General features: G+C 66.0%; 55 protein-coding genes, 5 tRNA genes and 1 riboswitch (2 of these 61 running past the window's edge). Of the genes, 49 read left to right on the top strand and 11 right to left on the bottom strand.

Features of this window, described 5'->3' with window-relative positions; genetic code table 11:
* Positions 1-790 carry the 5' portion of an orotidine-5'-phosphate decarboxylase gene (gene pyrF / locus KZ491_RS09860; protein WP_222565694.1) on the bottom strand. It extends 38 nt beyond the left edge of the window, so only the first 790 of its 828 coding nucleotides appear in the window; the start codon lies at positions 788-790; the stop codon falls past the left edge of the window.
* Positions 791-865: 75 nt separating this feature from the next.
* Positions 866-2,533 (bottom strand): energy-dependent translational throttle protein EttA, encoded by a 1,668-nt coding sequence (gene ettA / locus KZ491_RS09855; RefSeq protein ID WP_222565693.1) that lies wholly within the window; start codon positions 2,531-2,533, stop codon positions 866-868.
* Positions 2,534-2,722: 189 nt separating this feature from the next.
* On the opposite strand from ettA, the gene glyA reads away from it, so the two are divergent.
* Genes glyA through ribD form a run of 3 tightly spaced genes read left to right on the top strand, consistent with a single transcriptional unit; the run spans position 2,723 to position 5,649 of the window.
* Entirely contained in the window at positions 2,723-3,976 is a 1,254-nt protein-coding gene (gene glyA, locus KZ491_RS09850; RefSeq protein WP_222565692.1) for a serine hydroxymethyltransferase, read from the top strand.
* A gap of 3 nt (positions 3,977-3,979) precedes the next feature.
* Positions 3,980-4,501 (top strand): transcriptional regulator NrdR, encoded by a 522-nt coding sequence (gene nrdR, locus KZ491_RS09845; protein WP_043959356.1) that lies wholly within the window; start codon positions 3,980-3,982, stop codon positions 4,499-4,501.
* A 41-nt stretch (positions 4,502-4,542) separates the two neighbouring features.
* Positions 4,543-5,649, top strand: a complete 1,107-nt coding sequence (ribD, locus tag KZ491_RS09840) for a bifunctional diaminohydroxyphosphoribosylaminopyrimidine deaminase/5-amino-6-(5-phosphoribosylamino)uracil reductase RibD (RefSeq protein ID WP_222565691.1) — start codon at positions 4,543-4,545, stop codon at positions 5,647-5,649.
* A 46-nt stretch (positions 5,650-5,695) separates the two neighbouring features.
* Here ribD and KZ491_RS09835 read toward each other — a convergent pair whose 3' ends face one another.
* Positions 5,696-7,114: a dihydrolipoyl dehydrogenase gene (locus KZ491_RS09835; RefSeq protein ID WP_222565690.1), complete on the bottom strand. Its 1,419-nt coding sequence runs from the start codon at positions 7,112-7,114 to the stop codon at positions 5,696-5,698.
* 134 nt (positions 7,115-7,248) lie between these two features.
* On the opposite strand from KZ491_RS09835, the gene KZ491_RS09830 reads away from it, so the two are divergent.
* The 6 genes from KZ491_RS09830 to thiL all read left to right on the top strand — a co-directional run bounded on the left by KZ491_RS09830 (position 7,249) and on the right by thiL (position 11,809).
* A complete protein-coding gene (locus KZ491_RS09830) occupies positions 7,249-7,629 on the top strand; it encodes a TraR/DksA family transcriptional regulator (protein ID WP_222565689.1) in 381 nt (126 codons plus the stop codon).
* Between the two features lie 106 nt (positions 7,630-7,735).
* Positions 7,736-7,919: riboswitch (FMN riboswitch) on the top strand.
* 139 nt (positions 7,920-8,058) lie between these two features.
* On the top strand, positions 8,059-8,673 hold the full coding sequence (locus KZ491_RS09825) for a riboflavin synthase (protein WP_222565688.1): 615 nt from the start codon (positions 8,059-8,061) through the stop codon (positions 8,671-8,673).
* Complete coding sequence (ribB, locus tag KZ491_RS09820; protein WP_222565687.1) at positions 8,670-9,788, top strand: 3,4-dihydroxy-2-butanone-4-phosphate synthase; 1,119 nt, start codon at positions 8,670-8,672, stop codon at positions 9,786-9,788. The genes KZ491_RS09825 and ribB overlap by 4 nt, the downstream gene beginning before the upstream one ends.
* Positions 9,789-9,842: 54 nt before the next feature.
* On the top strand, positions 9,843-10,310 hold the full coding sequence (ribH, locus tag KZ491_RS09815; RefSeq protein ID WP_222565686.1) for a 6,7-dimethyl-8-ribityllumazine synthase: 468 nt from the start codon (positions 9,843-9,845) through the stop codon (positions 10,308-10,310).
* Positions 10,307-10,768: a transcription antitermination factor NusB gene (nusB, locus tag KZ491_RS09810; RefSeq protein ID WP_043959362.1), complete on the top strand. Its 462-nt coding sequence runs from the start codon at positions 10,307-10,309 to the stop codon at positions 10,766-10,768. Before ribH ends, nusB begins: the two co-directional genes overlap by 4 nt.
* Positions 10,769-10,828: 60 nt before the next feature.
* Positions 10,829-11,809, top strand: coding sequence for a thiamine-phosphate kinase (thiL, locus tag KZ491_RS09805; RefSeq protein ID WP_222565685.1), 981 nt, complete (start codon positions 10,829-10,831; stop codon positions 11,807-11,809).
* A gap of 33 nt (positions 11,810-11,842) precedes the next feature.
* Here the strand turns inward: thiL and KZ491_RS09800 are convergent, their stop codons facing one another.
* The 3 genes from KZ491_RS09800 to yedA all read right to left on the bottom strand — a co-directional run bounded on the left by KZ491_RS09800 (position 11,843) and on the right by yedA (position 14,696).
* Positions 11,843-12,328, bottom strand: a complete 486-nt coding sequence (locus tag KZ491_RS09800) for an asparaginase domain-containing protein (RefSeq protein WP_222565684.1) — start codon at positions 12,326-12,328, stop codon at positions 11,843-11,845.
* A gap of 117 nt (positions 12,329-12,445) precedes the next feature.
* Entirely contained in the window at positions 12,446-13,672 is a 1,227-nt protein-coding gene (locus KZ491_RS09795; RefSeq protein ID WP_222565935.1) for an MFS transporter, read from the bottom strand.
* Positions 13,673-13,769: 97 nt separating this feature from the next.
* On the bottom strand, positions 13,770-14,696 hold the full coding sequence (gene yedA, locus KZ491_RS09790) for a drug/metabolite exporter YedA (RefSeq protein WP_222565683.1): 927 nt from the start codon (positions 14,694-14,696) through the stop codon (positions 13,770-13,772).
* Positions 14,697-14,912: 216 nt separating this feature from the next.
* Between yedA and KZ491_RS09785 the strand changes: the two genes are divergently transcribed.
* Complete coding sequence (locus KZ491_RS09785) at positions 14,913-15,956, top strand: NADP-dependent oxidoreductase (RefSeq protein ID WP_222565682.1); 1,044 nt, start codon at positions 14,913-14,915, stop codon at positions 15,954-15,956.
* A gap of 121 nt (positions 15,957-16,077) precedes the next feature.
* Positions 16,078-17,655, top strand: coding sequence for a M28 family metallopeptidase (locus KZ491_RS09780; RefSeq protein WP_222565934.1), 1,578 nt, complete (start codon positions 16,078-16,080; stop codon positions 17,653-17,655).
* A 46-nt stretch (positions 17,656-17,701) separates the two neighbouring features.
* On the opposite strand, the gene KZ491_RS09775 is transcribed toward KZ491_RS09780, so the two are convergent.
* Both KZ491_RS09775 and wrbA read right to left on the bottom strand, forming a co-directional pair.
* Positions 17,702-18,070, bottom strand: a complete 369-nt coding sequence (locus KZ491_RS09775; RefSeq protein ID WP_222565681.1) for a DUF2069 domain-containing protein — start codon at positions 18,068-18,070, stop codon at positions 17,702-17,704.
* A complete protein-coding gene (gene wrbA, locus KZ491_RS09770) occupies positions 18,067-18,657 on the bottom strand; it encodes an NAD(P)H:quinone oxidoreductase (protein WP_222565680.1) in 591 nt (196 codons plus the stop codon). Before wrbA ends, KZ491_RS09775 begins: the two co-directional genes overlap by 4 nt.
* A gap of 102 nt (positions 18,658-18,759) precedes the next feature.
* Between wrbA and KZ491_RS09765 the strand changes: the two genes are divergently transcribed.
* Together KZ491_RS09765 and KZ491_RS09760 are read left to right on the top strand one after the other, a co-directional pair.
* Positions 18,760-20,028, top strand: coding sequence for a YihY family inner membrane protein (locus KZ491_RS09765; RefSeq protein ID WP_222565679.1), 1,269 nt, complete (start codon positions 18,760-18,762; stop codon positions 20,026-20,028).
* On the top strand, positions 20,028-20,660 hold the full coding sequence (locus tag KZ491_RS09760) for a TlpA family protein disulfide reductase (RefSeq protein WP_222565678.1): 633 nt from the start codon (positions 20,028-20,030) through the stop codon (positions 20,658-20,660). Before KZ491_RS09765 ends, KZ491_RS09760 begins: the two co-directional genes overlap by 1 nt.
* Before the next feature lie 9 nt (positions 20,661-20,669).
* On the opposite strand, the gene KZ491_RS09755 is transcribed toward KZ491_RS09760, so the two are convergent.
* The 3 genes from KZ491_RS09755 to hemA all read right to left on the bottom strand — a co-directional run bounded on the left by KZ491_RS09755 (position 20,670) and on the right by hemA (position 24,924).
* Positions 20,670-22,382, bottom strand: a complete 1,713-nt coding sequence (locus KZ491_RS09755) for an O-linked N-acetylglucosamine transferase, SPINDLY family protein (protein ID WP_343225599.1) — start codon at positions 22,380-22,382, stop codon at positions 20,670-20,672.
* Positions 22,383-22,387: 5 nt separating this feature from the next.
* Positions 22,388-23,473, bottom strand: coding sequence for a peptide chain release factor 1 (prfA, locus tag KZ491_RS09750; protein WP_222565676.1), 1,086 nt, complete (start codon positions 23,471-23,473; stop codon positions 22,388-22,390).
* A gap of 140 nt (positions 23,474-23,613) precedes the next feature.
* The gene (gene hemA, locus KZ491_RS09745; RefSeq protein WP_246606776.1) at positions 23,614-24,924 is read right to left on the bottom strand and encodes a glutamyl-tRNA reductase; all 1,311 of its coding nucleotides are present in this window, start codon (positions 24,922-24,924) and stop codon (positions 23,614-23,616) included.
* Between the two features lie 125 nt (positions 24,925-25,049).
* Here hemA and KZ491_RS09740 point away from each other — a divergent pair, with 125 nt between their 5' ends.
* From KZ491_RS09740 to rpsQ, 36 genes are all read left to right on the top strand, one after another.
* The gene (locus KZ491_RS09740) at positions 25,050-26,732 is read left to right on the top strand and encodes a tetratricopeptide repeat protein (protein ID WP_222565674.1); all 1,683 of its coding nucleotides are present in this window, start codon (positions 25,050-25,052) and stop codon (positions 26,730-26,732) included.
* Positions 26,729-27,385 carry a lipoprotein insertase outer membrane protein LolB gene (gene lolB / locus KZ491_RS09735; RefSeq protein ID WP_222565673.1) on the top strand — a complete coding sequence of 219 codons (657 nt, stop codon included), beginning with the start codon at positions 26,729-26,731 and terminating at the stop codon, positions 27,383-27,385. Before KZ491_RS09740 ends, lolB begins: the two co-directional genes overlap by 4 nt.
* A complete protein-coding gene (gene ispE / locus KZ491_RS09730; protein WP_222565672.1) occupies positions 27,382-28,299 on the top strand; it encodes a 4-(cytidine 5'-diphospho)-2-C-methyl-D-erythritol kinase in 918 nt (305 codons plus the stop codon). Before lolB ends, ispE begins: the two co-directional genes overlap by 4 nt.
* Positions 28,277-28,353: transfer RNA gene (locus KZ491_RS09725), tRNA-Gln, on the top strand. The genes ispE and KZ491_RS09725 overlap by 23 nt, the downstream gene beginning before the upstream one ends.
* Positions 28,354-28,394: 41 nt before the next feature.
* The gene (locus KZ491_RS09720; RefSeq protein WP_222565671.1) at positions 28,395-29,360 is read left to right on the top strand and encodes a ribose-phosphate diphosphokinase; all 966 of its coding nucleotides are present in this window, start codon (positions 28,395-28,397) and stop codon (positions 29,358-29,360) included.
* Positions 29,361-29,453: 93 nt separating this feature from the next.
* Positions 29,454-30,122: a 50S ribosomal protein L25/general stress protein Ctc gene (locus tag KZ491_RS09715; RefSeq protein WP_222565670.1), complete on the top strand. Its 669-nt coding sequence runs from the start codon at positions 29,454-29,456 to the stop codon at positions 30,120-30,122.
* Between the two features lie 63 nt (positions 30,123-30,185).
* Positions 30,186-30,767, top strand: coding sequence for an aminoacyl-tRNA hydrolase (gene pth / locus KZ491_RS09710; RefSeq protein WP_222565669.1), 582 nt, complete (start codon positions 30,186-30,188; stop codon positions 30,765-30,767).
* A gap of 63 nt (positions 30,768-30,830) precedes the next feature.
* Positions 30,831-31,922, top strand: coding sequence for a redox-regulated ATPase YchF (gene ychF / locus KZ491_RS09705; protein ID WP_222565668.1), 1,092 nt, complete (start codon positions 30,831-30,833; stop codon positions 31,920-31,922).
* Between the two features lie 101 nt (positions 31,923-32,023).
* Positions 32,024-32,109 (top strand) — tRNA-Tyr (locus KZ491_RS09700).
* A gap of 91 nt (positions 32,110-32,200) precedes the next feature.
* A tRNA-Gly gene (locus KZ491_RS09695) sits at positions 32,201-32,274 on the top strand.
* Positions 32,275-32,327: 53 nt separating this feature from the next.
* Positions 32,328-32,403: transfer RNA gene (locus KZ491_RS09690), tRNA-Thr, on the top strand.
* Positions 32,404-32,447: 44 nt separating this feature from the next.
* Complete coding sequence (tuf, locus tag KZ491_RS09685; protein WP_222565667.1) at positions 32,448-33,638, top strand: elongation factor Tu; 1,191 nt, start codon at positions 32,448-32,450, stop codon at positions 33,636-33,638.
* 102 nt (positions 33,639-33,740) lie between these two features.
* Positions 33,741-33,816: transfer RNA gene (locus KZ491_RS09680), tRNA-Trp, on the top strand.
* 15 nt (positions 33,817-33,831) lie between these two features.
* On the top strand, positions 33,832-34,197 hold the full coding sequence (gene secE, locus KZ491_RS09675; RefSeq protein WP_222565666.1) for a preprotein translocase subunit SecE: 366 nt from the start codon (positions 33,832-33,834) through the stop codon (positions 34,195-34,197).
* Between the two features lie 13 nt (positions 34,198-34,210).
* A complete protein-coding gene (gene nusG, locus KZ491_RS09670; protein WP_343225598.1) occupies positions 34,211-34,813 on the top strand; it encodes a transcription termination/antitermination protein NusG in 603 nt (200 codons plus the stop codon).
* A 100-nt stretch (positions 34,814-34,913) separates the two neighbouring features.
* Positions 34,914-35,342 carry a 50S ribosomal protein L11 gene (gene rplK, locus KZ491_RS09665; RefSeq protein WP_222565664.1) on the top strand — a complete coding sequence of 143 codons (429 nt, stop codon included), beginning with the start codon at positions 34,914-34,916 and terminating at the stop codon, positions 35,340-35,342.
* A 3-nt stretch (positions 35,343-35,345) separates the two neighbouring features.
* Positions 35,346-36,044, top strand: a complete 699-nt coding sequence (rplA, locus tag KZ491_RS09660) for a 50S ribosomal protein L1 (RefSeq protein ID WP_222565663.1) — start codon at positions 35,346-35,348, stop codon at positions 36,042-36,044.
* Positions 36,045-36,428: 384 nt separating this feature from the next.
* Positions 36,429-36,953 (top strand): 50S ribosomal protein L10, encoded by a 525-nt coding sequence (gene rplJ / locus KZ491_RS09655; RefSeq protein WP_043959532.1) that lies wholly within the window; start codon positions 36,429-36,431, stop codon positions 36,951-36,953.
* 85 nt (positions 36,954-37,038) lie between these two features.
* Positions 37,039-37,413 carry a 50S ribosomal protein L7/L12 gene (gene rplL, locus KZ491_RS09650; RefSeq protein ID WP_043959533.1) on the top strand — a complete coding sequence of 125 codons (375 nt, stop codon included), beginning with the start codon at positions 37,039-37,041 and terminating at the stop codon, positions 37,411-37,413.
* A gap of 287 nt (positions 37,414-37,700) precedes the next feature.
* Positions 37,701-41,870, top strand: a complete 4,170-nt coding sequence (gene rpoB / locus KZ491_RS09645; protein WP_222565662.1) for a DNA-directed RNA polymerase subunit beta — start codon at positions 37,701-37,703, stop codon at positions 41,868-41,870.
* Positions 41,871-41,969: 99 nt separating this feature from the next.
* A complete protein-coding gene (gene rpoC, locus KZ491_RS09640) occupies positions 41,970-46,184 on the top strand; it encodes a DNA-directed RNA polymerase subunit beta' (RefSeq protein ID WP_222565661.1) in 4,215 nt (1,404 codons plus the stop codon).
* Positions 46,185-46,465: 281 nt separating this feature from the next.
* A complete protein-coding gene (gene rpsL / locus KZ491_RS09635) occupies positions 46,466-46,840 on the top strand; it encodes a 30S ribosomal protein S12 (protein WP_036196058.1) in 375 nt (124 codons plus the stop codon).
* Between the two features lie 11 nt (positions 46,841-46,851).
* The gene (gene rpsG / locus KZ491_RS09630) at positions 46,852-47,319 is read left to right on the top strand and encodes a 30S ribosomal protein S7 (protein ID WP_043959536.1); all 468 of its coding nucleotides are present in this window, start codon (positions 46,852-46,854) and stop codon (positions 47,317-47,319) included.
* A 137-nt stretch (positions 47,320-47,456) separates the two neighbouring features.
* A complete protein-coding gene (gene fusA, locus KZ491_RS09625) occupies positions 47,457-49,547 on the top strand; it encodes an elongation factor G (RefSeq protein ID WP_222565660.1) in 2,091 nt (696 codons plus the stop codon).
* Between the two features lie 67 nt (positions 49,548-49,614).
* A complete protein-coding gene (tuf, locus tag KZ491_RS09620; protein WP_222565659.1) occupies positions 49,615-50,805 on the top strand; it encodes an elongation factor Tu in 1,191 nt (396 codons plus the stop codon).
* 310 nt (positions 50,806-51,115) lie between these two features.
* The gene (gene rpsJ, locus KZ491_RS09615; RefSeq protein ID WP_036196039.1) at positions 51,116-51,427 is read left to right on the top strand and encodes a 30S ribosomal protein S10; all 312 of its coding nucleotides are present in this window, start codon (positions 51,116-51,118) and stop codon (positions 51,425-51,427) included.
* 10 nt (positions 51,428-51,437) lie between these two features.
* Positions 51,438-52,094 carry a 50S ribosomal protein L3 gene (rplC, locus tag KZ491_RS09610; RefSeq protein WP_222565658.1) on the top strand — a complete coding sequence of 219 codons (657 nt, stop codon included), beginning with the start codon at positions 51,438-51,440 and terminating at the stop codon, positions 52,092-52,094.
* Positions 52,091-52,702 carry a 50S ribosomal protein L4 gene (gene rplD, locus KZ491_RS09605; protein WP_425493138.1) on the top strand — a complete coding sequence of 204 codons (612 nt, stop codon included), beginning with the start codon at positions 52,091-52,093 and terminating at the stop codon, positions 52,700-52,702. The genes rplC and rplD overlap by 4 nt, the downstream gene beginning before the upstream one ends.
* Entirely contained in the window at positions 52,699-52,995 is a 297-nt protein-coding gene (gene rplW / locus KZ491_RS09600; RefSeq protein WP_036196034.1) for a 50S ribosomal protein L23, read from the top strand. The genes rplD and rplW overlap by 4 nt, the downstream gene beginning before the upstream one ends.
* Positions 52,996-53,005: 10 nt before the next feature.
* On the top strand, positions 53,006-53,833 hold the full coding sequence (gene rplB, locus KZ491_RS09595) for a 50S ribosomal protein L2 (RefSeq protein WP_043959541.1): 828 nt from the start codon (positions 53,006-53,008) through the stop codon (positions 53,831-53,833).
* A 6-nt stretch (positions 53,834-53,839) separates the two neighbouring features.
* Complete coding sequence (gene rpsS / locus KZ491_RS09590; RefSeq protein WP_043959542.1) at positions 53,840-54,106, top strand: 30S ribosomal protein S19; 267 nt, start codon at positions 53,840-53,842, stop codon at positions 54,104-54,106.
* A gap of 10 nt (positions 54,107-54,116) precedes the next feature.
* Positions 54,117-54,464: a 50S ribosomal protein L22 gene (gene rplV, locus KZ491_RS09585; RefSeq protein ID WP_043959586.1), complete on the top strand. Its 348-nt coding sequence runs from the start codon at positions 54,117-54,119 to the stop codon at positions 54,462-54,464.
* Positions 54,465-54,466: 2 nt separating this feature from the next.
* Positions 54,467-55,183: a 30S ribosomal protein S3 gene (gene rpsC / locus KZ491_RS09580; RefSeq protein ID WP_043959543.1), complete on the top strand. Its 717-nt coding sequence runs from the start codon at positions 54,467-54,469 to the stop codon at positions 55,181-55,183.
* Positions 55,184-55,189: 6 nt separating this feature from the next.
* Positions 55,190-55,603 carry a 50S ribosomal protein L16 gene (gene rplP, locus KZ491_RS09575; protein ID WP_222565656.1) on the top strand — a complete coding sequence of 138 codons (414 nt, stop codon included), beginning with the start codon at positions 55,190-55,192 and terminating at the stop codon, positions 55,601-55,603.
* Positions 55,603-55,788 (top strand): 50S ribosomal protein L29, encoded by a 186-nt coding sequence (rpmC, locus tag KZ491_RS09570; protein ID WP_222565655.1) that lies wholly within the window; start codon positions 55,603-55,605, stop codon positions 55,786-55,788. Before rplP ends, rpmC begins: the two co-directional genes overlap by 1 nt.
* Positions 55,789-55,797: 9 nt before the next feature.
* Positions 55,798-55,886: the beginning of a 30S ribosomal protein S17 gene (gene rpsQ, locus KZ491_RS09565; protein ID WP_222565654.1), read on the top strand. The gene runs 181 nt beyond the window's last position; 89 of the gene's 270 nt are visible here — the first part of the coding sequence; its start codon is at positions 55,798-55,800; its stop codon lies beyond the right edge, outside the window.

Raw genomic sequence — 55,886 nt, 5'->3', positions numbered from 1 at the left:
CCGCGCTCGCCGCGGCATCGGCGAAGTCATCTCCCGACGAGGCGTACAGCACCGCACGCGAGGAGCTGATCACCAGTCCGTTACCGTCTGCGGTCCGCGCGTTGGTGACCACTGCTTCCACGTCGCCGCCCTGTGCGCCGACGCCGGGCACCAGCAACGGCATGTCGCCGACGATCGCGCGGACCTCGCGCAGCTGGCCCGGCCAGGTCGCGCCCACCACCAGCATGCAGTTGCCATGCCCGTTCCAGTCGCGCGCGATCATCTCCGCGACACACTGGTAAAGCGGCCGGTTGCTGCCATCCTCGCGCTGCACCGGGAGGTCCTGGAGGTCGCTGGCGCCGGGGTTGGAGGTGCGGCACAGGATGACCACTCCGCGGTCGGCCCGGTCCAGGAACGGCTGTACTGAATCGCGGCCCAGATACGGGTTGGCGGTGACCGCGTCGGCGCCGTAGCGGTCGAACGCCTCGGTCGCGTAGTGCTGTGCGGTGCTGCCGATGTCGCCGCGCTTGGAATCCAGGATCACCGGGATTCCCGGGTGGCGGTCATGGATGTACGCGATCAGCCGTTGCAGGCTGTCCTCGGCACCGAGCGCGGCAAAGTGGGCAATCTGCGGCTTGAACGCGCACACATGCTCGGCCGTCGCGTCAACGATGTCGCGGCAGAAATTGAACACCGCATCAGGGTCGTCGGCGAAGCGGGCCGGGAACTTCGACGGCTCCGGGTCCAGTCCCACACAGACCAGCGAATCGGCGGCCGTCCAGCGCTGCCGTAATGCCTGCATGAAGCTCATCGTCCTCTCCCGGTGTCGGTGCGCGCATGCCCACCAGCGCGGTGGGCATGCGGGGGTGCGTGCTCTTGCCCGCGGTTACTTCAGGGCCTTGAAGCGCAGGCGCTTGGGCTGCGCGCCTTCCTCGCCGAGGCGACGCTTCTTGTCTTCCTCGTACTCGCGGTAGTTGCCCTGGAAATACTCCACGTGCGAGTCACCCTCGAAGGCGAGGATGTGGGTCGCGATGCGGTCCAGGAACCAGCGGTCATGGCTGATCACCACCGCGCAGCCCGGGAACTCGAGCAGCGCATCCTCGAGCGCGCGCAGGGTTTCCACGTCCAGGTCGTTGGACGGCTCGTCCAGCAGCAGCACGTTGCCGCCCTGCAGCAGGGTCTTGGCCAGGTGCAGCCGGCCGCGCTCACCACCGGAAAGGGTCCCGACCAGCTTCTGCTGGTCCTGGCCCTTGAAGTTGAACCGGCCCAGGTAGGCGCGCGACTGGATCTCGATGCCGTTGATGTTGAGGATGTCCGCGCCACCGGAGATTTCCTGGAACACGTTGTGGTTGCCTTCCAGCTTGTCGCGGCTCTGGTCGACATAGGCGATGTTGGTGGACGGGCCCTTGATGATCTCGCCGCTGTCAGGAGTCTCCTGTCCGGTGATCATCTTGAACAGGGTCGACTTGCCGGCGCCGTTGGGGCCGATGATGCCGACGATCGCGCCGGGCGGAATGATGAAGCTCAGGTCGTCGATCAGCAGGCGGTCACCAAAGGACTTGGAGACATTCTTGAACTCGATCACCGAGTTGCCCAGACGCTCGCCGGGCGGAATGAAGATCTCGTTGGTCTCGTTGCGCTTCTGGTACTCGACCGAGTTGAGCTCCTCGAAGCGGGCCAGACGGGCCTTGCCCTTGGTGCGGCCGCCCTTGGCATTGCTGCGCACCCATTCCAGTTCCTTGGCCAGCGCCTTCTGGCGCGCCTTTTCACCGGACTCTTCCTGCTTCAGCCGCTCGCCCTTCTGCTCCAGCCACGCGGTGTAGTTGCCCTTCCAGGGGATGCCGCGGCCGCGGTCGAGCTCAAGGATCCACTCGGCCGCGTTCTCGAGGAAGTAGCGGTCATGGGTGACGGCCACCACAGTGCCGGTGTAGCGGGCCAGGAACTGCTCCAGCCATTCCACCGACTCGGCGTCCAGGTGGTTGGTGGGCTCGTCCAGAAGCAGCATGTCGGGTTTCTGCAGCAGTAGCTGGCACAGCGCCACGCGGCGCTTCTCGCCACCCGACAGCTTGCCCACGATCGCGTCCCACGGCGGCAGGCGCAGCGCGTCGGCGGCCACTTCCAGCTGGTGCTCCAGGGTGTGCGCGTCGCCGGCGGCGAGGATCGCCTCCAGGCGCTGCTGCTCGGCGGCGAGCTTGTCGAAATCGGCGTCTTCCTCCGCGTACGCCTCATAGACCCGGTCCAGCGCGGCCTGGGCATTGATCACCTCGCCCAGGCCTTCCTCGACCGCTTGGCGCACGGTGTGCTCGGGGTTGAGCTGCGGCTCCTGGGCGAGGTAGCCGACCTTGATGCCCTTGGCCGCGCGCGCCTCGCCGCTGTAGTCCTGATCGACGCCAGCCATGATCTTCAGCACGGTCGATTTGCCCGCGCCGTTCAGGCCGAGCAGGCCGATCTTGGCGCCGGGGAAGAAGGACAGCGAGATGTCCTTGATGATCTCGCGCTTGGGCGGAACGGTCTTGCTGACACCGTTCATGGTGTAGATGTATTGCGACGACATGGGGATGCTCCGCGGACAGGCGACCACGCCCCGCACGGGGCCGGACGATGGAAAAGGATTAGCCGGCCATTATCGCGCATCTACAGGTTTTTTGCAGGGGCGGCAATCCCCTGCGGGTCAGTTTGGCGGGCGCGGCGCGGCGGAGGCTAAACTGGGGGACTTCCTCCCTCATCCGATCCTGGAGTGACAATGTTCCCGCGCGACGCAAGCATCGAAGGTTTTGACCCCGAACTCGCCCAGGCCATCGCGGACGAGAACCGCCGCCAGGAAGACCACGTAGAGCTGATCGCCAGCGAGAACTACGCCAGCCCGCGGGTGATGGAGGCGCAGGGCAGTCAGCTGACCAACAAGTACGCCGAGGGTTACCCCGGCAAGCGTTACTACGGTGGCTGCGAGTTCGTGGACATCGCAGAGCAGTTGGCGATCGACAGGTTGAAGGAGCTGTTCGGCGCCGACTACGCCAACGTGCAGCCGCATTCGGGTTCGCAGGCCAACCAGGCGGTGTATTTCTCGCTCCTGCAGCCCGGCGACACTGTGCTGGGAATGAGCCTGGCCCACGGCGGCCACCTCACCCACGGCGCCAAGGTCAACATCAGCGGCAAGCTGTTCAACATCGTCCAGTACGGCGTGGACGACAGCGGCATGATCGATTACGACGAGATGGAGCGGCTGGCGCTCGAGCACAAGCCGAAGATGCTGATCGGCGGCTTCAGTGCCTACTCGCAGGTGGTGGACTGGGCGCGGATGCGCGAGATCGCCGACAAGGTGGGCGCGGTGTTCTTCGTCGACATGGCCCACGTGGCCGGGCTGATCGCCGCCGGCGTGTACCCCAACCCGCTGCCGCACGCGCACGTGGTCACCTCGACCACCCACAAGACCCTGCGCGGCCCGCGCGGCGGCATCATCCTGGCCAAGAATCCCACCGAGGATCTGGTCAAGAAGCTGCAGAGCATCGTGTTCCCCGGTCTGCAGGGTGGCCCGCTGATGCACGTGATCGCGGCCAAGGCCGTGGCATTCAAGGAAGCGCTGGAGCCGGAGTTCAAGACCTATCAGCAGCAGGTGGTCAAAAACGCCCAGGCGATGGCCGAGACCATCATCCACCGCGGCTACAAGATCGTTTCCGGTGGCACCAAAAACCACCTGATGCTGATCGACATGATTGGCAAGGGCATCACCGGCAAGGACGCGGAAGCCGCGCTGGGCAAGGCCCACATCACCGTCAACAAGAATGCCGTGCCCAATGACCCAGCCAAGCCGTTCGTGACCTCCGGCCTGCGCATCGGCACCCCGGCGGTGACCACCCGTGGCTACCGCGAGCCGGACTGCGTCGCGCTGGCGAACTGGATCTGCGACGTGCTCGACAATCCCAACGACGAGCAGGTCATCGCGACGGTGCGCGAGAACGTCACCAGGCAGTGCGCCCAGTTCCCGGTCTACGGCTGAACCTTGCACTGCCTTTTCTGCCAGCACGTCGACACCCGCGTCATTGACTCGCGGGTGTCCGACGACGGTGCGACGATCCGTCGCCGCCGCGTGTGCGAGGCCTGCGGTGAGCGCTTCTCCACGCTGGAGACGATCGAGCTGAAGCTGCCGGTGATCATCAAGTCCGATGGCCGCCGGGAAGCCTTCGATGCCCGCAAGCTGCGCGCGGGCTTCGACCGGGCGCTGCAGAAGCGGCCGGTGGCCGAGGAGCAGATCGAGGCTGCGGTGCGGGCGGTGGTGCACCAGCTGCGGCGCACCACCGAGCGCGAGCTGTCCTCGATCCGGGTCGGCGAGTTCGTCATGGGCGAGCTGCGCAAGCTCGATCACGTCGGCTACGTGCGTTTCGCCTCGGTGTACCGGGCGTTCCAGGACGTGGCCGATTTCCGCGACGAGCTCGACCGGCTGGAAAGCGACAACTCCGCCGATGAGCAGCTTTCGCTGCTGGGCGGTGACGAGCCGTCGCCGTCGGCGACGCGCAAACGCTGAGGCTGCCCGCGAGCGCGCCCATTTATTGCAGGACCCTGTTGATGCCCGAGTTCACCGCCACCGACCACCTGATGATGATGCGCGCCCTGCGGCTGGCCGAGCGTGGCGCCTACACCACCCGGCCCAATCCGATGGTCGGCTGCGTGATCGTCAATGGTGATGAGGTGGTCGGCGAAGGCTGGCACCAGCGCGCCGGTGAAGGCCATGCCGAGGTGCTTGCGCTGCAGGAAGCCGGCAAGCGTGCCAAGGGTGCGACCGTGTACGTCACGCTGGAGCCGTGCGCGCATACCGGCAGTACCGGCCCATGCGCCGATGCGTTGATCGCCGCCGGCGTAGGACGCGTGGTGGCGGCGATGCGGGATCCTTTCCCGCAGGTGGACGGCGCGGGCTTCGAGCGGCTGCGCGGCGCCGGCATCGAGGTTGCGGAGGGCCTGATGGAAGACCAGGCGCGCGCGCTCAACCGGGGCTATCTGTCGCGGGTGGGCCGGGGTCGGCCGTGGGTCCGGATCAAGCTGGCGACGAGCATGGACGGGCGCACCGCGCTGGCCAACGGCGAATCGAAATGGATCAGCGGCCCGGATTCGCGCAACGACGTGCAGCACTGGCGTGCCCGCGCCGGGGCCATCCTCACCGGCGCAGGCACCGTGCTGGCTGACGATCCGTCGCTGACCGTGCGGCTGGACGAGGACATTGCATTCGTGCCGCCCTTGCGCGTGGTGCTGGACCCGGGTCTGGCCACCATCGCGCGTGGCAAGGTCCGCGAGGGCGATGCGCCGACGCTGTACATCCACGCCCCCGACACCAAGCTCGCCCGCGGCATCAGCGCGCAGCTGGCGGTGGTGCCGGTCAGCGCGGGGCGCTTCGACCTGGCGGCGGTGCTCAAGCTGCTCGCTGATCGCGGCATCAACGAGGTGATGGTCGAAGCGGGGGCCACGCTGGCGGCGGCCTTCCTGGAGGCCAGGCTGGCCGATGAGGTCCTGCTGTACGTGGCGCCTGTCCTGCTGGGCTCCCAGGCGCGACCGTTGTTCGATGGCCTCAATGTGGATCACATGGACCAGGTGATGCACATGGAAATCGTCGAGACCCGGGTGCTGGGCAAGGACATCCGGGTGTTGCTGCGTCCGCTCCAGCCAGAACCCTCAGTCTGAGCCTGGCCCTGGCTGCCAGCGCGGCCATGCCAAACGCGAGCTCCGGCTAGCCGAGTGCCCAGTCGATCGCCGGGCGGCACAGTGGCAGGTCGGGTTGTTCACGTCGCTTGCTCAGGGCCCGGCGGGCGGATTGCAGGGCGGTGCGCAGGCCTTCCTCCACGGTGGGGTGGTAGAAGGGCAGGTGCAGCATCGTGTCGACCGTCATCCTCTGCTGGATGGCCCACGCAAGCAGGTGCAACAGGTGTTCGGCGTCCGGTGCAACCGCCTCTGCCCCGAGAATCCTGCCGTCAGCCTCGTCCACGTACAGGTGCAGCAAGCCCGCGTTGCGCCCGGCCATCACGGCCCGGCCCTGACGGCTGTAGTCAACGCTGCCCACCACGACGCCGGCAGCCGGCAGCTCCCGATGGCGAAGACCGGCCTGGCCCGCGCCCGGCTCGGTGAACACGATCCCCAGCGGCGTGCGGCGCATCAGGCACTCGGCCTCCGGGTGCAGCGCTTGGTAGGCCGCGATGCGTCCCTCGTCGGCGGCCTCGTGCAGCAGCGGCCGGTGCCCGTTGACGTCACCGGCGAGGTAGATCGGCAGATCGCCCACGCGCAGGGTCGCCGGGTCGAAGACGGGCACTCCGCGCTGGTCCAGCTCAACGCCCAGGGTGTCCAGCCCGAGGCCCTCGATATTGGGTTGCCGACCCAGCGCGGCGAGCACCCAGTCCACCGTCACTGCCTTGTTGCCGTCGTCCAGCGTGACGCCCGCGTTGTCCGCGCGCACTGACACCTCCGCGTCGGTGGTGATGGACATGTGCTTGCCGAGGGCCTCCACCAGACTGGCGCTGACTTCGGGGTCGCTCAGCCCGGCGATGCTGCTGCCCTTGGTGAATGCATGGACCTCGCATCCCAACTGGGCGAACGCCTGGGCCAGCTCAACGCCGATCGGACCGAGTCCGACCACGCCCAATCGCTGCCCCGGAGCCACCATTTCAAACACGTCATCGGACGTGACCAGCCGGTCGCCCACCTCCCGCCACGCCTCCGGCACGATCGGACGGGTGCCGGTGGCGATGATCACCACCTCGGCGTGGATCTTCTCGCCGTTGACCTCAAGCGTCTGCGGGTCAAGGAAGCGCGGTCTACCGTGGATGCTGCGGTCGCCCAGGTCGTCCGCGATCTCGATGGACCCGGCGGTGAAGCGGTCGCGCAACTCGCGCACGTGCGCCATGACGGCGCGCAGATCCGGCGTCATCCCTGCGGTACCGTCGATCCCGACCGTGCCGAGCCACTCCCTGCGCGAATAGGTATGGGCAACCTCGATCAGCGCCTTGGAGGGCATGCAGCCCACCCGCGCGCAGGTGGTGCCATAGGGGCCGTGGTTGATCAGCAGCACGTCATCGGTGTAGCGCCGGGCTTCCTTGAGCGCGGTGAGGCCGGCAGTCCCTGCGCCGAGGATCGCGATGCGGACGCGTCGAGTCATGGAGGTGGCTCCCTTGTTCGGTTGGCGCACCAGTATGACTGGGGGTGAATGATGCACTGATTGACAGGAACCGGGCCCGACGTTCGCTATGCTCAGGGACCCCGATCCGCCACAGGGCCAAAAGGAGCTGAAGCATGACCAGTTTGACCACGACGCAGCGCGAGCATCTCGCCAAAATCATGGATGAGCGTGAGCCGGTGCTGCGCAAGGAAATCCGCGACGGACTCAAGCGCATGCGCGTGGAGGGCTACGATGAGTTGCTTTCCGGCACCTCCGACGCGGGCGACGAGTCGCTGGCCTCGCTGGTGACGGACGTCAACAACGCGGACACCCAACGCGATGCCGTGGAGCTGCAGGACATTTTCGCCGCCCGCGCTCGGATGGCCGACGGAACCTACGGGATCTGCATCGACTGTGACGTGGCGATTCCGTACCAGCGCCTGGAGGCGTATCCGACCGCGAAGCGGTGCTTGGAGTGCCAGCAGGCTCACGAAGCCAAGCGGTCGCGGCGCTAAGCATCGTTTGGGCGAGTGGCAGGTCGCACCGTTCCACCCGCCGCGGCATCCCAGCGCTCGCCCGACTGCTAGAATCGACCGGTCCTCGCACAGTCGAGGGCACACGTAACGTCTTCAGGGCGGGGTGCGATTCCCCACCGGCGGTAGGTCGCCGGCAACCGGTCCATCAGGGCCGGATGCCACGACAAGCCCGCGAGCGCTCCGATACTGGCCACGGCCGGCGTCGGGGGTCAGCAGATCCGGTTGGATTCCGGAGCCGACGGTCATAGTCCGGATGAAAGAAGACGGCTGCGCATGGCCTGGTGCCGTGCGCATGCCATGCCTTGTGGCGTTTTTCGCAGACCTTTCGAGCGGGAAACGATCCATGTCCAGAGTTTTATATCTGCCTTGCCATCCTTACGCCGGCTTGCCGCAGCGGGAGGCGTGCTGATGTTCACCGGCATCATTGAAGGCGTCGGCCGCATCGCGGCGCGAGACGCGGTCGGCGGCGACGCCCGGCTCACCATTGAAGTCGGGTCCCTGCCGTTTGACGGGGTCGCGCTGGGCGAGAGCATCGCCGTCAATGGCACCTGCCTGACTGTCGTCGAGTTTGACTCCGGCTCCTTTCAGGCGGATGCATCAAACGAGACCCTTGACCTGACAACGCTGGGCAGGCTCCCCGTGGGCGCACCGGTCAATCTGGAGCGCGCAATGCGCCCGACCGACCGCCTCGGCGGCCACCTGGTCAGCGGCCACGTCGACGGGGTCGGTGCGGTCGCGGCGATCAGCGACGATGGCCGCGCCCAGCGTTGGCGCTTCACCGCGCCGGCGGAGCTGCTGCGCTACATCGCGCGGAAGGGCTCGATCTGCGTGGACGGGGTCAGCCTGACCGTCAACGAGGTTGACGAGACCGGTTTCGCCGTGGCGCTGGTGCCGCACACCGTCTCCCACACCGCCTTTGCCGCCACCCACGTAGGTGACGCGGTCAACCTGGAAATCGATCTGGTGGCGCGCTACGTCGAGCGCCTGCTGGGCCACGCCGACGCCAACGGAGCCACCCCATGAGTTTCGCCCCCATCCCCGAACTGCTGGAAGAGATCCGCGCCGGCCGCATGGTCGTGATCGTCGATGACGAGGGCCGCGAAAACGAAGGCGACCTGATCATGGCCGCCGAGCTGGTCAAGCCGACCGACATCAATTTCATGGTCACCCACGCGCGCGGCCTGGTCTGCCTGTCGCTGACCCGCGAGCGCTGCCGCCAGCTTGGCCTGCCGCCGATGGTGCGCGACAACACCTCCCAGCACCACACCAACTTCACCGTCAGCATCGAGGCCGCCGAAGGCGTCACCACCGGCATCTCCGCCTACGATCGCGCGCACACGGTGCGCACCGCGGTGCGGCCGGATGCGGATCGCAGCGACCTCAACCAACCCGGGCACATCTTCCCGTTGCAGGCGCAGCCCGGCGGCGTGCTCAGCCGCGCCGGCCACACCGAGGCGGCCGCGGACCTGGCGATGCTGGCGGGCATGGAGCCGGCCGGCGTGCTGGTGGAGATCCTCAACGCCGACGGCACCATGGCCCGGCGCCCGGAGCTGGAGATCTTCGCTGCCGAACACGGCCTGAAAATCGGCTCCATCGAGGACCTGATCCGCTACCGGCTGGAAACCGAGCACACGGTGGAACGTGTCGATGCGCGCACCATCGAAACCGAGCACGGCGCGTTCCAGTTGATGAGCTACCGCGACCGGCTGAGCCACGGCCTGCATTTCGCCCTGACCCTGGGCGAGGCCGATCCCGCTGTGCCCACGCTGGTTCGGGTGCAGGTGCAGAATCCGCTCGCCGATGGACTGCGCTGGCGCCGTCCGGACTTCGGTCCGGCGGTTGGAGACGTGCTTGCCGCCATCGCCGCGGAGGGTCGCGGCGCGCTGGTGCTGCTGGAGGACCGCGCCGACACCGACGCGTTGCTCGCGCGCATCCGTCACGCCGCCGACCAGACCCCGCCGCCTGCCAGTGAGGGCGAGACGCTGCACGAGTGGCGCCGCAACGGCGCCGGCAGCCAGATCCTCGCCGATCTGGGCCTGGGCAAATTGCGGGTGATGGGCACGCCGCGCAAGCAGGTCGGCCTGGCCGGCTTCGGGCTCGAGGTGGTCGAGTACGTCGACCCGGCGACGGCGCGCTAAACTGTCCGGTCGCGCTTCGGCGCGATGTCGCTTCCCTACAAGGCGTTCGTTCCCATGTCCCATATCGAAGGCGACCTGCGCAGCCCCGTCGGCGCGCGTTTCGCGATCATTGCCAGCCGCTGGAATCCCCGCATCACCGACAGCCTGGTCGAGGCGGCACGCACGGCGTTTGCCGAGCACGGCGTCGCCGCCGACGCTGTTGACGTGGTGCGGGTGCCCGGCGCGTGGGAGATTCCCGTCACCGCGCGCCGCCTGGCCACGGCCGGCAAGCATGCGGCGATCGTCGCCCTGGGCTGCGTGGTGCGCGGCGACACGCGCCACTACGAACAGGTCGCCGATGGCTGTTCGGAAGGCCTGATGCGGGTCGCGCTGGATACCGGAGTGCCGGTCTGCAACGGCGTGCTGGCGGTTGAACGGCATGAGGATGCGCAGGCGCGAGCCGGCGGCAACCACGGCAACAAGGGCGAGGAAGTGGCGATGGCCGCGCTGGAAATGAGCAACTTGATGGAGCGCCTGGCATGAACCAGCGCCGACGGTCCGGCGGCATCGATCCGATCGGCCGCTCGCGCGCGCGCCGGCGTGCCCTGCAGGCGCTGTATGCGTGGCAGATGTCGGGCTCGCGGGCCAACGAGATCGTCAGCCAGTTCGCCCATGAGCAGGCCCGCGAAGTTGCCGACCTGGCGTACTTCGAGGACCTGGTGCATGGCGTGGCCAAGCACCGCGCCGAGCTGGACGATGGCCTGGCGCCGTTCCTCGATCGCGACATCGGCCTGGTCGATGCCATCGAGCTGGCAGTGCTGCGGATCGCCGCCTACGAACTGCTGCATCGCCCCGACGTGCCCTACCGGGTGGTCATCAACGAGGCGATCGAGTCGGTCAAGCGCTTCGGCGCCGAGCACGGCCACACCTACGTGAACGGCGTCCTCGACCATGCCGCCGCGCAGTGGCGTGCGGTAGAGGTGGGTGCGTCCAAGCGGTAACCGACGATCGGCCGACAACATGGCCCCGTCAGCGCGTTCAGATCCGAGGGAGGAGGGCGCATGGCCGAGTTCGACCTGATTGAGCGGATCCGCTCACGCGTGCCTTCCCGCGCGGATATCGTGCTGGGCATCGGCGATGACGCGGCGGTCGTGCGGGTGCCGCCCGATCGCGAGCTGGTCATCTGCGCCGACACCCTGAATGCCGGGGTGCATTTTCCGCTGGATACCGCGCCGTTCGATATCGGCTGGAAGGCGCTGGCGGTCAACCTCTCCGATCTGGCCGCGATGGGCGCGCAGCCCGCCTGGTGCACGCTCTCACTGTCGATGCCCGGCGACGATCCGATCTGGCTGGACAGTTTCCTGGACGGTTTTTTGGAACTTGCCGGGCAACATGGAATCGCGCTGATCGGCGGCGACACCACCCGCGGACCGCTGTCGATCGGCGTAACGGTGCATGGGCTGGTGGAGCCCGGTCGCGCCCTGCGTCGTGGCGGCGCGCAGCTGGGCGACGAGATCTGGGTCAGCGGCACCTTGGGCGATGCCGCGGCCGCGCTGGCGCTGTTGGCAGACGATTCGCCCGAACCTGGGACCTTGAGGATCGCCGCATCGAACCTCACAGCGCTGCGCGAGCGTCTGGACCGGCCGCAGCCGCGGGTGGCCGTCGGCCTGGGCCTTCCAGGGGTCGCCCATGCGGCGATCGATATCTCCGACGGTCTCTGGTCCGATCTGGGCCACCTGTGCAGGGCAAGCGGGCTGGGCGCCGTGGTCGAGGTGGACGCGCTGCCGTTCTCGCCGGCGCTTTCGCAGGCGTTCGCCACCGAAGCCCGCCGCACGCTGCAGGCGTCTGGCGGAGACGACTACGAGCTGTGTTTCACCGCCGCGGTCAGCGCTCGCGCGCAGGTCGAGGAGATTGCGCTGCATGCCGGGACGTCGCTGACCCGCATCGGGCGGATGGTCGCAGGCGCCGAGGTGGCCGGGATCGTCGCCAACGGTGCTCCCTGGCTTCCTGCCCGCACCGGCTGGGTGCATTTCTCGGACTGATCCGGTGCGCGCGATGTCGCGCCGTTCAAGGTCTCAGAGCGGTTCGAAACGGTTCGCGTCGACGTTCTTGCGCACCTGTGCGGGGTCCCAGATGCGCCCGTTCATGGCGATATGCACCCCACCGGGCAGCGACTGCACCGCACCCACGGCGGTGCCGATGTTGAACACCGCGTCGGAGCCGTGGAAACGCGCCGGATTGAGTGCGCCGGTCAACACGATTGTCTTGCCTTCGATGCCAGCCAGCACCTTGGCGGTTTCGACCATTGAATCGGTGCCGTGCGTCACCAGCACGTGGCGGATGTCCTGTGCGGCGATGGTGGCGCGGATCAGTTCACGGTCGCCGTCGTCCAGATGCAGCGAGTCCTTGCGCAGGATCGGGATGACCCGGTAGCGGAAGGCCACGCCCAGCTCTTCCAGGATGCGGCCGATCTGCGGCTCGCCGATCTGGTAGTCCGACTTGTCATCGAAGTAGATCTTGTCGATGGTGCCGCCGGTGGTGACGATGCAGAGCTGGTCCATGGAGCATCCGGGCTGGAAAGGACCGCCGATTATAGGCCCGCCGGGACTCGCGCCCGCGAGCCGCGTGCCGCGGTCATGCCACCGCGGGTGGATGGCCGTGGCGGGTGGCTCGGTTGATCATGCGTCCGCCTCGTCGCTGTCGATTTCCGGCAGCAGCTCCAGCGCCGACGGGGTGGTGCGCAACATCGCGTGGAACTGGGCCGGATCGTCGCGGTCGCGTTGGCGCAGCAGTCGCCGCCCACCCACCAGCACCGCCAGCAACACCAGCGTGGCGGCAAAGAAGCCCGGCAGTGCCTGCGGCCCCAAGCGGGCCATCAGCGTGCCGGCGATGGCCGGGCCTATCGCCGAGCCGATGCCGTTGAGCAGCAACAGGCTGCTGCACCCGGCCAGGACGTGCTCGTGGGGCAGGTGGTCGAGCAGATGGGCGACGCAGACCGGATACACGGCAAACAACAAACCGCCAAACCCGAAGAACAGGCTCAGCAGCAGCCACCGATGGGCGCCTTCGCTGATCATGATCACGCCCGCCAACACGGCGGCCAGGGTGCAGATCAGGACCAGCGCGGTTCGGCGGTCGCCGCGGTCGGAAAGCCGGCCGATCGGCAATTGCAGCAGCGCGCCGCCAAGGATGGTGACGCTGACCAGGGCCGACACCCCCGAGAGGTCCATGCCGATCCCGGTGGCATACACCGCGGCCATGCCCCAGAACGCGCCCAGCGCCAAGCCGCCCAGCAGCGCCCCGGTGCTTGCCGCCGGGGCCAGGCGGTACAACTGCGGCAGTTGCAGGTGGACGCTGGCCGGGGTGTCGGGTTGCACCATGCGGCTGGCGGTCACCGGCAGCGCCGCAAGGCAGATCAGGATCGCCACCAGGCTGAAGGGCACGAACAGCAGCGGCGAGAACAGTCCCAGCAGCCATTGGCCGGCAGCCAGTGCAAACAGGTTGATGGCCATGTACGTCGCAAAGATCCGGCTGCGCTGCTCCACTGCGGCGGAGGCGTTGAGCCAACTCTCGATGACGGTATACAGGCCGACCAGTGCCACCCCGCTGAGCAGCCGCAGGACCGCCCAGGTCCAAGGCTCGACCAGGATCGGGTGCAGCAGCACCACGGTCGCGCACAGGCAGGCATAGAACGCGAACGAGCGGACGTGGCCGATCCGCCGGATCAGCTTGGGCGCGGCGAAGGTACCCAGGAAGAAGCCGCCGAAATAGGCCGACATGATCAGACCCACGACCTGGTCGTCCCACCCCTCGAGCCCGCCGCGCACGGCGACCAGCGTACTCAGGAGCCCGCTTCCGGCCAGCAGCAAGGCAACGCCGATGAGCAGGGACAGCAGGGGCCGTATGGCGGAAATCAAGACGCTGGCACAACCCGACCGCGGAAGGCCGTCCACGCTAGCACAGGGGTCGGACTGGCCGTGACTGCGTGCCCGCTGATCCGGCTCAGGCGGGCGCGCGCTGCCGGGCCAGGGTGATCACCGCCACGCCAACGAGGATGATCGCCATGCCCGCCAGATCAAACGGACCCACCGTCTCGCCCACCAGCAACACGCCGAGCAGCACGGCCACTGGCGGATTGACGTAGGCGTAACTGGTCGCCACCGCCGGCCGCGCATGTTTGAGCACATAGAGATACGCGCTGAAGGCGAGGATCGAACCGAACAGCGCCAGATAGGCCAGGGCCAGGGTGGCCTTGAGGGTGGGGTGGGAAGGCAGGCTCTCGCCGCTGGCGAAGCCGACCGCCAGCAGGGCAACGCTGGCACACAGCATCTGCGCGGCGGTGTTCATCGGACCGGCCGGCATGTCCTGGCGACGGCTCCACACCGAGCCGAACGCCCAGCACGCCGCGGCGGTCAGCAGGGCCAGAGCGCCAATCGCCTCGCCCGACAGCCCGCTGCCGGTGTTGAGCACGACGACGCCGGCGAACCCGACCAGCAGGCCCACCGTCTCCCGGCGCGTCGGCCACTGTCCGTAGATCGTCCCGAAGGCCGCAGCAAACAGGGGCATGCTGGACACCGCGACGGCGGCGATCCCCGAGCTCACTCGCTCCTCGGCAAAGCACACCAGACCGTTGCCGAAGCCGAGTAGCAGCACACCGGTAATCGCCGCGTTCCGCCATTGCAGGCGGGTCGGCAACGCGTGCCCGCGCCAGCGCAGGAATCCGAACAGAACCAGACCGGCGGCCGTGAAACGCAGCCCCGCCAGCAGGAACGGGGGATAGCTCTCCAGCGCGTAGCGGATGCCCAGATAGGTGGAGCCCCAGACCACGTACAGCGTCAGCAGCGCAAGCGGGATCCACAGCTTCGGGTCCAGTGCGCCTGCGGACAGCGCAGGCGTCGCTGGCGCTTCGGTGGAAGGATGTGTGGGCATGGCGAAGCAGCATCAGGCGGAGGGGCATTATCGGCTCCCGGCCGCGCCGGCAGGAGTGCCACAAGCCATTCCCTCCGTCCGCGCACCGTGTCGGCCGGCGTCGTCAGCTCGAATGAACACCCGAGGCGATAACGTGGGGACTTGCCGTTATTCCGGCTGCCCGGTTTGCGTCAGCTCCCCGGGCGACCCGTCGGCTGGATCCCAAAGGAGCACCCCATGAGTACTTCTGCAGTCAATCGCCAGATCACCCTGGCGTCCCGCCCGGTCGGCGCGCCCGTCGCCGCCAATTTCAAGACCGTTGAAACCCCGCTGCCCAAGCCGGGCGAAGGCCAGGTCCTGCTGCGCAACATCTACCTGTCGCTGGATCCGTACATGCGCGGGCGGATGAGCGACGGCCCTTCTTATGCGGCCCCGGTAGGGATTGGCGAAGTGATGGGCGCCGGCACTGTGGCGCGTGTGCAGGAGTCCAACCATCCCGACTACGCGACCGGTGACCTGGTGCTCGCGCAGGGCGGCTGGCAGGACTACGCAGTGGCCGACGCCAAAGCCCTCAACCGGCTGGACCCGGGCATGCAGCAAGCTTCGCTCGCACTGGGTGTGCTGGGCATGCCCGGCTTCACCGCCTACATGGGCCTGCTGGACATTGGCCAGCCCAAGGCGGGCGAGACGGTGGTGGTCGCGGCCGCCAGCGGCGCGGTCGGTTCGGCTGTCGGCCAGATCGCCAAGCTCAAGGGGTGCCGCGTCATCGGCATCGCCGGCGGCCCCGAAAAGTGCCGCTACGTCATCGACGAGCTGGGCTTTGATGACTGCATCAACCATCGCGCGGCGGATTTTCCGGAGCTGCTGAAGGCCGCCTGCAGCTCCGGCATCGATGTGTATTACGAGAACGTCGGCGGGGCGGTGTTCGATGCGGTGCTGCCACTGCTGAACGCCAAGGCGCGTATTCCGCTGTGCGGGCTGATCGCGCATTACAACGACACCGAACTTCCGCCCGGACCCGATCGCCTCGGACTGCTGACCCGCACCCTGCTCACCAAGCGCATCAAGATGCAGGGTTTCATCATCTTTGACGACTACGGCGACCGCTACGGCGAGTTCCTCGCCGAGATGGGCGGCTGGGTGCGCGAGGGAAAGATCAAGTACCGCGAGGACATCGTCGACGGTCTCGAAAATGCACCCGAGGCCTTCATCGGCATGCTGGAAGGCGGCAACTTCGGCAAGCTGGTCGTGCGCATCGCACCGGACCGGATGTCGGGTTGATCAAATCGCGGGGCGCCGCTGCGCGTGCATGACTATCGGCCGGCGAAGACCCGCCGGCCGGTCCCTAGACTCGGGTCCTCGATATCGATCCGCGCAAGGGGATGAAGTGATCAAGCGTTGCATGTTGGTGCTGTGCCTGGGGATGAGCGGTGTCGCCATTGCCCAGGAGCCGGTTGACCTGGAGATGGTCAGCAAGATCCGTCAGGAAGCGTTCCACCGCTCGCAGGTGATGGCGACCTTCAGCCACCTGACCGAGTCGATCGGGCCGCGCCTGACCAACTCGCCGCAGATGGCGCAGGCCAATGCCTGGACCCGAAGCCAGTTCACCGACTGGGGTCTGGCCAACGTCCACGACGAGGCGTTTGACGACTTCGGCCGTGGCTGGGAGTTCACCGAGGCCAGCGTGCAGATGCTCGCCCCCCGGGTCGGCCCCTTGCACGCGCTGCCCAAGGCGTGGACGCCGGGCACCAACGGTCCGGTCGAAGGCGAGGTGATGGCGGTCACCATCAAGAAGCTCGAGGACCTGGACAAGTACAAGGGCAAGCTGAAAGGCAAGATCCTGCTGCTCAGCGAAGCGCGCGAGTACAAGCCCGGCGAGAAGCCGACGTTCCATCGCCATGACGACGCCGGCCTGGGCGAACTGCAGGCGTTCGAGATCCCCAAGGACAAGAACGAGAGCCGCGCCGAGCGGGTAAAGAAATACACCGAGCGGGTGGCGCTCACCAAAGCGACCAACGAGTTTTTTGTCGCGGAAGGCGTACTGGCGACGTTGAGCATCAGTGGCTGGGACAACGGCATCATCCGTGTCGGCGGTGGGGGCTCGCGCAAGGCTGACGAGTCGGTGGGCGTGCCCGAGCTGGCGATGGTCGCCGAGCACTACAACCCGCTGGTGCGAGCCGTGGAGGCCGGGCGTCCGGTCAAGTTGCGGATCAACGTTGCAGCGCGATTTACCGACGAGACCGACCAGCCCGGCCACAACACCATCGCCGAGATCCCCGGCCGTGGCCGCAAGGCCAACGAGATCGTGATGCTGGGAGCGCATATGGACTCCTGGCACACCGGTACCGGCGCGGCGGACAACGCCGCAGGTGTCGCGGTGATGATGGAGGCGATGCGGATCCTGAAAGCCGTGGGGGCCCAGCCGGACCGCACCATCCGGGTCGGCCTGTGGAGCGGCGAGGAGCAGGGGCTGATTGGCTCGCGCGCCTATGTCGAGCGGCACCTTGCCGCCTATCCGGAGCCGACCGACCCCGAGCAGAAGGCCCTGCCGGATTCGCTGCGCGAGCCGACCGGCCCGCTGCAGAAGAAGCGTGACTACGGGCGGTTCTCGGCCTACTTCAACATGGACAACGGCTCCGGTCGTTTCCGCGGCATCTACGCGCAGGAGAACCTCGCGGTGGTGCCGATCTTCCAGGCCTGGCTGGAGCCCTTCCACGACGTCGGCGCGACCACGGTGGCGACCCGCAATACCGGCAGCACCGACCACATCGCCTTCGACGCGGTGGGCCTTCCCGGCTTCCAGTTCATCCAGGACCGGCTGGACTACTTCAGCAACGTCCACCACAGCAACCTGGACACCTGGGACCACATCCAGCCCGAGGACCTGAAGCAAGCGGCCGCGATCGTGGCGTCCTTCGCGTACCACGCCGCGATGCGGGAGGAAAAACTGCCGCGCAAGCCGCTGCTGGAAAACGACTGAGTGGAGCGTTTGCCCCGGGGCCCGCAATGACCGCGGGTCCCGGCGCTCAGCCGCGCTTGCGGGTGCCGAAGCGGCCCTTCAAGCCAGGCAGGTTGGCGGCAAAGATGATCACCAGGGCCAGCGCTGTTTCCAGCAGCGCGAAGACCAGCTCGGCCGGGCGGGTCCAGGCCACCATGATGCCGTGGCTGAACCACGCCAGCGCCAGCACCGAACCCCAGTAACCCGCCGTGCGCGCGCCGGCCAGCTTTGCCACGCCCAGCAGCAGCGGCGGGGCGGCGAACACCAGCAGCGCCACCAGGTCGCGGGTCGGCCAATCGGCCGCCGGCCAGAACCAGAGGCAGAACAATCCGCCCAGGGCGATCAGCGCGCCCGCCAGAGTCCAGTCCGTGGCCGTGCGCGTTGCGGGCTGGCTCACGCCAGCTTCCCGGCGATCGTTGCCACCCGCCGGCCCAGGGCACGGGCGAGGTGCGCTTCGTCCTCGCTCGGTCGCGGGTCATCCTCCGGGCCGCCGACATGACTGGCGCCATACGGCGTGCCGCCGGTGCGGGTCGTGCTCAGGCGGGGCTCGGTGAACGGGATGCCGACGATCACGCAGCCGTGGTGCAGAAGCGGCACCATCATCGTCAGCAGGGTCGACTCCTGGCCGCCGTGCATGGTCGATGAGGAGGTGAAAACCGCGGCCGGCTTGTCCACCAGCAAGCCGCTGGCCCACTGCGCACCGAGCCCGTCGAACCAGTGCTTCATGGGCGCGGCCATGTTGCCGAACCGGGTCGGGCTGCCGACCACGAGGCCTGCACACTCTTCCAGATCGCGTGTCTCCACGTACGGCGCGCCGTCCTCCGGCACGGGAGGAGCGGCGGTGGTGGTGACCGCGGCGACGGGAGGCACGCAGCGCAGTCGTGCGGCCATGCCGTCCACCTCGCCGATGCCGCGGGCGATCTGGCGGGCGAGCTGCGCCACCGCGCCGTTGCGGCTGTAGTACAGCACCAGGATGTCGGCCATCGTGTTGTCGGATCCCCGAAGTGGAAGCCGCCAAGGATAGAGGATGCGGCGCAGGCGTTGACTGCCAGCGCGATTGTTCCTGCGTGGGTTACGCTTCGAACGATGGAGCCACTGGACTCGATCAACCACTGGGGCGAACGCATACGTGACCGCGCGCGGGTGCGGGCGTTCCTGCGTTTTCTCGGCCGGCGGGTGCTGGACGACAACCTCTTCCAGGCCGCCGGAGCGTTGTCGTACACAACCGTGTTCGCCCTGGTGCCACTGTCGATGGTGGTGTTCGGAGTGCTGTCGGCATTCCCGGTATTCGCGGTCTGGACCGAGCGCCTGAGCGATTACATCTTCTCCAACTTCGTCCCCTCCGCGGCGCGCTCGGTGGAGGAGTACCTGCTGCAGTTCTCCGGCAACTCCGGGCAGCTGACCAGCGCCGGCATCGTGGTCCTGGTGGTGTCGCTGCTGATCACCCTCAACGGGGTGGAAACGGCATTCAACCGCATCTGGCGGGTCAAGGCCGCGCGTCCGCAGTTCAGCCGGTTCCTGGTCTATTGGACGGTGCTGACCCTGGGCGCGATCCTCGCTGCCGCCAGCCTGGCGATGTCGGCGCGGATCTTCGCCCTGGCGGTGTTCGAGACCAGCGCCGGCCACCTGGTCCAGAACATGATGCTGCGGTTTGCGCCGATGTCACTGGAGCTGCTGGCATTCGCGGCGATCTATCGCGTCGTGCCGCACCGCACGGTGCAGTGGCGTCATGCCCTGGCCGGCGGACTGCTGGCCACCTGCGCGTTCGAGTTGGTGCGCTGGGGGCTGGGCGTATACCTGGGCACCTTTACCAGCTACTCGCGCATCTACGGGACCCTGGCGTTCGTGCCGATCTTCATGATGTGGATCTTCCTGAGCTGGGTCGCGGTGCTGATGGGCGCCTCCCTGGCCTCCTCGATGTCGGCCTTTCGCTACCAGCCGGTGGCGATGCGCCTGCCGGAGGGCTACGAGATGTACGGCCTGCTGCGACTGCTGGGCCGGTTCAACGAGGCGCGCGAGCACGGCCGCGGCCTGCACATCGACGACATCCTCACCATGGAGCCGATCATGACCGACGCGCTTGTCCAGGAAACACTGGAGCAGCTGCGCCAGATCAATGTCGTCCACCGCGCCGAGGACGGCCAGTGGCTGCTGTCGCGGGATCTGGAAGCGCTTTCCCTGGGTGAGCTTTACGAGGCGTGCCAGCTGCGCATCCCCATCGCCGAGGCACGCATACCGTGTAGCGACGATCCGCTGGGACGCTCCGCCGTGGCGGCGCTGGACGAGCTGCGTCTGCCCCTGCGCGAGTTGCTCAAGCGTCGCGTTTCCACCATCCATGCCGAGGAGAAATCCTGATGCGTATTGCCGCCGTAGCCCTGCTCGCGGCCCTGCTGCTGGGCTGCCAGCCTGCCGACCCCACCGCTGGAACGGGCGAGGCGGAGGCGACACCGGTGGCCGGTGCTGGACAAGCCGATCCGTCCGCAACCCCGGCCACGCCGCCGGGCGTTGCAGATTCGGGCGCGCCGGAAGCCGCCGGGAAGGACTTCCGACCGACGCTGGTTGTCGGTGCCCTGGACGGCACCCAATACGACCTCGCCGCGCACCGGGGCAAATGGGTTCTGGTGAACTTCTGGGCGACCTGGTGCAACCCCTGCCTGAAGGAGATGCCGGAGCTGTCGGCGCTGGCCGCCATGCGTGAGGACATCAAGGTGGTGGGGCTGGCCTTTGAGGACATCGAGCCGGCCGAGATGAAGGCGTTCCTGCTCGAACACCCGGTGACCTACCCGATCGCGATCCTCGACACGGCCAACCCGCCGGCGGATTTCGACGAGCCACGCGGCTTGCCGATGACCTGGCTGATCTCGCCAGACGGCCGGGTCGCGCGCAAGATCATGGGTCCGGTCACCGCCGGGGAAATCGAGGGAATCATCGCTGCGGCGACGGGCAGATCCGACGATGCTGCGTCCGATGGTCGTGGTGCTGGCTGATCAGTTTCGCTAAGCCGTGCCGTGCTGCTCCGCCATCGCCAGCACGGCGGCAGCGAAGTCGGCCGCGAACCCGTCCATATCGAACACACCGGCCGTACGGCGTCGCTCCCGCAACGCCCCGCGCGCCGCCTGCAGCAGCGCCGGATCGCGACCCAGTTCGATGGCTCGCTGGATGAATTGGTCATCGGTGGCGACATTCATCTGCGGCATTCCCAGATGATGATTCAGGCTGCCGGCGACGCGGGCGGCGAACGTCTCCCCCGGCCGGGTCAGCACCGGACAGCCGGCCCACAGCGCATCCGAGGCGGTGGTGTGGGCGTTGTAGGGGTTGGTGTCCAGAAACAGGTCGGCGTGCTGGAGACGCGCGAGATAGCGGTCGTGCGGCTGCTTGGGCATGAACACCAGGCGTGACGGCGCCACGCCGGCAGCCGCGGCCGCATCGCGCAGGCGCTGGTCCGCGCGTCCCGGCCCCGACAGCAGCCACAGCACGCTGTCGGGCACACCGGCGAGCACCGCCCACGCCCGCCGCATGCTCGCCGGGTTGAGTTTGTAACTGTTGTTGAAGCAGCAGAACACCACGCCCGTGCCGGGTGCCGGCAGACCGCATTCTGCGCGTCCCGGCGGCGCGGCGAGCGCCCGGCTGGTGTCGGAGGGCTGGAAACAGCGCGGCAGGTAGTCCACCCGCTCGCTGAATCCGTGCGCCAGCGACGGCGGCAGTACGAAGCGGTCGGCCAGCACGACGTCGATCCACGGCGCGCCGGACGTTCCGGGATAGGCGAGCCAGTTGACCTGCAGCGGAGCAGGTCGCATCGCCAGCACTTCCGGCCGTCCGCCGCCGCCCCAGCCGCGCAGATCGAACAGCACGTCGATTTGCGCATCGCGGATCACCCGGGCCACCCCGGTGTGGCTGCGTCCGGCGACATCGTGCAGACGAGTCGCCGACTTCAGGCGCTGGCGGATCGCGCTGCCGTCGTCCGCATTCAACGCAAACAGGTGGACGGCGATTGCTGGCTGCGAGGCCAGCGCCTCGAACAGCGCCACGGTCAGCAACCCGGTCGGATGGGCCCCGAAGCCGTTGGACAGAAACCCCACCCGCAGCGCCTTTCGCGCATCCGCGGCACGCGGCTCCGGTGGCGGTGGCGGAAGCGGTCGGACTGCGCGCGCGATGCCCGCGGCGCGCAGCCGGGCGCAGGCAAGCTGCTCCGCCGCCGTGCTGTCTTCGCTGAGGAAGGCGAATGGTTCCACCGCCGACTGCCCATGACGGACGGCATCACGGACCTGGGTGGACAGCGCATCCAGGTCGCGCCAGTCGCATAGCTTGCGCCGCCACGCCAGCAGGTAGGCCGCCAACTGCGGCTCCTCTGGTGCGAGCCGGTGCGCCCGCGCGTACTGGTCGGCCGCCTGCTCGGGCTGGCCGATGTCTTCCAGCACGTGCGCCAGCCAGACCGCAATGCCGGGATGGCCGGGGGCGCGCTTGGCGGCGGTGCCCAGGCTTTCGGCGGCGTCCTGATGCCGGCCCTGCATCCACTGGGCGCGACCGAGGCGGGCGAGCGCCTCGGGGTGTCCCGGCAGGAGCGCCAGCGCGCGCCGGCTGGCGGTCTCGCCGGCTGCCGCGTCCCCGGCGTCCAGTTCGGCCTCGGCGAGCAGGATCCAGGCAAGCGGGCTGCCGGGCTCGCGCTCGACGGCCAGCCTCGCTTCGCTGCGGGGGTCGACCGGCCGCACGGTCATCAGCTGCCTTTGGTCAGGCGCGCGAGTTCGTCGGCCTGGTGTTCCTGCTGCAGGCGCTCGATCAGGGCGTCCAGATCACCGGTGAGCACATTGGGCAGGTCGTACAGGGTCAATCCTTCCACCCGGTGGTCGGTGATGCGTCCCTGCGAGTAGTTGTAGGTGCGGATGCGCTGACTGCGATCGCCGCTGCCGACCTGCAACTTGCGATCCTCGGCGATGGCGGCTGCGGCCTTGTTGGCCTGCTCCTCGGCCAGAGTCGCGCGTAGCCGCTTCATCGCCGTATCGCGGTTGGCGTGCTGGCTGCGCTCGGTCTGGCTCTCCACCACGATGCCGCTGGGCAGGTGGGTGATGCGGATGGCCGAGTCGGTCTTGTTGACGTGCTGGCCGCCGGCGCCGGAGGAGCGGAAAGTGTCCACGCGCAGGTCGGCAGGGTTGATCTCGATCGGCTCGCCCTCCGGCTCCACCGCGATGATCGCCACGGTGGCCGCCGAGGTGTGCACGCGGCCCTGGGATTCTGTCTCCGGCACCCGCTGCACGCGGTGGGTGCCGGACTCGAACTTCAGCTTGGAGTACGCACCCCGGCCCTCGACCCGCGCGATCAGCTCCTTGTAGCCGCCGTGCTCGCCTTCGTTGGCCGATTCGACCTCCACCCGCCAGCCCTGGCGCTCGGCGTAACGCGAGTACATGCGGAACAGGTCGCCGGCGAAGATTGCGGCCTCATCGCCACCCGTGCCGGCGCGCACCTCCAGGTACAGATCGCCCTCGTCGCGCGGATCGCGCGGCACCAGATGGGCGAGCAGTTCGATGTCCAGCTGGCGCAGGCGTTCGTTGGCGGCGCTGATTTCCTCCTCGGCCAGCTCAGCCAGTTCCGGGTCGTCACGCATCGCCAGCGCCGTCTCCAGGTCCGCCTGTGCAGCGGCCTCGTCGGCGAGCGCGGTCGCCACCGGTCCCAGCTGGGAGAACTCGCGCGAGAGCTGGCGGAAGCGCTGGTTGTCGCCGATCACATCCGGGTCGGCCAGCAGTCGCTCCAGTTCTTCGCGGCGTTCGGCGAGGGCTTCGAGCTTGCGGCGCAGGCTGGGGGTCATCGGTCGGTCTCGGGTCGAGAGGGGTGGGTCTGGAAAAACGTGGGACGGGCGGGGTGAACGGGTCGGTTGGCGGCAACGGGTGCGGCGCGCCCACGGATCGGCCGGCGGACAACCGGCGGGCCAGGCAACGCGTGGTAAGGCTACTTGCGCCTGTCGCGGCCGGGCGTTGGCTTCGCACCATCACGCTTTTCAGCCGGCATCAGGATCGCGCTTCCGGCGGCGGGGAAAAGCTTGTCGGCCGCACGGGCCAGTTCGGCATTGCCCGTGATCGCAGCCTCGCGCAGTGCAATCGTCGGTGCGTGCAGGAGGCGGTTGGTCAAGGTATGGGCGAGGAATTCGAGCACCGCGTCCGGGTCCTCGCCATTGGCCAACTGCTGGCGGGCCTTGGCCAGCGCATCCAGTCTCGCCGCGTCGCCGTGGGCGCGCAGCTGCTTCAGCGGCGCGGTGCGACTGCGGGCCAACAGGCTCTCCATGAAGCGCGCGACCTGGACCTCGATAATGGCTTCGGCTTCCGCCGCGGCTTCCTGGCGGCTGCGCCGGTTCTCCTCGATGGAGCGCTCCAGGTCATCCACCGTGTACAGATACACGTCGCGCAGCTTGGCGACCTCCGGGTCGATGTCGCGCGGCACGGCCAGGTCCAGCAGCAGCATGGGCCGATGTCGACGCTGGGCCAGGGCGGCGGCCACCTGGTTGCGATGCAGCACGGCGCCTCGCGCGGCGGTGGCCGACAGCACGATATCCGCCTCGCCCAGATGGCGGTCGATCTCGTCCAGCGGCACGGCGACCCCGCCATGCCGGCTGGCCAATTCCTGCGCGTGGGCGAGGGTGCGGTTGGCGACCAGCAGCCTTTTCACTCGCGCCTGGACCAGATGCCGCGCGGCCAGCTCGACTGTATCGCCCGCGCCGATCAGCAGCACGGTCGAGTCTTCGAGCCGGGCGAAGGATTCCTGCGCCAGCCGAACGGCGGCCGAGGCCACCGAGACCGGGTTGGCGCCGATACGGGTGTCCGTGCGCGCGCGCTTAGCGGTGGTGAAGGTGTGCTGGAACAGGCTGTCGAGCTGGCTGCCCAGACTGCCCGCCGCGCGCGCCGTGGCCCACGCATCCTTGACCTGGCCCAGGATCTGCGGCTCCCCCAGTACCAGCGAATCCAGCCCGGTCGCAACCCGGAACAGATGGCGGACCGCGCCCGCGTCGGCGTGCCGGTACAGGTAGGCTTGCAGGTCATCCATCCCCGCCGGATGACGGGCCAGCCAGTTCGCCACCGCCTGCCCGCCGTCGTCCACCACGGTGTAGATCTCGGTGCGGTTGCACGTGGACAGCAGCGCGGCCTCGCGTACCCCGCCCAGCCCGCGCAGCGAATCCAGGGCGGCAGGAATCGTCTCGCTGGAGAATGCCACCCGTTCGCGCAGGCTGACCGGCGCGGTCTGGTGGTTGATCCCGAGCACGAACAGGTTGGAGGTTGGACTGGTCACCGGACTCATGGGGATTGGGCGGCGGGTTCAGGCGCTTGCGATAAGCTGCTGGCTGCTGAAGGCCCATATTCTACCGGCCTCCCGAATCTCAGGGATTCACCTTGATGCAAGCACCGTTGCGCCTATTCATATCCGCCGTCCTGTTGCTGCTGGCAAGCGCGTTTTCGGCCAGCGCCGCGCCTGCCGCGAAAGTGCCCACGGCCGATCCGGTTATCGAGACCCTCGAGCCCTTGATGGCGGCCGAGTTCGCCCTTCAGGCGGGTCGGCTGGAGGAGGCATCACGCTGGTACCTGCAGGCGGCGTTGGCCGCCGACGACGAGGCGTTGACCGAGCGGGCGACCCGAATCGCCCTGTTGTCGCGCGATGACGAGAGCGCCGCGCGTCTGTTGGAGCTGTGGCGAAGCCAAGGCGGCAATAGCGTCAACTTCCTCGGCGCCGAGGCCAGCCTGGCCCTGCGCCGCGGTGATGAGCGCAAGGCGCAGCGTTTTCTGGTCCAGTTGCTCGGCATGCCCGGTGACGAGGGCTGGCGGCAGGTGCTGGGGGTGATGATCGCCGGCGCCCGCGATCCGGCCCAGTCGTCGCGGGTGCTGGAAGGGCTGGTGCGTCGTGGCAGCATTCCGCCGACCCTGCAGGCGTGGCTCGCGTTTGGCGGGCTGGCCCAGCGCCTTGAGCAGCCGGAGCTGGCTGAGCGCATCGTCGCCGAAGTGCTCAAGCGCTTTCCCGGCGAGCCGCGGGTGGCCCTGTTGAGGGTCAGCCAGCTGCGCGAAGCCCGTCGCCCGGACGAGGCGCGCGAGGTGCTGGCCTCCATCGCCGAGCGTGCCGGCGATGACGACGAACTGCGCCTGGCCATCGCCTATGAATACGACACGCTCGGCGATCTGGCCGCCGCCGAGGCCACGCTCGCGCGCGGCGAGCAGGACGACCAGACCTACGGCCTGCGCGCCTCGCTGCTGGCCCGGGCCAAGGACAATGCCGCCTTGCTGGCGTTGTATGAGGAGCTCCGCGCGCGCGGGCAGGTGCCCGATCCGCGCCGACGCCTGCTGTTGGGCCAGGTGGCCGAGTTCCTGAAGCGCTACGACGAGGCGCTGAACTGGTATCAGGGCGTTCCCGGCGGGGCGCAGCGCGTCCCGGCGATGTTGCGCAGCGCCAACGTCCTGCATGAGCTGGATCGTGCCGACGAGGCGTTTGCACAGCTGCGCGAAATGCAGGCCGACGCCTCGACCACCGACACGGCGCGCCGCGATGCGTATCTCCTGGAAGCGTCACTGCACGAGCGCGATGAGGACGCAGCGGCCGAGAAGGACGCCTTCTCACGTGGCCTGGCCGCGTTCCCCGACGATCTGGAAATCCTCTACGCCCGCGCCCTGAGCTGGGAGCGGGGCGATGACATCCCGCGCGCGGAGGCCGACCTGCGCCGGATCCTGGTCATCGATCCCGAATCGGTCGCCGCGCTGAACGCACTGGGCTATACGCTCGCCGATCGCACCGACCGTTACCAGGAAGCCTTGGAACTGATCAACCGCGCCCGCGCCGCAGAGCCCGACAACGCCGCCATTACCGACAGTTACGGCTGGGTGCTCTATCGGCTCGGCCGCAATGACGAAGCCCTGGTCGCGCTTCGACAGGCGTTCGCATTGCAGAAGGATGCCGAGATCGCCGCCCATCTGGCCGAGGTGCTGTGGGAGCTCGGTCGCCATGACGAGGCGCGCAAGTACCTGGAAGAAGCCGAACGCATCGACCCCGACAACCGCGCCTTGAAGCGGGTCCAGGAAATGATCGCCCCATGAGGATCTCCGCTCTTGTACCCCTCCTCGCGCTGGGCCTGCTGCTGGTCGGCTGCGCAGGCGCGCCGCTGCGGCCGGCGATTTCCGCGACCGAGGTTGCCGCCGCCGAGGCGTCCCAGCTGCAGCGCGAAAGCGCGCTGGCCCGCACGCCGGACTGGTCATTGGCCGGTCGGGTCGCGGTTGCCAATGCCGGCAAGGGTGGCAGCGGCCGCATCGAATGGCGTCAGGACGGCCCGCGATACCTGATCACCCTCAGCGCCCCGGTCACCCGCCAGGGTTGGCAACTGGCAGGCGATGCCGACGCGGCCCGACTGGAAGGACTGGAGGGCGGCCCGCGTTCCGGACCCGATGCGCGCCTGCTGTTGTTGGCTGCGACCGGCTGGGACATCCCGGTAGTGGCCCTGGGCGACTGGGTCCGCGGCGCCCGCGCCCCGGCGCTCGCCCCCGCGAAAATCGAATACGGCACCGACGGACTGCCGCGCCGGATCGATCAGGACGGCTGGACGATCGAATACCGCTGGGCCCCCGATGCGGTGACGGAGGGCGAAACAGCGCTCCCCAGCCGGGTCGACGCGGTCCGCGGCGAGGCCCGGGTCAAGCTGATCGTCGACGAATGGCAGTCCGCAAGCCCCTCCAGAGCGGCGCAGCTGCAATGACGGCGGCGCCAGCCCTGCCCAAGGTCGATGCCGACGGTTGGAGCCAGTGGCCGGCTCCGGCCAAGCTGAACCTGTTCCTGCGCATCCCGGGCAGGCGCGAAGATGGCTACCACCTGCTGCAGACCGTGTTTCGATTGCTCGACTGGGGCGATACCGTGCGTCTTCGCGTTCGTGACGACGGCCGGATTGCGCGCCATGGCAGCCCGCTGCCTGGTGTGGCCGAGGCGGACGACCTCACCGTGCGCGCGGCCACGCTGTTGCAATCGGTCTCCGGGTCGCCGCTGGGTGCTGACATCGCAATCGACAAGCGCATCCCGGTGGGCGGCGGTTTTGGCGGCGGTTCGTCAGACGCGGCTTCGGTCCTGGTGGCCCTGGACGCGCTGTGGGGTACGGGCCTGGGCGAGGAGCGACTGGCGGGCCTGGCCTTGCAGCTCGGGGCTGATGTGCCGGTGTTCGTGCGCGGACGCAACGCGTGGGCCGAGGGTATCGGCGAGCAATTGACTCCCATCCACCTGCCACCAGCCTGGTACCTGCTGGCCAACCCCGGCGTCCCGGTCCCTACCGCCGAACTCTTCCAGTCCGCTGAATTGACGCGCGATGCGCAGCCCGCGACAATAGCCGACTTCGTTTCGGGCAAACCGCTCGGGAACGCGTTCGAGCCGGTACTGCGCGGCCGCGAACCGGCCATAGACGCCGTGTTTGCTGCCTTGTCGCAGGTCGGCACGCCGCACCTGACCGGTTCCGGCAGCGGTTGTTTCGTCGAGTTCGCCAGCCGCGAATCCGCCGAATCGGCGCTGTCGGTGCTGCCATCGGGCCTGGATGCCTGGCTGGCGGCGGGCGTGGAGCACTCGCCCTTGCACGCGCTGGCGCGCAGGACGAAACAAGTTACACAGGGGCGTCGCCAAGAGGCCTAAGGCACCAGGTTTTGATCCTGGCATTCGTAGGTTCGAATCCTACCGCCCCTGCCAATTTTGAAGCCTGCGGGCCCGCGCCCTGAGCGATGTTGAACATGAAAGTCCAAGGTGATCGCAGTCTGCTGATCTTTTCCGGCAACGCCAACCCGGCCCTGGCCACGGCGGTGTGCAAGGAACTGGGCGTGCGGCCGGGCAAGGCGCTGGTCAGCCGCTTCTCCGACGGCGAGGTTCAGGTCGAGATCGAGGAGAACGTGCGTCAGCAGGACGTGTTCGTGATCCAGCCGACCTGCGCGCCCAGCGCCGAGAACCTGGTCGAGCTGCTGGTCCTGATCGACGCCCTCAAGCGCGCCTCGGTCAGCAGCGTCACCGCCGTGGTGCCGTATTTCGGTTATGCGCGCCAGGATCGCCGCCCGCGCTCCTCGCGCGTGCCGATCACCGCCAAGGTGGCCGCCAAGATGTTTTCCGCGGTGGACTGCGACCGCGTACTGACGATTGACCTGCATGCCGACCAGATCCAGGGCTTCTTCGACATGCCGGTCGACAACGTCTACGCCTCGCCGCTGCTGCTGGCCGACATCTGGCGCGCGCACGGCACCGACAACATGGTGGTGGTCAGCCCGGACGTCGGCGGCGTAGTGCGTGCCCGGGCGATTGCCAAGCGGCTGGATGACGCGGACCTGGCGATCATCGACAAGCGCCGGCCGAAGGCCAACGTGTCAACCGTGATGAACATCATCGGCGACGTGGACGGCAAGACCTGCGTGCTGGTCGATGACATCGTCGATACCGCCGGCACCCTGTGCGCCGCTGCTGCCGCGTTGAAGGCGCGTGGCGCGACCAAGGTTGTTGCCTACTGCACCCACGCGGTGCTGTCCGGCGCGGCGATCAGCAACATCCGCAGTTCCGAGCTCGACGAACTGGTGGTCACCGACACCATTCCGCTGACCGAGGCCGCGCGCGAGTGCGGCCGGGTCCGCCAGCTGAGCGTTGCCGAGCTGCTGGCCGAGACCATCCGCCGGATCGCCTTCGGCGAGTCGGTCAGCTCGCTCTACGTTGACTGAGCGGCCTCACTTTTTGACTCACCTGGTCGCGGGTGAGTCTTTCCCGGTCACCGCGAGGTGGCCACATCTGCAACACAAGCGAGTAACCAAGCAATGTCCGATCAAACCATCAGGGCCTCTGCCCGCAGTGTCGAGGGGAAGGGTGCGAGCCGCCGCCTGCGTCACGCGGGAAAGATTCCGGCCATCATCTACGGCGGCGACGCCGCGCCGCAGCCGGTCGTGCTCGACCAGGAAAAGATCTGGGTCGCCAGCCAGAACGAGTGGTTCTACTCGACCATCCTGGACCTGGACGTCGACGGCAAGGTCGAAAGCGTGCTGCTGCGTGATATGCAGCGCCACCCGTTCAAGCAGATCATCATGCATCTGGACTTCATGCGAGTGAACCAGAAGGAAGTGCTGCGCACCCAGGTGCAGCTGCACTTCATCAACGAGGAGATCTCGCCGGCCGGCAAGAACGCCGACGTGATCATCATGAAGGAGCTGAACCACGTTGACGTCAGCTGCCTGCCCAAGGATCTGCCCGAGAACATCGAGGTCGATCTGTCCAAGCTGGAGCTGGGCGACACCATCCACCTGTCGCAGATCCCGCTGCCCGAGGGCGTCGAGATCCCGAGCCTGGCGCTGGGCGAGGAGTACGACACCGCCGTGGTCGTGGCGCGCAAGGGTCGCGTGGAAGTCGAGCCGGAGCCGGAAGTCGAAGGCGACGACGCGGCCGACGTGCCGGCCAGCAAGGTCGATTCGGACGAGAAGGACGCCGAGTAAGTCTGCAATTGGCCGGGGCTACCGTCATCGCGGCAGCCCCGGCTTGCGGCTTGCTCGCCTGTCATGGCCGGTTTGCGCCTGATTGTCGGACTGGGGAATCCCGGTCCTGAATACCTCCGGACCCGGCACAATGCCGGGTTCTGGTTTGTGGATGCCCTGGCGGAAAGCCTGGGTGCCCGTTTCAGCCTTGAATCAAAACTGTTCGGACAAGCGGCGAAGGTCCAGATTGCCGGGCAGCCGGTCTGGTTACTCAAGCCTGCGACCTTCATGAACCTGTCCGGCAAGTCGGTCACCGCCGCGCTGAATTACTGGAAGATCGAGCCGGAGCAGGCGCTGCTGGCGCACGATGAGCTCGACCTCCCGCCCGGCACCGCCCGCCTGAAGTTCGATGGCGGCCACGGGGGGCAGAACGGACTGCGCGATACCATGCGTCTGCTCGCCCACGGCCGTTTCCATAGATTGCGGATCGGCATCGGCCATCCGGGCCACAAGGATCAGGTCACCCCTTGGGTGCTGGGCCGGCCCGGCGCGGACGACGAGGCGATGATCCTGCGCGCCATCGGCGATGCGATCGACGTGCTGCCGCTGGCGGTTGCCGGCGATTTCAGCGAGGCGATGAAGCGCCTGCACACGCCCCGGGCCTGAAGCCCGCTTCGTCATTGCCACACCATTGGTTCCACCCCTCATATTGAAAGCGAGTACAGCGTCATGGGCATCAAATGCGGCATCGTCGGCCTTCCCAACGTAGGCAAGTCGACCCTCTTCAATGCCCTGACCAAGGCCGGCATTGCCGCCGCCAATTTCCCGTTCTGCACGATCGAGCCGAACGTCGGCGTGGTGCCGGTCCCCGATCCGCGCCTGAACGCGCTGGCGGAGATCGTCAAGCCGCAGAAGTGCCTGCCCACCGCGGTCGAATTTGTCGACATTGCCGGCCTGGTCGCTGGCGCGGCCAGCGGCGAGGGGTTGGGCAACAAGTTCCTCGCCCACATCCGCGAAGTGGATGCGATCGCCCACGTGGTGCGCTGCTTCGAGAACGACGACATCATCCACGTCAACAACCGCATCGATCCGCTGTCGGACATCGACACCATCGATACCGAGCTGGCGCTGGCGGACCTGGATTCGGTCGAGAAGGCGCTGCAGCGCGCCGAGCGCTCTGCCAAGACCGGCGACAAGGACGCCAAGGTCCGTGTCGACGTGCTCACCCGCGTGCGCGACGGTCTGGATGCCGGCAAGCCCGCGCGGGCGTTGGACCTGTCCGAAGATGACCGCCTGGTGCTGCGCGACCTGTTCCTGTTGACCCTGAAGCCGGTGCTGTACATCGCCAACGTGCTCGAGGACGGCTTCGAGGACAACCCGCATCTGGACGCGGTACGCGCAAGGGCGGAGGCCGAAGGCGCCGAGGTGGTACCGGTCTCTGCCGCCATCGAGGAGGAGCTCAGCCAGCTCGACGACGAGGACCGCGATGCGTTCCTGGCCGACATGGGCCTGGAGGAGCCCGGCCTCAACCGCGTCATACGCGCTGCCTACAAGCTCCTCGGCCTGCAGACGTATTTCACCGCGGGCGTCAAGGAAGTGCGGGCCTGGACGGTCAAGGGCGGGGCAACCGCGCCGCAGGCCGCGGCCGTGATCCATACCGACTTCGAGAAGGGCTTCATCCGCGCCGAGACCATCGGCTACGACGACTTCATCAAGTACCAGGGCGAGGCCGGTGCCCGCGAGGCCGGGCGCATGCGTCTGGAGGGCAAGGAGTACAAGGTCCAGGAAGGCGATGTGTTGCATTTCCGCTTCAACGTGTAGCCTCCGCTGCGGTGCGAGGTCGCATTTTCAGCAGCCTGGGCAAATATCTTTCGCCCGCCGTTGACAAGCGCGCAAAAGCCCCCCAGAATTGCGGGCTCTTTGGAGGGATACCCAAGCGGCCAACGGGGGCAGACTGTAAATCTGCTGGCTTACGCCTTCGGTGGTTCGAATCCACCTCCCTCCACCAGCTTCGCGCCCGTCGCGTGCTGGTAGACGCAAGGCAACAAACCGATAGACTAACCATCCGTCGGCGCAGTACCCAAGCAGGTTTGTCCGGCGCGGGAGTAGTTCAATGGTAGAACCTCAGCCTTCCAAGCTGATGGTGCGGGTTCGATCCCCGTCTCCCGCTCCATTGATGCCGCGACGTTTTTGTACCTGCCTGGAAATGTACTGTTTGAAAAATTCGCTCACGTAGCTCAGTCGGTAGAGCACCTCCTTGGTAAGGAGGAGGTCACTGGTTCGATTCCAGTCGTGAGCACCATACCTACCATCCAGAACACCGTCCCACAGCGAGAAGCGACAATCATGGCCAAGGGTAAATTCGAGCGCACCAAGCCGCACGTGAACGTCGGCACGATCGGTCACGTTGACCACGGCAAGACCACGTTGACTGCAGCGCTGACCAAGGTTGGCGCGGAGCGTTTTGGTGGCGAGTTCAGCGCGTATGACGCGATCGACCGTGCCCCTGAAGAGAAGGCGCGCGGGATCACGATCTCGACCTCGCACGTCGAGTACGAGTCCCCGAACCGTCACTACGCGCACGTCGACTGCCCCGGGCACGCCGACTACGTGAAGAACATGATCACCGGTGCGGCGCAGATGGACGGCGCGATCCTGGTGTGCTCGGCCGCTGACGGCCCGATGCCGCAGACCCGCGAGCACATCCTGCTGGCCCGCCAGGTTGGCGTGCCCTACATCGTGTCCTACCTGAACAAGGCGGACATGGTGGACGACGCCGAGCTGCTGGAGCTGGTGGAGATGGAAGTGCGCGAGCTTCTGTCCAAGTACGACTTCCCCGGCGACGACACCCCGATCATTGTCGGTTCGGCGCTGAAGGCGCTGGAAGGCGACCAGAGCGATATCGGCGTGCCGTCGATCATCAAGCTGGTGGACGCGCTGGACAGCTGGATCCCGGAGCCGGAGCGCGACGTGGACAAGGCGTTCCTGATGCCGGTCGAGGACGTGTTCTCGATCTCTGGTCGTGGCACCGTGGTGACCGGCCGCATCGAGCGCGGCGTCATCAAGGTGGGCGAGGAAATCGAGATCGTCGGCATCCGTCCGACCGTCAAGACCACCGTCACCGGCGTGGAGATGTTCCGCAAGCTGCTCGATCAGGGTCAGGCGGGCGATAACGCCGGTCTGCTGCTGCGCGGCACCAAGCGTGACGACGTCGAGCGCGGCCAGGTGCTGTGCAAGCCTGGTTCGATCAAGCCGCACACCGAGTTCGAGGGCGAGGTGTACGTGCTGAGCAAGGACGAGGGTGGCCGTCACACGCCGTTCTTCAAGGGCTACCGTCCGCAGTTCTACTTCCGCACCACCGACATCACCGGCGCCTGCGAGCTGCCGGAGGGTGTTGAGATGGTGATGCCGGGCGACAACGTGAAGATGGTGGTCACGTTGATCAACCCGATCGCGATGGACGAAGGCCTGCGTTTCGCCATCCGCGAAGGTGGCCGCACCGTCGGCGCCGGCGTGGTGTCCAAGATCATCAAGTAATTACAAGTGCCCGGGCCACCCCGCAACGGGTGGCCTGTTGGCGTAACAGGAAGGATTGGCAAGGCGGCTTCAGCCGCCGTTGCCTTTTCCGGAACAGTCAATACGCCAGTAGCTCAATTGGCAGAGCAGCGGTCTCCAAAACCGCAGGTTGGGGGTTCGAGTCCCTCCTGGCGTGCCACAAGCGGAAGGTCGATTGAACACCAAGGCTGAACAAAGCGCGGGCGATATCCTGAAATACGTGGCCGCGGTGCTGTTGGTGGCCGCAGGCGTATTCGGCTTCTATTGGTTTGACCAGTGGCCGGGCGGCATCCGCGCCCTGCTGGTGGTGGGCGGTCTGGTCCTCGGCGCGGCGGTCTTCATGGTCAGCCACAAGGGCGTACAGACCCGCGAGTTCCTCTCCGAATCCCACTTCGAGTTGCGCAAGGTGGTCTGGCCCACGCGCCAGGAAGCAATGCGCACCACCTGGGTGGTGGTTTTGGCAGTCGTGATCCTGAGCCTGATCCTGGCCGGATTCGATGTCGTCATTCAGGCGGCGGTGAAGTGGCTGCTTGGACGTTGAGGAGATGACACAAGTGCAGAGCTCAGATAACAGTCCCACCGCGGATAGCGGCGGAACCAACAAGCGCTGGTATGTCGTCCACGCCTATTCGGGCTACGAGAAGACGGTTGCCCAGGCGCTGCGTGACCGTATCGCCCGCGAAGAGATGGAAGACCGCTTCGGCGAGGTGCTCGTTCCCACGGAAGAAATCGTGGAAATGCGCGCCGGCCAGAAGCGCCGCTCCGAGCGCAAGTTCTTCCCGGGCTACGTGCTGGTGCAGATCGCCACGACCGATGAGGGCGGTATTCCGCGCATCGACAGCGAGTGCTGGCACCTGATCAAGGAAACCCCGAAGGTGATGGGTTTCATCGGTGGAACCGCCGCGCGACCGTTGCCGATCGCCGACCACGAGGCTGCTGCGATCTTGGATCGCGTCCAGGAAGGCGTCGAGAAGCCGCGTCCCAAGGTGCTCTTCGAACCCGGCCAGATGGTCCGCGTTGTCGATGGTCCGTTCAACGACTTCAATGGCGTGGTCGAGGAAATCAACTACGAGAAGAGCCGCCTGCGCGTGGCGGTGCTGATCTTCGGTCGTTCGACCCCGGTCGAGCTCGAGTTCGGTCAGGTCGAAAAGGCCTGACGGATAACCAATCCGCCGGACGAGTGGTTCGCCCGGCATCAATCGCGAGGAGCCTGCCGTTGCAAGACGCGCAGGCGCTTGCACTCGCAGGAGTTGTGACATGGCAAAGAAAGTAGTTGGCTACATCAAACTGCAGGTCAAGGCCGGCCAGGCGAACCCGTCGCCGCCGGTGGGTCCTGCCCTCGGCCAGCGCGGCCTGAACATCATGGAGTTCTGCAAGGCATTCAACGCCGCGACCTCCAAGCTGGAGCCGGGCCTGCCCACTCCGGTGATTATCACCGCGTACTCGGACCGCACCTTCACTTTCATCACCAAGAGCACGCCTGCGGCGGTGCTGCTGAAGAAGGCCGCCGGCGTCAGCGTGGGTTCCAACCGTCCCAACACCGACAAGGTCGGCAAGGTGACACGCGCCCAGCTCGAAGAGATCGTCAAGGCCAAGCAAGCCGACCTTACGGCGGCGGATCTGGAAGCGGCGGTGCGTACGATTGCGGGTTCGGCCCGCAGCATGGGTTTGGCGGTGGAGGGTTAAGACATGGCGATGACCAAGCGCAAAAAAGCAATCAAGGCCGCCGTCGAGCCGGGCAAGTCTTACGCCTTCGACGAGGCCATCAAGATCGTCAAGACCGCCACCAAGGCGAAGTTTGTCGAGTCCGTTGACGTCGCCGTGCGCCTCGGCGTGGACGCGCGCAAGTCCGATCAGCAGGTGCGCGGTTCAACCGTGCTGCCCGCCGGCACCGGTAAGAGCGTTCGCGTTGCAGTCTTCGCACCCGCCGGCGCCAAGGCCGATGAGGCTCTGGCTGCGGGCGCGGAAGCGGTGGGCATGGACGACCTGGCCGAGAAGATGCAGGCCGGCGACCTGAACTACGACGTCGTGATCGCCACCCCCGACGCGATGCGCGTGGTGGGCAAGCTGGGCCAGCTGCTCGGCCCTCGCGGCCTGATGCCGAACCCGAAGGTTGGCACCGTGTCCCCGAACCCGGGTGAAGCGGTCAAGAACGCCAAGGGCGGCCAGGTGCGCTACCGCACCGACAAGGCCGGCATCATCCACTGCACGATCGGCAAGGCGGACTTCGACGACGCTTCGCTGAAGAGCAACCTGGAAGCGCTGCTGGTGGACCTGATCAAGGCCAAGCCGGCCAGCGCCAAGGGCCACTACCTGCAGAAGATTTCGGTCAGCTCGACCATGGGTCCCGGTGTTGCCGTGGATCAGGGAACGCTGGCACTGAAGTAATGAATCACGCATCGGCCGGGGCGCGATCGCGCCGGCCGTTGCGGAACGTTTGAGGGCATCGCCAAGGCTTCGGCCCACGCGATAGCTGTCAAAGACCGCAGGCGCGTCCAGCGCATGGTTGCGGCGGGCAGGGAAGCTCGCACTGGCACGGATATCGTCGCCGCCATGGACACCGGATGCTTAATCCAGGTTCCAGCATCGCTTCTTCGGGAGTCGTTGCCGGCACCAGGCCTGCGTAGATGGTTGCCGACCCTCCAGAATCCTGGAAACGGCCACCACCCGGAGCATCGTTCGCGATGTTCCCGGCATCGGGCCAAACGATGCCGACCGAGTACCGCTCCCGTGCATGTTGCGCGGGGCGGAGTTGAAGTACGGAGGAGTGCAATGGCTCTTAATCTGACCCAGAAACAGGAAGTCGTTGCCGAACTGGCGGAGGTCGCCAGCAAGGCGCACTCGCTGGTCGCCGCGGATTACGTCGGTCTTACCGTCGGGCAACTGACGGAAATGCGCAAGAAGGCCCGCGAAGCCGGCGTGTACTTGAAGGTAGCCAAGAACACGCTCGTCTCGCGCGCAGTGGAGAACACCGATTACGCCATCGTCGCCGATGAGCTGACCGGTCCTTTGCTGTATGCCTTCTCGCAGGAAGATCCCGGCGCCGCGGGACGTCTGATGAAGGAGTTCGCCAAGGCGAACGACAAGCTGAAGCCACGCCTTGTGTCATTGGGCGGACAGTTGTACCCGGGCACCCATGTGGATGTCCTGGCGTCGCTGCCGACCCGTGATGAGGCGTTGTCGATGCTGCTCAGCGTCATGTCCCAGCCGGCCACCATGTTGGTGCGCCTGCTCAGCGAGCCCGCGTCGCAGGTTACCCGCGTTGTCAACGCGGCTGGCCAGACCAAGGCTGCCTGAGGCAGACAGTTCGGTTTACGGTTTTCCGCATAACGCTTTACGACAATCAAGTCGTTTCCAATCCAGATAAAACGAGGTTTTTACAATGTCCCTGTCCAACGAGCAGATCATCGAAGCGATCGCCGAAAAGTCCCTCATGGAAGTGATGGAGCTGGTGAAGTCGATGGAAGAGAAGTTCGGCGTTTCCGCCGCCGCTCCCGTCGCCGCTGCCGGCCCGGCCGCAGCTGCTGCTGCCCCGGCTGAAGAGCAGACCGAGTTCACCGTGACCCTGAAGGCCGCCGGTGAGAAGAAGGTCGAAGTGATCAAGGTTGTCCGCGCGATCACCGGTCTGGGCCTGAAGGAAGCCAAGGACCTGGTCGAAGGCGCGCCGAAGGATGTCAAGGAAGGCGTGACCAAGGACGAAGCCGAGAAGCTGAAGAAGGACCTTGAGACCGCCGGTGCGTCCGTCGAAGTCAAGTAATCCTTGATTGAGTCGCCGGTTTATACTGGAGGCGACCAGCCGGGGCTGGGGGCGAAAGCTCCCGGCCTTTGGCCGTTGTAGCGGTATCGGTTCCACGTTCCACCACGCAGTACCGAGTTGGCAGTAGGAAGTAGCGGGAGATGGCGTGCTGGTGCCGGCAATACCAGCGACTTCCCACTGGCAATTTTGCACGACCTTGATGCATCCCCCGATCTGCATCTCCCCCATCACGTTTTCCCCCGGGCCGCGGACGCGCGACCCGATGAACACCGAGGCGGTAGCTCACCATGACCACAGCTTCCACGACGAATTATTCGTTCACTGAAAAGAAGCGCATCCGCAAGGATTTCGGCAAGAGCCGATCGATCCTCGAGGTGCCTTTCCTGCTTGCCATCCAGGTCGATTCCTATCGCCGGTTCCTGCAGGAAGACGTCGCACCCGCCAAGCGTGAGGAGCGCGGACTGCATGCCGCACTGAAGTCGGTGTTCCCGATTTCCAGCTACAGCGGCAACGCGGCCTTGGAGTACGTTGATTACAAACTCGGTGAGCCGGCATTCGACGAGCGCGAGTGCCGCCAGCGCGGCATGAGCTACGGCGCCCCGCTGCGGGTCACCGTGCGCCTGGTGATCTACGACCGCGAGTCCTCGACCAAGGCCATCAAGTACGTGAAGGAGCAGGAGGTCTACATGGGCGAGATTCCGCTCATGACCGACAACGGCACCTTCATCGTCAACGGCACCGAGCGCGTCATCGTCTCCCAGCTGCACCGCAGTCCGGGCGTGTTCTTCGACCACGACCGTGGCAAGACCCACAGCTCCGGCAAGCTGCTTTACAGCGCCCGCATCATCCCCTACCGCGGCTCGTGGCTGGACTTCGAGTTCGACCCGAAGGATGCGCTGTTCACCCGTATCGATCGCCGCCGCAAGCTGCCGGTGACCATCCTGCTGCGCGCGTTGGGTTACACCAACGAGGAGATGCTGGCCGAGTTCTTCGAGGTCAACACCTTCCACGTCGATCCCAAGGAAGGCGTCCACCTGGAGCTGGTGCCCGAGCGCCTGCGTGGCGAGACCCTGGACTTCGACCTGGCCGACGGTGACAAGGTCATCGTGGAAGCCGGGCGCCGCATCACCGCGCGCCACGTCAAGCAGCTCGAGGCCGCCGGCATCGATGCGCTGGCCGTGCCCGACGACTACCTGATCGGCCGCACCCTGTCGCATGACGTCATCGACGCCAGCACCGGCGAGCTGATCGCCGCGGCCAACGACGAGATCACCGAAGAGCATCTGGTGCTGTTCCGCAAGGCCGGCATCGATGCGGTGGGCACGATCTGGACCAACGACCTGGATCGCGGTGCCTTCATTTCCAACACCCTGCGCATCGATCCGAGCAAGACCCAGCTTGAAGCGCTGGTCGAGATCTACCGCATGATGCGTCCGGGCGAGCCGCCGACCAAGGACGCCGCGCAGAACCTGTTCCACAACCTGTTCTTCACCTTCGACCGCTACGACCTGTCGGCCGTCGGCCGGATGAAGTTCAACCGCCGCATCGGCCACAAGGAAGTCACCGGCGCTTCGGTCCTGTACGACGAGCGCTACTTCTCCCAGCGCAAGGACGAGGAGTCCAAGAAGATCGCCGCCGAAGTCGGCGAGGGTTCCGACATTCTCGACGTGCTCAAGGTATTGACCGAGATCCGCAATGGCCGCGGCATCGTCGACGACATCGACCACCTCGGCAACCGCCGCGTGCGTTCGGTCGGCGAGATGGCCGAGAACACTTTCCGCGTCGGCCTGGTCCGGGTGGAGCGTGCGGTCAAGGAGCGCCTGTCGATGGCCGAGGCCGATGGCCTGACCCCGCAGGACCTCATCAATGCCAAGCCGGTCGCGGCCGCGGTCAAGGAGTTCTTCGGCTCCTCACAGCTGTCGCAGTTCATGGACCAGAACAACCCGCTCTCGGAAGTTACCCATAAGCGCCGCGTGTCGGCGCTTGGGCCGGGCGGCCTGACTCGCGAGCGCGCGGGCTTTGAAGTGCGCGACGTGCATCCGACCCACTACGGACGTGTGTGCACCATCGAGACCCCGGAAGGCCCGAACATCGGCCTGATCAACTCGCTGGCGGTGTTTGCCCGCACCAACGAGTACGGCTTCCTGGAGACGCCGTACCGCAAGGTCGTGGACGGCAAGGTCACCGACGAGGTCGAGTACCTGTCGGCGATCGAGGAAAACGAGTACGTCATCGCCCAGGCGAACGCGCCGCAGGACGCCAAGGGCGTGCTGAGCGAGCTGTTCGTGGACTGCCGCTACCAGGGTGAGTCCATGCTGAAGCCGCCCAGCGAAGTCGACTTCATGGACGTCTCGCCGATGCAGACCGTCTCGGTCGCCGCGGCGCTGGTGCCGTTCCTGGAGCACGATGACGCCAACCGTGCGTTGATGGGCGCCAACATGCAGCGTCAGGCGGTTCCGACGCTGCGTGCGCAGAAGCCGCTGGTCGGCACCGGCATCGAGCGCGCGGTGGCGCGTGACTCGGGTGTAACCGTGAACGCGCTGCGCGGCGGCACCGTCGAGCAGATCGACGCGGCCCGCATCGTGGTCAAGGTCAACGAGGACGAGATCAGCAACGAGACCGACGCCGGCGTCGATATCTACAACCTGATCAAGTACACCCGTTCCAACCAGAACACCTGCATCAACCAGACCCCGCTGGTCAACGTGGGCGACGTGATTTCGCGCGGCGATGTGCTGGCCGACGGTCCATCGACGGATATCGGCGAGCTGGCCCTGGGCCAGAACATGCTGATCGCGTTCATGCCGTGGCACGGCTATAACTTCGAGGATTCCATCCTGCTGTCCGAGCGGGTGGTCCAGGAGGATCGCTACACCACGATCCACATCGAGGAGCTGACCTGCGTCGCGCGTGACACCAAGTTGGGGCCGGAGGAGATCTCTGCCGACATCCCCAACGTGTCCGAGCAGGCCCTGAATCGCCTGGACGAGTCCGGCGTGGTGTACATCGGCGCCGAAGTGCGCGCCGGCGACATCCTGGTCGGCAAGGTCACGCCCAAGGGCGAAAGCCAGTTGACCCCGGAAGAGAAACTGCTGCGGGCGATCTTCGGTGAGAAGGCATCCGACGTTAAGGACAGCTCGCTGCGCGTGCCCCCGGGCATGGACGGCAACGTCATCGACGTGCAGGTCTTCACCCGCGACGGCATCGAGAAGGATGCGCGTGCCAAGCAGATCGAGGAATCCGAGATCCGCCGGGTCAAGAAGGACTTCGATGACCAGTTCCGCATCCTCGAGGCGGCGATCTACAGCCGCCTGCGCAGCCAGCTGATCGGCAAGGTCGCCAATGGCGGCGCCGGCGTGAAGAAGGGCGAGACCGTCACCAGCCTGGTGCTGGACGGCCTGTCGCGGAAGGATTGGTTCAGCCTGCGGATGAAGGACGATTCGGCCGTCGAGGCGCTTGAGCGCGCGCAGAAGCAGCTGGACGTGCACGCGAAGGAATTCGAGCGTCGTTTTGCCGACAAGCGCGCGAAGATCACCCAGGGCGATGACCTCGCCCCGGGGGTGCTGAAGATGGTCAAGGTGTTCCTGGCGGTCAAGCGCCGCATCCAGCCGGGCGACAAGATGGCCGGCCGCCACGGCAACAAGGGCGTTGTATCCACCCTGGTGCCGGTGCAGGACATGCCTTACCTGGCCGATGGCCAGACCGTGGACATCGTGCTCAATCCGCTGGGCGTGCCAAGCCGTATGAATATCGGCCAGGTGCTGGAAGTCCACCTGGGCTGGGCGGCGAAGGGACTGGGCGAGAAGATCCAGCGCATGCTGGATGCCAAGGCCAAGGTTACCGAGCTGCGCAAGTTCCTCGACGAGATCTACAACCACGACACCAAGCTGCACGGTCAGCGTGTGGACCTGAAGCAGTTCAGCGACGATGAGCTGCTGGCCTTGGCCGGCAACCTGACCGACGGCGTGCCGATGGCCACGCCGGTGTTCGACGGTGCCGCCGAGTCGGAGATCAAGGCGATGCTGAAGCTGGCGGACCTTCCGGTGAGCGGGCAGACGACTCTGTATGACGGTCGCACCGGCGAGGCTTTTGATCGTGAGATCACGGTCGGCTACATGCACATGCTGAAGCTGAACCACCTGGTGGACGACAAGATGCACGCCCGTTCCACCGGCCCGTACTCGCTCGTCACCCAGCAGCCGCTGGGCGGCAAGGCGCAGTTCGGCGGCCAGCGCTTCGGTGAGATGGAAGTCTGGGCGCTTGAGGCCTACGGCGCGGCGTACACGCTGCAGGAAATGCTGACGGTCAAGTCCGACGACGTGCAGGGCCGCAACCAGATGTACAAGAACATCGTCGATGGCGAGTACGAGACGGTCGCCGGCATGCCGGAGTCGTTCAACGTGCTGGTCAAGGAGATCCGCTCACTCGCGATCAACATGGAGCTGGAAGAGAACTGAGGCCCCTGAGCGGGCAACGCCGCGGATCGCGCGTTGCCCGGCTCAGACCACCGGTAGTGCCAGCCCTTTGACGATTTACTCCTCCACGGAGAAAGAAAAATGAAAGACCTGCTCAACCTGTTCAACCAGCAGCGTCCGGCGCTGAACTTCGACGCGATCAAGATCGCGTTGGCGTCGCCCGACCTGATCCGTTCGTGGTCGTTTGGCGAGGTGAAGAAGCCCGAAACGATCAACTACCGTACCTTCAAGCCCGAGCGCGACGGCCTGTTCTGCGCCGCGATCTTCGGCCCGGTGAAGGACTACGAGTGCCTGTGCGGCAAGTACAAGCGCATGAAGCACCGTGGCGTGGTGTGCGAGAAGTGCGGCACCGAGGTCACCTTGGCCAAGGTCCGCCGCGAGCGCATGGGTCACATCGACCTGGCCTCGCCGGTCGCCCACATCTGGTTCCTCAAGTCGCTGCCCAGTCGCATCGGCCTGATGCTGGACATGACCCTGCGCGATATCGAGCGCATCCTCTACTTCGAGGCGTTCGTCGTCACCGAGCCGGGCCTGACCCCGTTCGAGCGCGGCCAGCTGCTCAATGAAGAGGAGTACATGCAGGCCCGTCAGGAGCACAACGACGACTTTGACGCCGCCATGGGCGCCGAGGCGGTGTTCGAGCTGCTGCGCACCCTGGATCTGCAGAGCGAGCTGGTGCAGCTGAAGGAAGACATCGCTGCCACCGGTTCGGAGACCAAGCTCAAGCGCCTCACCAAGCGCGTCAAGCTGGTGGAAGCGTTCCTGGAGTCGGGCAACAAGCCCGAGTGGATGGTCATGACGGTCCTGCCTGTGCTGCCACCGGACCTGCGTCCGCTGGTGCCGCTGGACGGTGGCCGCTTCGCCACCTCCGACCTGAACGACCTCTACCGCCGCGTTATCAACCGCAACAACCGCCTGCGTCGCCTGCTCGAGCTCAGCGCGCCGGAGATCATCGTGCGCAACGAGAAGCGCATGCTGCAGGAGTCGGTGGATGCGCTGATGGACAACGGCCGTCGCGGCCGCGCCATCACCGGCACCAACAAGCGCCCGCTGAAGTCGCTGGCCGACATGATCAAGGGCAAGCAGGGCCGGTTCCGCCAGAACCTGCTCGGCAAGCGCGTGGACTACTCGGGCCGCTCGGTCATCGTGGTCGGTCCGTACCTGAAGCTGCACCAGTGCGGCCTGCCCAAGAAGATGGCGCTCGAGCTGTTCAAGCCGTTCATCTTTGCCAAGCTGCAGCGCCAGGGTCTGGCGACCACCATCAAGGCGGCCAAGAAGCTGGTCGAGCGCGAAGAGGCGGAAGTCTGGGACATCCTGGAAGAAGTCATCCGCGAGCATCCGGTGCTGTTGAACCGGGCGCCGACCCTGCACCGCCTCGGCATCCAGGCCTTTGAGCCGGTCCTGATCGAGGGCAAGGCGATCCAGCTGCACCCGCTGGTCTGCACCGCGTTCAACGCCGACTTCGACGGTGACCAGATGGCTGTGCACGTGCCGCTCTCGCTGGAAGCCCAGCTTGAAGCGCGTGCGCTGATGATGGCCTCCAACAACATCCTGTCGCCGGCCAACGGCGAGCCGATCATCGTGCCGTCGCAGGACGTCGTGCTGGGCCTTTACTACATGACCCGCGCACTGGAGAACAAGAAGGGCGAGGGCATGGCGTTCGCCAACGTCGCCGAGGTCAAGCGTGCCTACGACAACCGCGTGGTGGACCTGCACGCCAAGGTCAAGGTCCGCATCGAGGAGTCGGTGATCCAGGAGGACGGCACCCGAGTGCAGCAGTCCTCGATCGTGGACACGACCATCGGCCGCGCGCTGCTGGACGACATCCTGCCTTCCGGCCTGCCATTCGCGCTGGCCAACGTCGAGCTGACCAAGAAGAACATCAGCCGCCTGATCAACTCGTGCTACCGCATGTTGGGTCTGAAGGACACGGTCGTGTTCGCCGACCAGCTGATGTACACCGGTTTCGCCTTCGCGACCCGCGCCGGCGTCTCCATCGGCATCGACGACATGATCATCCCGACCGCCAAGAAGGGCATCCTGGACGAGGCCGAGACCGAGGTCACCGAGATCCAGGAGCAATACCAGTCCGGTCTGGTCACCGGCGGTGAGCGCTACAACAAGGTCGTGGATATCTGGTCGCGTACCAACGAGCGCGTCGCCAAGGCGATGATGGAAACCATCGGCACCGAGAAGGTGGTCAACGCCAAGGGCGAGACGATCGAGCAGAAGTCGATGAACTCTGTCTACATCATGGCCGACTCCGGTGCGCGTGGTTCGCAGGCGCAGATCCGTCAGCTGGCCGGTATGCGCGGCCTGATGGCCAAGCCGGACGGCTCGATCATCGAGACGCCGATCACCGCGAACTTCCGCGAGGGCCTGAACGTCCTGCAGTACTTCATCTCGACCCACGGCGCGCGCAAGGGCCTGGCCGATACCGCGTTGAAGACCGCGAACTCCGGTTACCTGACCCGGCGACTCGTCGACGTGGCCCAGGACGTGGTCATCACCGAGGACGATTGCGGCACGCTGGAAGGCCTCACCATGACCCCGATCGTGGAGGGCGGTGACATCGTGGAGCCGTTGCGTGACCGCGTGCTGGGTCGCGTCGTCGCCGAGGACGTGTTCCTGCCGGGTGATGACGAGGATCCGATCGTCACCCGCAACACCCTGCTCGACGAGGCGTGGGTTCAGAAGCTGGAAGAAGCCAGCGTGCAGCTGATCAAGGTCCGCTCCACGATCACGTGCGAGTCCTCGTTCGGCGTCTGCGCCAACTGCTACGGGCGTGACCTGGGTCGCGGCCACATGGTCAACCATGGCGAAGCGGTCGGCGTCGTCGCTGCGCAGTCCATCGGTGAGCCGGGCACCCAGCTGACCATGCGTACGTTCCACATCGGTGGCGCGGCCTCGCGTGCAGCGGCCATCGACAACGTGACGGTCAAGACGACCGGTACGCTGAAGTTCAACAACCTCAAGCACATCGAGCACTCCGACGGTCACGTGGTTGCGGTGTCGCGCTCCGGTGAACTGTCCGTCCTCGACGCCCACGGGCGCGAGCGCGAGCGTTACAAGCTGCCCTACGGCGCCACCATCGATGTCAAGGATGGCGCGGAGATCACCGCCGGCCAGCAGGTCGCGCATTGGGACCCGCATAACCATCCGATCGTCTCGGAAGTCGCCGGTTTCGTCCGCTTCATCGATTTTGTCGATGGCGTGACCGTGATCGAGAAGACCGACGAGTTGACCGGCCTGGCATCGCGCGAGATCACCGATCCCAAGCGTCGTGGTTCGGCGGCAAAAGAACTGCGTCCGATCGTGCGCATCGTCGACAAGGACGGCAACGACCTCAACATCCCGGGTACCGACCTGCCGGCGCAGTACCAGCTGCCACCGCGCTCGGTGGTCAACCTGCAGGATGGCGCGGCGGTGGGCGTGGGCGACGTGGTTGCCAAGATCCCGCAGGAAGCCTCCAAGACCCGCGACATCACCGGTGGTCTGCCGCGCGTGGCCGATCTGTTCGAGGCGCGCAAGCCCAAGGACCCCGCGATCCTGGCCGAAGTGTCGGGCATCGTGAGCTTCGGCAAGGAAACCAAGGGCAAGCAGCGTCTGGTCATCAAGCAGGCCGACGGCACCGATTACGAGGAGCTGATCCCCAAGTACCGCCAGATCATCGTGTTCGAAGGCGAGCACGTGGAGAAGGGCGAGACCGTGGTGGACGGCGAGCCGACGCCGCAGGACATCCTGCGCCTGCTCGGTGTGGAGCCGCTGGCCGTGTACCTGACCAAGGAGATCCAGGACGTGTACCGGCTGCAGGGCGTGAAGATCAACGACAAGCACATCGAGGTGATCGTTCGCCAGATGCTGCGCAAGGTCGATATCAGCGACGCCGGCGACAGCAAGTTCATGAACGGCGAGCAGATCGAACGGCAGCGCTTCGTCGAGGAACACGCCAGGGTCGCGGCGAACGACGGCATCCTGCCGCAGTTCACCCCCGTCCTGCTTGGCATCACCAAGGCGTCGCTGGCTACGGAGTCGTTCATCTCCGCAGCCTCGTTCCAGGAGACCACCCGGGTGCTCACCGAGGCCGCAGTGCGCGGTACGCGTGACAACCTGCGCGGGCTCAAGGAGAACGTCATCGTCGGTCGACTGATTCCTGCCGGTACCGGTTTGGCGTACCATGCGCAGCGCCGCAAGAACGCGTCGGGTCTGACCGACTCAGAAATGGCGGCCCTGTCGGCCCCGGTCACGTCCGCTGCGGTTGCAGAGGATGTTGGCGAAGAGTCGAGCGCGTCGTAACACCGTAATAGCAAGTGGCGATCGGAAACGGTCGTCCCAGATCACCAAATGAGGCGCACGGAGCGCCTCGTGTTGGGCCCAGGGAAGGGCGGGATCAGGAAGTTTCGCGGGACTGGCGCACTGCGCCGGTCCCCGCGAATTCGTGTCTAATCCGCATTTGACGGCATCGTCAAGGGCGGGTTATACTTTTCGGTCTCGGTCGGTCGGGAGTTTCCGGCTTTCCGTTCGTTATTCACAAGAGGTGCGGCATTCCTGGCCGGCCTCTCACCAAAGAGTTCCCGATGGCGACGATCAATCAGCTGGTCCGCAAGCCGCGGCAGGCAGCGACCTACAACAGTGCCTCGCCGGCGCTTGAGAACTGCCCGCAGCGCCGCGGCGTTTGCACCCGTGTTTACACCACTACCCCGAAGAAGCCGAACTCGGCGATGCGCAAGGTGGCCAAGGTGCGCCTGACCAACGGTTACGAGGTCATCTCGTACATCGGCGGTGAAGGCCACAACCTGCAGGAACACTCGGTGGTACTGATCCGCGGCGGTCGCGTCAAGGACCTGCCTGGCGTCCGTTACCACACCGTTCGCGGTGCGCTCGATGCCGCCGGCGTCGCCAAGCGCCGCCAGCGTCGTTCAAAGTACGGCGCCAAGCGCCCGAAGTCCTGAGGAATTGACTCATGTCGCGTAAAGGTTCAGCACCGCAGCGTTCGATCCTGCCCGATCCAAAGCATGGCAGCGAGACGATCGCGCGTTTCATCAACATGGTCATGTACAGCGGCAAGAAGTCGGTTGCCGAGAAGATCGTGTACGGCGCCATGGACGTGATCGGCGAGAAGAACGCCGATCCGTTGGAAGTTGTCGAAAAGGCCCTGGCCAACATCTCGCCTGCGGTTGAGGTCAAGTCCCGTCGCGTCGGTGGTTCCACCTATCAGGTGCCGGTCGAGGTGCGTTCGTCGCGTCGTGTCGCGCTGGCAATGCGCTGGTTGATCGACGCCGCGCGCAAGCGCGGAGAGAACACGATGCCGCGCAAGCTCGCCGCCGAGCTGCTTGATGCCTCCGAGAGTCGTGGTGGCGCGGTCAAGAAGCGTGAAGAAACCCACCGTATGGCGGAAGCGAACAAGGCGTTCGCGCACTACCGCTGGTGACCCGGATGCCCCGTCAGTAGCGGGGCGTTCGCAGGCAACAACATACTCCGACGGCGGCCGCGGCTGCCCGAGCGTACCGTGTGCCGCCACGAGGCGGCATCCGGCCTTTCTGAAACATCCAAATACGAGAGGGTACCGTGGCTCGCACCACTCCCATCGAACGTTACCGCAACTTCGGCATCATGGCCCACATCGATGCCGGAAAGACCACCACCTCCGAACGCATCCTGTTCTATACGGGTGTCAACCATAAGCTTGGCGAAACCCATGAGGGTGCCGCCACGATGGACTGGATGGAGCAGGAGCAGGAGCGCGGCATCACCATCACGTCCGCCGCGACGACCGCGTTCTGGAGCGGCATGGACAAGTCCATGGACCAGCACCGCCTGAACATCATTGACACCCCCGGGCACGTCGACTTCACCATCGAGGTGGAGCGCTCCTTGCGCGTGCTCGATGGTGCGGTGTTCGTTCTGTGTGCGGTCGGTGGTGTGCAGCCGCAGTCCGAGACTGTCTGGCGCCAGGCCAACAAGTACAAGGTCCCCCGTCTTGCGTTCGTCAACAAGATGGACCGCACCGGCGCCAACTTCAACAAGGTGGTCGGCCAGCTTAAGGCCCGGCTTGGCGCCTATCCGGTGCCGATGCAGGTGCCGATCGGCGCCGAAGACGGCTTCGAAGGCGTGGTCGACCTGGTCAAGATGAAGGCGATCCACTGGGACACCGCCTCCCAGGGCACCTTGTTCGAGTACCGCGAGATCCCGGCCGAACTGCTGGAAGAAGCGACTACCGCGCGCTCGTTCATGGTTGAGGCTGCGGCCGAGGCCAGCGAAGAGTTGATGGACAAGTACCTCAACGACGGCGAGCTGACCGAGGCCGAGATCATCAGCGGCCTGCGCGAGCGCACCCTGAAGGTCGAGGTCATTCCGGTGTTCTGCGGCACGGCGTTCAAGAACAAGGGCGTCCAGGCGATGCTCGACGGCGTGATCCAGCTGCTGCCGGCGCCGACCGACGTGCATGCCGTTACCGGCATCGACGAAAACGAACAGGAAGCAACCCGCGAAGCTTCCGACAAGGCGCCATTCTCCGCGCTGGCGTTCAAGGTCATGACCGACCCGTTTGTTGGCTCGCTGACCTTCTTCCGCTGCTACTCGGGCGTGCTGAACTCCGGCGACCAGGTCTACAACCCGATCAAGTCGAAGAAGGAGCGCATCGGCCGCATCCTGCAGATGCACTCCAACGACCGCATCGAAATCAAGGAAGTGCGCGCGGGCGACATCGCCGCCGCCGTCGGCCTCAAGGACGTCACCACCGGTGACACCCTGTGTGCGATCGATAACGTGATCACGCTGGAGCGCATGGTGTTTCCGGAGCCGGTGATCTCGATGGCCGTGGAGCCCAAGACCAAGGCCGACCAGGAGAAGATGAGCACCGCGCTGGGCCGTCTCGCGCAGGAGGATCCGTCCTTCCGCGTGCACACCGACGAAGAGTCCGGCCAGACCATCATCTCGGGCATGGGCGAGTTGCACCTGGACATCCTGGTGGACCGTATGCGCCGCGAGTTCAACGTCGACGCCAACGTAGGCAAGCCGCAGGTGGCTTACCGCGAGACCATCCGCAAGGCGGTCAAGGCTGAAGGCAAATTCGTGCGCCAGTCCGGCGGTAAGGGCCAGTTCGGTCACGTCTGGCTGGAAATCGAGCCCGGCGAGACTGGCAGCGGCTACACCTTCGAAAACGCGATCGTTGGCGGCGTGGTCCCCAAGGACTACATCCCCGCCGTGGACAAGGGTATTCAGGAAGCGGTTGCCAATGGCCTGCTCGCCGGGTACCCGATCGTCGACGTCAAGGTGAAACTGGTCGACGGTTCCTACCACGAAGTCGACTCCTCCGAAATGGCGTTCAAGATCGCCGGTTCGATGGGCTTCAAGGAAGGCTTCCACAAGGCCAGCCCGGTCCTGCTGGAGCCGATTATGAAGGTCGAGATCGTCACGCCCGAGGATTACCTGGGTGATGTGATGGGCGACGTGAGCCGTCGTCGCGGCATCCTGCAGGGTCAGGAAGACAGCCTGTCGGGCAAGATCATCGATGCGATGCTGCCGTTGGGCGAGATGTTCGGCTACGCCACCAGCCTGCGCTCCATGTCGCAGGGTCGTGCGACCTTCACGATGGAATTCGATCACTACGCCGAGGCGCCGGCCAACATCGCCGACGCGGTGGTCAAAAAGAACTGATGCAACGGCCGGCACCCGCCGGCCGCCGCTTCCACAGACAACCAGATGAAATCCAGAGGTAACAATCATGGCCAAGGGTAAATTCGAGCGCACCAAGCCGCACGTGAACGTCGGCACGATCGGTCACGTTGACCACGGCAAGACCACGTTGACCGCAGCGCTGACCAAGGTTGGCGCGGAGCGTTTTGGTGGCGAGTTCAGCGCGTATGACGCGATCGACCGTGCCCCTGAAGAGAAGGCGCGCGGGATCACGATCTCGACCTCGCACGTCGAGTACGAGTCCCCGAACCGTCACTACGCGCACGTCGACTGCCCCGGGCACGCCGACTACGTGAAGAACATGATCACGGGTGCGGCGCAGATGGACGGCGCGATCCTGGTGTGCTCGGCCGCTGACGGCCCGATGCCGCAGACCCGCGAGCACATCCTGCTGGCCCGTCAGGTGGGCGTGCCCTACATCGTGTCCTACCTGAACAAGGCGGACATGGTGGACGACGCCGAGCTGCTGGAGCTGGTGGAGATGGAAGTGCGCGAACTTCTGTCCAAGTACGACTTCCCCGGCGACGACACCCCGATCATCGTCGGCTCGGCGCTGAAGGCGCTGGAAGGCGACCAGAGCGATATCGGCGTGCCGTCGATCATCAAGCTGGTGGACGCGCTGGACGCCTGGATCCCGGAGCCGGAGCGCGACGTGGACAAGGCGTTCCTGATGCCGGTCGAGGACGTGTTCTCGATCTCTGGTCGTGGCACCGTGGTGACCGGCCGCATCGAGCGCGGCGTCATCAAGGTGGGCGAGGAAATCGAGATCGTCGGCATCCGTCCGACCGTCAAGACCACCGTCACCGGCGTGGAGATGTTCCGCAAGCTGCTCGATCAGGGTCAGGCGGGCGATAACGCCGGTCTGCTGCTGCGCGGCACCAAGCGTGACGACGTCGAGCGCGGCCAGGTGCTGTGCAAGCCCGGTTCGATCAAGCCGCACACCGAGTTCGAGGGCGAGGTGTACGTGCTGAGCAAGGACGAGGGTGGCCGTCACACGCCGTTCTTCAAGGGCTACCGTCCGCAGTTCTACTTCCGCACCACCGACATCACCGGCGCCTGCGAGCTGCCGGAGGGTGTTGAGATGGTGATGCCGGGCGACAACGTGAAGATGGTGGTCACTTTGATCAACCCGATCGCGATGGACGAAGGCCTGCGTTTCGCCATCCGCGAAGGTGGCCGCACCGTCGGCGCCGGCGTGGTGTCCAAGATCATCAAGTAATTGCTGTACCCGGCGCTCCGAGAGGGGCGCCAAACCAGCGAAATGAGGAGCAGGAAGCACCTCGTATTCGCCCGACAGGGAAATGTCGCGTGGCAAGGCCGTTGGCTGTAGCGGATGTGTCCGCGACAGCTTGACGGGCTGGTGACACGCGCTTTATACTTTTCTGTCTGGGCAGGCCGGGTAACCGGCCTGCCTTGTTTTGCTACAGATTTCCGTGTTGGCGGGTCATCGCCGGTGCGGGGGAAATGACCATTGGGGTTCGGTGCACCTAGCCACCGGCCCGTCGCTCTTTACTCTAAGGAACACCGTCATGGCGGACCAAAAGATCCGAATCCGGCTGAAGGCGTACGATCATCGACTGATCGACCGCTCGGCCAGCGAGATCGTCGAGACAGCCAAGCGGACCGGCGCACAAGTGCGTGGTCCGATTCCGCTGCCGACCAAGATCGAGCGCTTCACCATTCTTACTTCTCCGCACGTCGACAAGGACGCGCGCGACCAGTACGAGACCCGCACGCACAAGCGCGTGCTCGATATCGTCGACCCGAACGACAAGACCGTGGACGCGCTGATGAAGCTCGAACTGGCTGCCGGCGTCGACGTCCAGATCAAGCTGACCTGAGGCGGCCATCATGACGACGAAGAAATATTCGTTGGGCATCGTCGGTCGCAAGGCCGGCATGAGCCGGTTCTTCACTGAGGATGGCCGGTCCGTGCCGGTGACCCTCATCGAGGCGACCCCCAACCGGATCACCCAGATCAAGTCGGTCGAAACCGACGGTTACAGCTCGGTGCAGGTCACCGTGGGCGTGCGTCGCGCGGCGCTGGTCAACAAGCCTGAAGCGGGGCACCTGGCCAAGGCCAAGGTCGGCGCCGGTCGTGGCTTGTGGGAGTTCCGCGTGGCCGACGACAAGCTGTCCGACTTCAGCGTCGGCGGCGAGATCAAGGCCGACATCTTTGAAGTGGGCCAGATCGTTGACGTCCAGGGCGTGACCAAGGGCAAGGGCTTCCAGGGCACCGTGAAGCGCTGGAACTTCGCCATGGGTGATGCCACCCACGGTAACTCGCTCTCGCACCGGACCCCGGGTTCCATCGGCCAGCGCCAGACGCCGGGCCGCGTGTTCCCGGGCAAGAAGATGTCCGGCCACATGGGTCAGGTGCAGCAGAGCACGCAGGGTCTGGAAGTGGTCAAGGTCGACGCCGAGCGTGGCCTGATCGCGATCAAGGGCGCGGTGCCGGGCGCGCCGGGCGGCGATGTGATCGTCCGTCCGACGACCAAGGGAGTATGACGATGGAACTTGCCATCAATAACAGCAGCAAGACGCTGGCGGTCTCCGAGGAGATCTTCGGCCGCGAGTTCAGCGAAGACCTCGTCCACCAGGTCGTCGTTGCTTACCGCAACGCCGGTCGCGCCGGAACGAAGGCGCAGAAGACCCGTTCGGAAGTCGCCGGTACCACCAAGAAGTCGAAGAAGCAGAAGGGCGGTGGCGCACGCCACGGCGCGCTGACCGCTCCGATCTTTCGCGGTGGTGGCGTGACGTTCGCGGCCAAGCCGCGCAGCTTCGCGCAGAAGGTCAATCGCAAGATGTACCGCGCGGCAATGGCTTCGATTCTGTCCGAGCTCAACCGTCAGGGTCGGATCACTGTCGTGGAAAGCCTGGAGCTGGACTCGCCCAAGACCACGGGCATGGTTGCCCTGCTCAAGGGTCTTGAAGCCGGCCGCCGCCCGCTGCTGGTTACCGAGGATGCCACCGAGAATCTGTACCTCTCGGCGCGCAACTTGCCGTATGTCGAAGTCCGTGACGTGCAGGGCCTGGATCCGGTCGCGCTGGTTGGCGCCGACACGGTCGTGGTCACCGCCGACGCGATCAAGAAGATCGAGGAGTGGCTGGCATGAACGACGCCAAGCTCTACAACGTGATCCGTGCACCGCGTGTGTCCGAGAAGACCGCACGGCTGCAGGAAGTTTCCAATCAATACGTCTTCGAAGTGGCGACGACGGCAACCAAGGCGGACATCAAGGTCGCCGTGGAAAAGCTGTTCGACGTCAAGGTCGAGGCGGTCAACGTGCTCAACGTGAAGGGCAAAGCCAAAGCCTTCAAGTTCCGCATGGGCCGTCGCCCCGACTGGCGCAAGGCATACGTGACGCTGGCCGATGGCCAGTCGATCGACGTGATGGCCAAGGCTTGAGGATCGACCCATGGCACTAATGACATTCAAACCCACTTCGCCAGGCCGCCGTTCGGCAGTCCGCGTCGTGTCGCCCGAACTCCACAAGGGCGCCCCGTATGCGCCGTTGCTGGAGCCGCAGAGCCGCTCGGGTGGTCGTAACCACCACGGCCGCATCACCACCCGTCACATCGGTGGTGGCCACAAGCAGCACTACCGCATCATCGATTTCAAGCGCAACAAGGAAGGCATTCCGGCGCGTGTGGAGCGGATTGAATACGATCCCAACCGCACCGCTCATATCGCCCTGCTGTGCTATGTCGACGGTGAGCGTCGCTACATCATCGCGCCCAAGGGCTTGAAGGCGGGCGACCAGGTGATCGCTGGCCGTGATGCTCCGATCCGGACCGGCAACAGCCTGCCACTGGCCAACGTGCCGGTCGGCTCGACCGTGCATTGCATCGAGATGAAGCCTGGCAAGGGTGCGCAGATCGCACGTGCCGCCGGCGCTTCGGTCCAGCTGGTGGCGCGCGAGCAGGGCTACGCAACCCTGCGTCTGCGTTCCGGCGAGATGCGCAAGGTGCCGGTCGAGTGCCGCGCCACCATCGGTGAGGTCGGCAACAACGAGCACAGCCTGCAGAAACTGGGCAAGGCCGGTGCCAAACGCTGGTTGGGCATCCGCCCGACGGTGCGTGGTGCCGCCATGAACCCGGTCGACCATCCGCACGGCGGTGGTGAAGGCAAGGCTGGCCAGGGCAACCCGCATCCGGTCACCCCGTGGGGTGTCCCGACCAAGGGTTACAAGACGCGGCACAACAAGCGCACGCAGCAGTTCATCGTTCGCGATCGCAGGAGCTAATCGACAATGGCACGTTCACTTAAAAAGGGTCCGTTCGTCGACCACCATCTGATCAAGAAGGTGGAGGCTGCGGCCAACAACAAGCGCCCGATCAAGACCTGGTCGCGCCGCTCGATGGTGCTGCCGGAGATGGTGGGTTTCACCATCGCCGTGCATAACGGTCGCAACCACATCCCGGTGCTGGTCAACGAGAACATGGTCGGCCACAAACTCGGCGAGTTCGCCCTGACGCGTACCTTCAAGGGACACGTCGGCGACAAGAAGAGCCGATAAGGAGATGACCATGGAAGCCAAAGCCATCCTGCGCAGTGCGCGCATCTCCGCCCAGAAAGTCCGCCTGGTCGCTGACCAGGTCCGTGGCCAGACCGCGGAGAAAGCAGTCAACCTGCTGAAGTTCTCCGACAAGAAGGCCGCCGATCTCGTCCGCAAGGTTCTGGAGTCGGCCATTGCCAACGCCGAGAACAACCAGGGCGCCGACATCGACGAGCTCAAGGTCACGACCATCATGGTTGACGAAGGTCCGACGCTGAAGCGCTTCATGGCGCGTGCGAAGGGTCGCGGCACCCGCATTCTCAAGCGCACCAGCCACATCACCGTGGTTGTGGGCGACGGCAAGCAGGGCGGAGTCTGATTATGGGTAACAAAGTTCATCCGACCGGCATTCGCCTGGGCATTTCCAAAGACTGGAACTCCAAGTGGTTTGCCGGCAAGAAGCAGTACTCCGAGTACCTGATCGCCGACCTCAAGGTCCGCGAGATGTTGCGCAAGAAGCTGTCGCAGGCAGGCATTTCGAAGATCTTCATCGAACGCCCGGCCAACAACGCCCGCGTGACCATCCACACCGCCCGTCCGGGCGTGGTGATCGGCAAGCGGGGCGAGGACATCGACAAGCTGCGCAAGGAAGTCAGCGAGATGATGGGTGTGCCTGCCCACATCAACGTGACCGAAGTGCGCAAGCCCGAGCTGGACGCCCAGCTGGTGGCGGAGTCGATTGCCCAGCAGCTGGAGCGTCGCATCATGTTCCGTCGCGCGATGAAGCGCGCGGTCGGCAACGCGATGCGCCTGGGTGCCCTGGGCATCAAGGTCCAGGTCGGTGGCCGTTTGAATGGCGCGGAAATCGCCCGTTCCGAGTGGTACCGCGAAGGTCGTGTGCCGCTGCACACCCTGCGCGCCGACATTGACTACGGCTTTGCCGAGGCGAACACCACCTACGGCATCATCGGCGTGAAGGCATGGGTCTACCGGGGCGAGATCTTCGATTTCTCCCAGGTTGGTCAGGAAAAGCCGGACGACAGCCCGCGCAGCGATCGACGTGACCGCTCGCCCCGTCCGCCCCGCGACTCGAGGTAACGGATCATGTTGCAACCAAAACGAACCAAGTACCGCAAGGTGCACAAGGGCCGCAATGATGGCCTGGCCTGGAATGGCAACGCTGTCAGCTTCGGCGAGTACGGCCTCAAGGCCACTGCGCACGGCCAGCTCACCGCTCGCCAGATCGAGGCGGCACGTCGCTCCATCAGCCGCCACGTCAAGCGCGGCGGCAAGATGTGGCTGCGGGTGTTTCCGGACAAGCCGGTCACCAAGAAGCCGATCGAAGTCCGCATGGGCAAGGGCAAGGGCAACGTGGAGTACTGGGTTGCCCAGGTCCAGCCTGGCCGGATGATCTACGAGATCGAGGGCGTGGCTGAAGATGTGGCACGCGAGGCGTTCCGCCTGGCCGCCGCGAAGCTCTCGGTGACCACCACTTTCGTGACCCGGACGGTGCGGTAATGGAACTCAACAAACTGCGAGAGAAGTCCGCTGACGAGCTCAAGGCCCACCTGACCGAGCTGCACAAGGAGGGCTTCGCCCTTCGCATGCAGAAGGCGACTGGCCAGCTCGCCAAGACCCATGAGGCCCGCCGGGTGCGCCGCGAGATCGCTCGCGTCAACACCCTGCTCGGCGAGAAGAAGTAAGGACCCGCCATGACCGACAACAATACAGAGAAGGCGCTGCGCACGGTCGAAGGACGCGTGGTCAGCAACAAGATGGACAAGACCGTCACCGTGCTCGT

This window comes from Novilysobacter antarcticus (assembly GCF_019802285.1).
GTDB classification, from domain to species: domain Bacteria; phylum Pseudomonadota; class Gammaproteobacteria; order Xanthomonadales; family Xanthomonadaceae; genus Novilysobacter; species Novilysobacter antarcticus.
This window is presented reverse-complemented; position numbering and strand designations above follow the sequence as displayed.

What these genes read in the sequence shown, in the direction of transcription:
- ettA (WP_222565693.1), bottom strand. Translation starts at nt 2,533, where the DNA reads ATGTCGTCGCAATACATCTACACCATGAACGGTGTCAGCAAGACCGTT.
- glyA (WP_222565692.1), top strand. Translation starts at nt 2,723, where the DNA reads ATGTTCCCGCGCGACGCAAGCATCGAAGGTTTTGACCCCGAACTCGCC.
- ribD (WP_222565691.1), top strand. Translation starts at nt 4,543, where the DNA reads ATGCCCGAGTTCACCGCCACCGACCACCTGATGATGATGCGCGCCCTG.
- KZ491_RS09835 (WP_222565690.1), bottom strand. Translation starts at nt 7,114, where the DNA reads ATGACTCGACGCGTCCGCATCGCGATCCTCGGCGCAGGGACTGCCGGC.
- KZ491_RS09830 (WP_222565689.1), top strand. Translation starts at nt 7,249, where the DNA reads ATGACCAGTTTGACCACGACGCAGCGCGAGCATCTCGCCAAAATCATG.
- KZ491_RS09825 (WP_222565688.1), top strand. Translation starts at nt 8,059, where the DNA reads ATGTTCACCGGCATCATTGAAGGCGTCGGCCGCATCGCGGCGCGAGAC.
- ribB (WP_222565687.1), top strand. Translation starts at nt 8,670, where the DNA reads ATGAGTTTCGCCCCCATCCCCGAACTGCTGGAAGAGATCCGCGCCGGC.
- ribH (WP_222565686.1), top strand. Translation starts at nt 9,843, where the DNA reads ATGTCCCATATCGAAGGCGACCTGCGCAGCCCCGTCGGCGCGCGTTTC.
- nusB (WP_043959362.1), top strand. Translation starts at nt 10,307, where the DNA reads ATGAACCAGCGCCGACGGTCCGGCGGCATCGATCCGATCGGCCGCTCG.
- thiL (WP_222565685.1), top strand. Translation starts at nt 10,829, where the DNA reads ATGGCCGAGTTCGACCTGATTGAGCGGATCCGCTCACGCGTGCCTTCC.
- KZ491_RS09800 (WP_222565684.1), bottom strand. Translation starts at nt 12,328, where the DNA reads ATGGACCAGCTCTGCATCGTCACCACCGGCGGCACCATCGACAAGATC.
- yedA (WP_222565683.1), bottom strand. Translation starts at nt 14,696, where the DNA reads ATGCCCACACATCCTTCCACCGAAGCGCCAGCGACGCCTGCGCTGTCC.
- KZ491_RS09785 (WP_222565682.1), top strand. Translation starts at nt 14,913, where the DNA reads ATGAGTACTTCTGCAGTCAATCGCCAGATCACCCTGGCGTCCCGCCCG.
- KZ491_RS09780 (WP_222565934.1), top strand. Translation starts at nt 16,078, where the DNA reads ATGTTGGTGCTGTGCCTGGGGATGAGCGGTGTCGCCATTGCCCAGGAG.
- wrbA (WP_222565680.1), bottom strand. Translation starts at nt 18,657, where the DNA reads ATGGCCGACATCCTGGTGCTGTACTACAGCCGCAACGGCGCGGTGGCG.
- KZ491_RS09765 (WP_222565679.1), top strand. Translation starts at nt 18,760, where the DNA reads ATGGAGCCACTGGACTCGATCAACCACTGGGGCGAACGCATACGTGAC.
- KZ491_RS09760 (WP_222565678.1), top strand. Translation starts at nt 20,028, where the DNA reads ATGCGTATTGCCGCCGTAGCCCTGCTCGCGGCCCTGCTGCTGGGCTGC.
- prfA (WP_222565676.1), bottom strand. Translation starts at nt 23,473, where the DNA reads ATGACCCCCAGCCTGCGCCGCAAGCTCGAAGCCCTCGCCGAACGCCGC.
- KZ491_RS09740 (WP_222565674.1), top strand. Translation starts at nt 25,050, where the DNA reads ATGCAAGCACCGTTGCGCCTATTCATATCCGCCGTCCTGTTGCTGCTG.
- lolB (WP_222565673.1), top strand. Translation starts at nt 26,729, where the DNA reads ATGAGGATCTCCGCTCTTGTACCCCTCCTCGCGCTGGGCCTGCTGCTG.
- ispE (WP_222565672.1), top strand. Translation starts at nt 27,382, where the DNA reads ATGACGGCGGCGCCAGCCCTGCCCAAGGTCGATGCCGACGGTTGGAGC.
- KZ491_RS09720 (WP_222565671.1), top strand. Translation starts at nt 28,395, where the DNA reads ATGAAAGTCCAAGGTGATCGCAGTCTGCTGATCTTTTCCGGCAACGCC.
- KZ491_RS09715 (WP_222565670.1), top strand. Translation starts at nt 29,454, where the DNA reads ATGTCCGATCAAACCATCAGGGCCTCTGCCCGCAGTGTCGAGGGGAAG.
- pth (WP_222565669.1), top strand. Translation starts at nt 30,186, where the DNA reads ATGGCCGGTTTGCGCCTGATTGTCGGACTGGGGAATCCCGGTCCTGAA.
- ychF (WP_222565668.1), top strand. Translation starts at nt 30,831, where the DNA reads ATGGGCATCAAATGCGGCATCGTCGGCCTTCCCAACGTAGGCAAGTCG.
- tuf (WP_222565667.1), top strand. Translation starts at nt 32,448, where the DNA reads ATGGCCAAGGGTAAATTCGAGCGCACCAAGCCGCACGTGAACGTCGGC.
- rplK (WP_222565664.1), top strand. Translation starts at nt 34,914, where the DNA reads ATGGCAAAGAAAGTAGTTGGCTACATCAAACTGCAGGTCAAGGCCGGC.
- rplA (WP_222565663.1), top strand. Translation starts at nt 35,346, where the DNA reads ATGGCGATGACCAAGCGCAAAAAAGCAATCAAGGCCGCCGTCGAGCCG.
- rplJ (WP_043959532.1), top strand. Translation starts at nt 36,429, where the DNA reads ATGGCTCTTAATCTGACCCAGAAACAGGAAGTCGTTGCCGAACTGGCG.
- rplL (WP_043959533.1), top strand. Translation starts at nt 37,039, where the DNA reads ATGTCCCTGTCCAACGAGCAGATCATCGAAGCGATCGCCGAAAAGTCC.
- rpoB (WP_222565662.1), top strand. Translation starts at nt 37,701, where the DNA reads ATGACCACAGCTTCCACGACGAATTATTCGTTCACTGAAAAGAAGCGC.
- rpoC (WP_222565661.1), top strand. Translation starts at nt 41,970, where the DNA reads ATGAAAGACCTGCTCAACCTGTTCAACCAGCAGCGTCCGGCGCTGAAC.
- rpsL (WP_036196058.1), top strand. Translation starts at nt 46,466, where the DNA reads ATGGCGACGATCAATCAGCTGGTCCGCAAGCCGCGGCAGGCAGCGACC.
- rpsG (WP_043959536.1), top strand. Translation starts at nt 46,852, where the DNA reads ATGTCGCGTAAAGGTTCAGCACCGCAGCGTTCGATCCTGCCCGATCCA.
- tuf (WP_222565659.1), top strand. Translation starts at nt 49,615, where the DNA reads ATGGCCAAGGGTAAATTCGAGCGCACCAAGCCGCACGTGAACGTCGGC.
- rpsJ (WP_036196039.1), top strand. Translation starts at nt 51,116, where the DNA reads ATGGCGGACCAAAAGATCCGAATCCGGCTGAAGGCGTACGATCATCGA.
- rplC (WP_222565658.1), top strand. Translation starts at nt 51,438, where the DNA reads ATGACGACGAAGAAATATTCGTTGGGCATCGTCGGTCGCAAGGCCGGC.
- rplD (WP_425493138.1), top strand. Translation starts at nt 52,091, where the DNA reads ATGACGATGGAACTTGCCATCAATAACAGCAGCAAGACGCTGGCGGTC.
- rplW (WP_036196034.1), top strand. Translation starts at nt 52,699, where the DNA reads ATGAACGACGCCAAGCTCTACAACGTGATCCGTGCACCGCGTGTGTCC.
- rplB (WP_043959541.1), top strand. Translation starts at nt 53,006, where the DNA reads ATGGCACTAATGACATTCAAACCCACTTCGCCAGGCCGCCGTTCGGCA.
- rpsS (WP_043959542.1), top strand. Translation starts at nt 53,840, where the DNA reads ATGGCACGTTCACTTAAAAAGGGTCCGTTCGTCGACCACCATCTGATC.
- rplV (WP_043959586.1), top strand. Translation starts at nt 54,117, where the DNA reads ATGGAAGCCAAAGCCATCCTGCGCAGTGCGCGCATCTCCGCCCAGAAA.
- rpsC (WP_043959543.1), top strand. Translation starts at nt 54,467, where the DNA reads ATGGGTAACAAAGTTCATCCGACCGGCATTCGCCTGGGCATTTCCAAA.
- rplP (WP_222565656.1), top strand. Translation starts at nt 55,190, where the DNA reads ATGTTGCAACCAAAACGAACCAAGTACCGCAAGGTGCACAAGGGCCGC.
- rpmC (WP_222565655.1), top strand. Translation starts at nt 55,603, where the DNA reads ATGGAACTCAACAAACTGCGAGAGAAGTCCGCTGACGAGCTCAAGGCC.